The organism is Mucilaginibacter sp. SG564, assembly GCF_013149275.1.
Taxonomy (GTDB): Bacteria; Bacteroidota; Bacteroidia; order Sphingobacteriales; family Sphingobacteriaceae; genus Mucilaginibacter.
This window is the reverse complement of sequence record NZ_JABGNA010000015.1, coordinates 1-57671: the sequence shown is the minus strand read 5'-3', so window position 1 is coordinate 57671 and position 57671 is coordinate 1. Positions and strand designations below refer to the sequence as shown.

48 protein-coding genes (1 of these 48 running past the window's edge) are annotated in these 57671 nt (G+C 43.5%); 23 read left to right on the top strand and 25 right to left on the bottom strand.

The features are described from left to right. From FHW89_RS25575 to FHW89_RS25555, 5 genes are all read left to right on the top strand, one after another. Positions 1–1343: the 3' portion of a DUF5690 family protein gene (locus tag FHW89_RS25575; protein ID WP_172337900.1), read on the top strand. The gene continues 13 nt to the left of window position 1, outside the view; the window shows 1343 of its 1356 coding nt (coding positions 14–1356); the start codon falls outside the window, past its left edge; it ends in the stop codon at positions 1341–1343. Between the two features lie 66 nt (positions 1344–1409). Continuing rightward, on the top strand, positions 1410–2534 hold the full coding sequence (locus FHW89_RS25570) for a TIGR03364 family FAD-dependent oxidoreductase (RefSeq protein ID WP_172337899.1): 1125 nt from the start codon (positions 1410–1412) through the stop codon (positions 2532–2534). Between the two features lie 155 nt (positions 2535–2689). Then, the gene (locus tag FHW89_RS25565) at positions 2690–5239 is read left to right on the top strand and encodes a phosphocholine-specific phospholipase C (RefSeq protein WP_172337898.1); all 2550 of its coding nucleotides are present in this window, start codon (positions 2690–2692) and stop codon (positions 5237–5239) included. Between the two features lie 139 nt (positions 5240–5378). Beyond that, positions 5379–7043 (top strand): glycosyltransferase family 39 protein, encoded by a 1665-nt coding sequence (locus FHW89_RS25560; RefSeq protein ID WP_172337897.1) that lies wholly within the window; start codon positions 5379–5381, stop codon positions 7041–7043. A gap of 89 nt (positions 7044–7132) precedes the next feature. Next, the gene (locus tag FHW89_RS25555; protein WP_172337896.1) at positions 7133–8317 is read left to right on the top strand and encodes a DUF1624 domain-containing protein; all 1185 of its coding nucleotides are present in this window, start codon (positions 7133–7135) and stop codon (positions 8315–8317) included. Between the two features lie 84 nt (positions 8318–8401). Here FHW89_RS25555 and FHW89_RS25550 read toward each other — a convergent pair whose 3' ends face one another. Next, a complete protein-coding gene (locus tag FHW89_RS25550) occupies positions 8402–9289 on the bottom strand; it encodes an alpha/beta hydrolase (protein ID WP_172337895.1) in 888 nt (295 codons plus the stop codon). A gap of 530 nt (positions 9290–9819) precedes the next feature. Here FHW89_RS25550 and trxA point away from each other — a divergent pair. The 4 genes from trxA to FHW89_RS25530 all read left to right on the top strand — a co-directional run bounded on the left by trxA (position 9820) and on the right by FHW89_RS25530 (position 13092). Then, a complete protein-coding gene (gene trxA, locus FHW89_RS25545; RefSeq protein ID WP_172337894.1) occupies positions 9820–10116 on the top strand; it encodes a thioredoxin in 297 nt (98 codons plus the stop codon). 128 nt (positions 10117–10244) lie between these two features. After that, positions 10245–10898, top strand: a complete 654-nt coding sequence (locus FHW89_RS25540) for a TetR family transcriptional regulator C-terminal domain-containing protein (RefSeq protein WP_172337893.1) — start codon at positions 10245–10247, stop codon at positions 10896–10898. 8 nt (positions 10899–10906) lie between these two features. After that, positions 10907–12283 carry an AarF/ABC1/UbiB kinase family protein gene (locus FHW89_RS25535; protein WP_172337892.1) on the top strand — a complete coding sequence of 459 codons (1377 nt, stop codon included), beginning with the start codon at positions 10907–10909 and terminating at the stop codon, positions 12281–12283. Between the two features lie 239 nt (positions 12284–12522). After that, positions 12523–13092: a hypothetical protein gene (locus FHW89_RS25530; protein ID WP_172337891.1), complete on the top strand. Its 570-nt coding sequence runs from the start codon at positions 12523–12525 to the stop codon at positions 13090–13092. 15 nt (positions 13093–13107) lie between these two features. On the opposite strand, the gene FHW89_RS25525 is transcribed toward FHW89_RS25530, so the two are convergent. After that, positions 13108–13584: a DinB family protein gene (locus tag FHW89_RS25525; protein ID WP_172337890.1), complete on the bottom strand. Its 477-nt coding sequence runs from the start codon at positions 13582–13584 to the stop codon at positions 13108–13110. A 477-nt stretch (positions 13585–14061) separates the two neighbouring features. Here FHW89_RS25525 and FHW89_RS25520 point away from each other — a divergent pair, with 477 nt between their 5' ends. The 3 genes from FHW89_RS25520 to FHW89_RS25510 are packed head-to-tail and all read left to right on the top strand — an operon-like array spanning position 14062 to position 17177. Further along, positions 14062–14973: an NAD(P)H-binding protein gene (locus FHW89_RS25520; protein WP_172337889.1), complete on the top strand. Its 912-nt coding sequence runs from the start codon at positions 14062–14064 to the stop codon at positions 14971–14973. Then, the gene (locus tag FHW89_RS25515; protein WP_172337888.1) at positions 14966–15871 is read left to right on the top strand and encodes a TIGR01777 family oxidoreductase; all 906 of its coding nucleotides are present in this window, start codon (positions 14966–14968) and stop codon (positions 15869–15871) included. Before FHW89_RS25520 ends, FHW89_RS25515 begins: the two co-directional genes overlap by 8 nt. Then, a complete protein-coding gene (locus tag FHW89_RS25510) occupies positions 15864–17177 on the top strand; it encodes a deoxyribodipyrimidine photo-lyase (RefSeq protein WP_172337887.1) in 1314 nt (437 codons plus the stop codon). The genes FHW89_RS25515 and FHW89_RS25510 overlap by 8 nt, the downstream gene beginning before the upstream one ends. On the opposite strand, the gene FHW89_RS25505 is transcribed toward FHW89_RS25510, so the two are convergent. The 4 genes from FHW89_RS25505 to ggt form a co-directional block, all read right to left on the bottom strand. Then, positions 17178–18152 (bottom strand): FKBP-type peptidyl-prolyl cis-trans isomerase, encoded by a 975-nt coding sequence (locus tag FHW89_RS25505; RefSeq protein ID WP_172337886.1) that lies wholly within the window; start codon positions 18150–18152, stop codon positions 17178–17180. A gap of 113 nt (positions 18153–18265) precedes the next feature. Next, positions 18266–18766, bottom strand: coding sequence for an FKBP-type peptidyl-prolyl cis-trans isomerase (locus tag FHW89_RS25500; protein ID WP_172337885.1), 501 nt, complete (start codon positions 18764–18766; stop codon positions 18266–18268). 151 nt (positions 18767–18917) lie between these two features. Beyond that, positions 18918–19349 (bottom strand): MarR family transcriptional regulator, encoded by a 432-nt coding sequence (locus FHW89_RS25495; protein ID WP_172337954.1) that lies wholly within the window; start codon positions 19347–19349, stop codon positions 18918–18920. A gap of 137 nt (positions 19350–19486) precedes the next feature. Beyond that, the gene (gene ggt, locus FHW89_RS25490; protein ID WP_172337884.1) at positions 19487–21199 is read right to left on the bottom strand and encodes a gamma-glutamyltransferase; all 1713 of its coding nucleotides are present in this window, start codon (positions 21197–21199) and stop codon (positions 19487–19489) included. 242 nt (positions 21200–21441) lie between these two features. On the opposite strand from ggt, the gene FHW89_RS25485 reads away from it, so the two are divergent. Next, on the top strand, positions 21442–21936 hold the full coding sequence (locus FHW89_RS25485; protein ID WP_172337883.1) for a hypothetical protein: 495 nt from the start codon (positions 21442–21444) through the stop codon (positions 21934–21936). Between the two features lie 75 nt (positions 21937–22011). Here FHW89_RS25485 and FHW89_RS25480 read toward each other — a convergent pair whose 3' ends face one another. Together FHW89_RS25480 and FHW89_RS25475 are read right to left on the bottom strand one after the other, a co-directional pair. Then, a complete protein-coding gene (locus FHW89_RS25480; RefSeq protein WP_172337882.1) occupies positions 22012–25755 on the bottom strand; it encodes a S8 family serine peptidase in 3744 nt (1247 codons plus the stop codon). A 393-nt stretch (positions 25756–26148) separates the two neighbouring features. Beyond that, complete coding sequence (locus FHW89_RS25475) at positions 26149–27798, bottom strand: NAD+ synthase (protein WP_172337881.1); 1650 nt, start codon at positions 27796–27798, stop codon at positions 26149–26151. A gap of 137 nt (positions 27799–27935) precedes the next feature. On the opposite strand from FHW89_RS25475, the gene gldB reads away from it, so the two are divergent. Continuing rightward, the gene (gene gldB / locus FHW89_RS25470; protein ID WP_172337880.1) at positions 27936–28973 is read left to right on the top strand and encodes a gliding motility lipoprotein GldB; all 1038 of its coding nucleotides are present in this window, start codon (positions 27936–27938) and stop codon (positions 28971–28973) included. A gap of 267 nt (positions 28974–29240) precedes the next feature. Here the strand turns inward: gldB and FHW89_RS25465 are convergent, their stop codons facing one another. From FHW89_RS25465 to FHW89_RS25420, 10 genes are all read right to left on the bottom strand, one after another. Continuing rightward, on the bottom strand, positions 29241–29435 hold the full coding sequence (locus FHW89_RS25465) for a hypothetical protein (RefSeq protein WP_172337879.1): 195 nt from the start codon (positions 29433–29435) through the stop codon (positions 29241–29243). 59 nt (positions 29436–29494) lie between these two features. Continuing rightward, positions 29495–29764, bottom strand: coding sequence for a hypothetical protein (locus tag FHW89_RS25460; protein WP_172337878.1), 270 nt, complete (start codon positions 29762–29764; stop codon positions 29495–29497). Positions 29765–29890: 126 nt separating this feature from the next. Then, on the bottom strand, positions 29891–30364 hold the full coding sequence (locus FHW89_RS25455) for a DUF4349 domain-containing protein (RefSeq protein ID WP_172337877.1): 474 nt from the start codon (positions 30362–30364) through the stop codon (positions 29891–29893). Positions 30365–30578: 214 nt separating this feature from the next. After that, positions 30579–32162 carry a 2-oxoglutarate dehydrogenase complex dihydrolipoyllysine-residue succinyltransferase gene (gene odhB, locus FHW89_RS25450; RefSeq protein ID WP_172337876.1) on the bottom strand — a complete coding sequence of 528 codons (1584 nt, stop codon included), beginning with the start codon at positions 32160–32162 and terminating at the stop codon, positions 30579–30581. Between the two features lie 113 nt (positions 32163–32275). Further along, positions 32276–35095 carry a 2-oxoglutarate dehydrogenase E1 component gene (locus tag FHW89_RS25445; protein WP_172337875.1) on the bottom strand — a complete coding sequence of 940 codons (2820 nt, stop codon included), beginning with the start codon at positions 35093–35095 and terminating at the stop codon, positions 32276–32278. 168 nt (positions 35096–35263) lie between these two features. Beyond that, complete coding sequence (locus FHW89_RS25440) at positions 35264–36574, bottom strand: DASH family cryptochrome (RefSeq protein WP_172337874.1); 1311 nt, start codon at positions 36572–36574, stop codon at positions 35264–35266. Positions 36575–36948: 374 nt separating this feature from the next. Continuing rightward, complete coding sequence (locus tag FHW89_RS25435; RefSeq protein ID WP_172337873.1) at positions 36949–37110, bottom strand: hypothetical protein; 162 nt, start codon at positions 37108–37110, stop codon at positions 36949–36951. A 43-nt stretch (positions 37111–37153) separates the two neighbouring features. Further along, entirely contained in the window at positions 37154–38059 is a 906-nt protein-coding gene (locus FHW89_RS25430) for an alpha/beta fold hydrolase (protein WP_172337872.1), read from the bottom strand. A 235-nt stretch (positions 38060–38294) separates the two neighbouring features. Continuing rightward, positions 38295–38753 (bottom strand): SRPBCC domain-containing protein, encoded by a 459-nt coding sequence (locus tag FHW89_RS25425; RefSeq protein WP_172337871.1) that lies wholly within the window; start codon positions 38751–38753, stop codon positions 38295–38297. Then, a complete protein-coding gene (locus tag FHW89_RS25420) occupies positions 38746–39237 on the bottom strand; it encodes an SRPBCC domain-containing protein (RefSeq protein ID WP_172337870.1) in 492 nt (163 codons plus the stop codon). Before FHW89_RS25420 ends, FHW89_RS25425 begins: the two co-directional genes overlap by 8 nt. Positions 39238–39447: 210 nt before the next feature. Here FHW89_RS25420 and FHW89_RS25415 point away from each other — a divergent pair, with 210 nt between their 5' ends. Both FHW89_RS25415 and FHW89_RS25410 read left to right on the top strand, forming a co-directional pair. Further along, positions 39448–40440 (top strand): GlxA family transcriptional regulator, encoded by a 993-nt coding sequence (locus FHW89_RS25415; protein ID WP_172337869.1) that lies wholly within the window; start codon positions 39448–39450, stop codon positions 40438–40440. Between the two features lie 134 nt (positions 40441–40574). Beyond that, positions 40575–41741 (top strand): macrolide family glycosyltransferase, encoded by a 1167-nt coding sequence (locus FHW89_RS25410; protein ID WP_172337868.1) that lies wholly within the window; start codon positions 40575–40577, stop codon positions 41739–41741. 310 nt (positions 41742–42051) lie between these two features. Here the strand turns inward: FHW89_RS25410 and FHW89_RS25405 are convergent, their stop codons facing one another. Both FHW89_RS25405 and msrA read right to left on the bottom strand, forming a co-directional pair. After that, the gene (locus FHW89_RS25405; RefSeq protein ID WP_172337867.1) at positions 42052–42894 is read right to left on the bottom strand and encodes a 5'-nucleotidase, lipoprotein e(P4) family; all 843 of its coding nucleotides are present in this window, start codon (positions 42892–42894) and stop codon (positions 42052–42054) included. Between the two features lie 131 nt (positions 42895–43025). Beyond that, the gene (msrA, locus tag FHW89_RS25400) at positions 43026–43571 is read right to left on the bottom strand and encodes a peptide-methionine (S)-S-oxide reductase MsrA (RefSeq protein WP_172337866.1); all 546 of its coding nucleotides are present in this window, start codon (positions 43569–43571) and stop codon (positions 43026–43028) included. 113 nt (positions 43572–43684) lie between these two features. Between msrA and FHW89_RS25395 the strand changes: the two genes are divergently transcribed. Further along, a complete protein-coding gene (locus FHW89_RS25395) occupies positions 43685–44083 on the top strand; it encodes a DoxX family membrane protein (RefSeq protein ID WP_172337865.1) in 399 nt (132 codons plus the stop codon). Positions 44084–44121: 38 nt separating this feature from the next. Here the strand turns inward: FHW89_RS25395 and FHW89_RS25390 are convergent, their stop codons facing one another. Continuing rightward, positions 44122–46458, bottom strand: a complete 2337-nt coding sequence (locus FHW89_RS25390) for a M1 family metallopeptidase (protein WP_172337864.1) — start codon at positions 46456–46458, stop codon at positions 44122–44124. Continuing rightward, on the bottom strand, positions 46455–47045 hold the full coding sequence (locus tag FHW89_RS25385; RefSeq protein ID WP_172337863.1) for a HupE/UreJ family protein: 591 nt from the start codon (positions 47043–47045) through the stop codon (positions 46455–46457). Before FHW89_RS25385 ends, FHW89_RS25390 begins: the two co-directional genes overlap by 4 nt. A 68-nt stretch (positions 47046–47113) precedes the next feature. Here FHW89_RS25385 and FHW89_RS25380 point away from each other — a divergent pair, with 68 nt between their 5' ends. Beyond that, the gene (locus FHW89_RS25380) at positions 47114–47590 is read left to right on the top strand and encodes a DUF6702 family protein (RefSeq protein WP_216650692.1); all 477 of its coding nucleotides are present in this window, start codon (positions 47114–47116) and stop codon (positions 47588–47590) included. 170 nt (positions 47591–47760) lie between these two features. On the opposite strand, the gene FHW89_RS25375 is transcribed toward FHW89_RS25380, so the two are convergent. Further along, entirely contained in the window at positions 47761–48357 is a 597-nt protein-coding gene (locus FHW89_RS25375; RefSeq protein WP_172337862.1) for an HD family hydrolase, read from the bottom strand. Between the two features lie 210 nt (positions 48358–48567). Here FHW89_RS25375 and FHW89_RS25370 point away from each other — a divergent pair, with 210 nt between their 5' ends. Both FHW89_RS25370 and FHW89_RS25365 read left to right on the top strand, forming a co-directional pair. Then, on the top strand, positions 48568–49434 hold the full coding sequence (locus tag FHW89_RS25370; protein ID WP_172337861.1) for an aldose 1-epimerase family protein: 867 nt from the start codon (positions 48568–48570) through the stop codon (positions 49432–49434). 100 nt (positions 49435–49534) lie between these two features. After that, complete coding sequence (locus FHW89_RS25365) at positions 49535–49879, top strand: hypothetical protein (protein WP_172337860.1); 345 nt, start codon at positions 49535–49537, stop codon at positions 49877–49879. 57 nt (positions 49880–49936) lie between these two features. Here FHW89_RS25365 and FHW89_RS25360 read toward each other — a convergent pair whose 3' ends face one another. Next, entirely contained in the window at positions 49937–52741 is a 2805-nt protein-coding gene (locus FHW89_RS25360) for a DNA gyrase/topoisomerase IV subunit A (RefSeq protein WP_172337859.1), read from the bottom strand. A gap of 285 nt (positions 52742–53026) precedes the next feature. After that, positions 53027–54220, bottom strand: coding sequence for a hypothetical protein (locus FHW89_RS25355; RefSeq protein WP_172337858.1), 1194 nt, complete (start codon positions 54218–54220; stop codon positions 53027–53029). Positions 54221–54602: 382 nt separating this feature from the next. On the opposite strand from FHW89_RS25355, the gene FHW89_RS25350 reads away from it, so the two are divergent. The 3 genes from FHW89_RS25350 to FHW89_RS29040 all read left to right on the top strand — a co-directional run bounded on the left by FHW89_RS25350 (position 54603) and on the right by FHW89_RS29040 (position 56734). Then, entirely contained in the window at positions 54603–55382 is a 780-nt protein-coding gene (locus FHW89_RS25350) for an SDR family oxidoreductase (protein ID WP_172337857.1), read from the top strand. A 412-nt stretch (positions 55383–55794) separates the two neighbouring features. After that, a complete protein-coding gene (locus FHW89_RS25345) occupies positions 55795–56601 on the top strand; it encodes a phytanoyl-CoA dioxygenase family protein (protein ID WP_172337856.1) in 807 nt (268 codons plus the stop codon). 4 nt (positions 56602–56605) lie between these two features. After that, positions 56606–56734: a hypothetical protein gene (locus FHW89_RS29040; RefSeq protein ID WP_256367825.1), complete on the top strand. Its 129-nt coding sequence runs from the start codon at positions 56606–56608 to the stop codon at positions 56732–56734. Positions 56735–57671 lie beyond the last annotated feature (937 nt).

Genomic DNA, 57671 nt, shown 5'->3' with positions numbered 1-57671 from the left:
ACCGCCTCAAGGCAAAAGTAGCCAAATGGCCTTACTCTCTGCTATCTGTAATGGCCGCTGTGGCTTCATTTGGTTTGTATACATCCATGTATGCATTTCGCAAAGCCTTTGCGGCGGGTACTTTTACCGGTCAGCAATACCTGCACATTGATTATAAGGTATGGCTGGTTATTGCCCAGGTGGTAGGTTATACCTTCAGCAAGTTTTACGGTATCCGCTTTATTGCCGAAGTAAACAGCCAAAACAGGGCGCGCTATATTTTAACCCTCATAGGTATTGCCTGGCTGGCGTTGCTGGCTTTTGCTATAGTACCAGCCCCTTTCAATATCATTTTCCTGTTCATTAACGGATTTCCATTGGGGCTCATCTGGGGCCTGGTGTTTGGTTACCTGGAAGGTCGCCGCTCTACCGAATTTATGGCAGCGGTGCTATCCATCAGTTTAATATTTGCCTCGGGTTTTGTAAAAACAGTTGGTCGCACCCTGCTCAGCGTTTTTCACGTGAACGAATATGTTATGCCCTTTTTAACAGGCGCTATATTTGTTTTACCACTGCTACTGTTTGTATTTTGTATGGAGTTGATGCCCGCCCCTACGGCCGAGGATCAAAAGCTGCGTACTAAACGTAGTCCCATGAATGCTATTGAACGTAAACAATTCCTGCTGCGATTTTTACCGGGCATTATCCTTACCATTATCATTTATGTATTGCTCACCATTATGCGTGATGTCCGCGATAATTTTGAAGTAGAGATATGGGCCGATCTGGGTGTAAAAAGCAATAGCATTTATACCAATATCGATTCCATTATATCAGTCATTGTACTGGTGGCCATGAGTTTGCTCATTTTGGTTAAAAAGAATTTAAAGGCTTTCAGTATCATTCACCTGTTCATTATTGGTGGTTGCCTATTGGTTGGCGCATCAACCCTGCTATTCACCATGAAGCTGATCAGTCCAATAAGCTGGATGACCATGGCCGGGCTTGGCCTTTACCTGGGCTATGTACCATACAATGCCATATTTTTTGAGCGGATGATAGCCACCTTTAACTATAAAAGCAACGTAGGTTTTATCATGTACGTAGCCGATTCCATGGGTTACCTGGGCAGTGTGAGCATCTTACTGATAAGAGAACTGGGCCATCCAAACATTAGTTGGGGTCACTTTTTCCAGGAAGGCGTAATGATCGTAGGCCTTGTCGGCGGTATCTGCGGTGTGCTGTCGCTCATTTACTTTTTGCAAAGCGCCAGACCAAGTCAAAATTCAAAAGTTAAAAGTCAAAATGAGAGCCCTGGCCTATCGGGCAATGACCATCTGGTAACAGGTAACTCCATAAGCTGATCATCCAAAAACATTTCGGATTAAGTTTGTTGAAGTGCCCCCATGAACAATTGAACTAATGAACCAATGAACAAACAAGCAATCATCATAGGCGCGGGTATTGTTGGCTTAGCCACAGCCCGCGCTTTAGCCATGCGTGGTTATAAGGTAACCGTATTTGAGCGTAACGAACGCGCCGTTGGTGCATCCATTCGTAATTTTGGGATGGTGTGGCCAATTGGGCAGGCAACCGGGCCTATGTATGACCGCGCCATGCTATCGCGCAGTATCTGGAAAACCATTTGTACCGAAGCGGGTATATGGCATAATGAGGTAGGATCATTGCATTTGGCTTACCATGACGATGAGTTGCAGGCCATTAAAGAATATGTAGAGGTAAATCACCGATTCCGCGATTGTGTATTATTAACGCCAGCCCAAACTTTTGCCAAATCGCTTGCCGTTAATCCCGAAGGGTTAAAAGGCGCCTTATGGAGCGGTGAGGATATGATAGTGGAATCGCGCGAGGCTGTTGGGCAGGTGGCTAAATACCTGGCCGAAAAATATGGGGTGGAGTTTCACTGGAACACCGCCATCAGCCGCATTGAACATCCCAAAGTAATATCGGGCAACCAAAGCTGGCAAGCCGATGAGATATTTGTGTGCAGCGGTGCCGAATTTGAAACATTATACCCCGAACTATTTGCTCAAACCCCTATTACCAAGTGTAAACTACAGATGATGCGCCTGGTTACCCAGCCAGATGGGTGGCGCATAGGGCCGTCATTATGCGGCGGTTTGTCTATGATCCATTATCCCGGTTTCCAGGCAGCGGCTTCGTTACCGGCTTTGCGTAAACGTTACGAAGAGCAATATGCTACGCATTTAAAATGGGGCATCCATGTAATGGTTTCACAAAATGGCAGCGGAGAATTAACCATCGGCGATTCGCACGAATATGGCCTGGTTCATGATCCATTCGACAAGGCATTTATTAATAATTTAATAATAGAGTACTTACATACTTTTGCCACTTTTAAGGACTGGAAGCTCCTGCAATCATGGCATGGTATCTATCCCAAAATGACAAACGGGGCAACCGAACTGGTTGTGGAAATTGAACCCGGTGTAACTATTATCAACGGCATGGGCGGTAATGGCATGACGCTTTCATTTGGCCTGTGTGAAGAGGTGATTGCGGCAAGAGGTTAGATTGTAGTCCATAGACCAGAGTCGATAGTCCATAGATTAATTTAAAGTTTAGAATGTAGTATTTCAGTAATAGATTTTAAAATTTCTTAATATTGAAAAAATAATAACCATGGTCTATGAACCATCGACCATGGACCAATAATAAATAAATACCCATGTTTGATACCCGCAGAGACTTTCTAAAGAAAGCAGCATTATTGACGGGCGCGGCCGGTATGGCCAGTATCTTGCCCGAATCTATTCAAAAAGCGATGGCCATTAACCCGGCCTCCGGCAGTACCTACCTGGATGCCGAGCATATCGTGATATTGATGCAGGAAAACCGCTCTTTTGACCATACCTATGGTACGCTAAAAGGTGTACGCGGTTATAACGATCCGCGGGCTATTGATCTGCCTAATAAAAATAAAGTATGGCTGCAATCAAACAAAGCCGGTGAAACTTATGCCCCTTTCCGCCTGGATATCAAGGGAACTAAAGCCACCTGGATGTCATCACTACCGCACTCCTGGGCCAACCAGGTAAATGCCCGTAATGATGGAAAATATGATGAGTGGCTCAATGTAAAACAAAATGGAATTAAAGAGTACAGGCACATGCCGCTTACCCTGGGTTATTACAACCGGGAGGACTTGCCTTTTTATTATGCCCTGGCCGATGCCTTTACCGTGTGCGATCAGAATTTCTGTTCGGCATTAACCGGAACCAATCCTAACCGTTTATATTTCTGGAGCGGTACCATACGCGCCGAACAGCATGAAGATTCACTGGCCCATGTATGGAATGAGGATATGGATTATGGTACGCTCAACTGGGCTACTTTCCCCGAGCGTTTAGAAGATCATGGCATATCCTGGAAACATTACCAAAACGAGGTAGCTATCGACAGCGGTTTTGAAGGCGAAGAGGATTCCTGGTTATCCAATTTCCAGGACAACCCATTGGAGTTTTTTGGCCAGTACAATATCAAGCTGCATGATAATCATATCACTTATCTGCAAAAAAGATCAACTCTTTTGCCCGATGAGATAAGCGTGTTGGAGAAACAAATAGCCGCTTTACCTGCCGGCGACGCGCACATCGATCACCTGCAAAAACAGCTGAAACAGAAAAAACGCGACCTGGACAATATCAAAAAAGATATGGCCAGTCTTGACCCGGGCAAATTCGCCACATTATCACAACGCGAAAAAAACCTGCACCAGAAAGGCTTTGTCACCAATACCAACGATCCGCATTACCGCCAACTGGTTAACCTCAAATACAACGATAACGGTACCGAGCGTGAACTGCTGGTACCCAAAGGCGATGTGCTGCACCAGTTTAGAGAGGATGTAAAAACAGGACAGCTACCAACCGTTTCCTGGATATCGGCCCCTGAAAATTTCTCGGACCATCCCAGCGCAGCCTGGTTTGGCGCCTGGTATGTATCTGAGGTAATGGATATACTGACCCAGAACCCCGAGGTTTGGAAGAAAACCATTTTCATATTGGCTTATGACGAAAACGATGGTTATTTTGACCATGTACCGCCATTTGTAGTACCTCATTCTAAAAAACCGGGTACCGGCCTGGTTTCAAAAGGCATTGACACCAGTGTTGATTTTGTGACCCTTGCCCAGGAAAAAGCGCGCAATAATTTCCCACAGATGTATGACCGTGAATGTTCTATAGGCCTGGGTTATCGCGTGCCATTGGTTATTGCTTCGCCATGGTCAAGAGGAGGCTGGGTAAATTCCGAAGTATTTGACCATACTTCAACCCTGCAATTCCTGGAGAACTTTTTAAGCAAAAAAACAGGCAAAAAAGTATCTGAACCTAACATCAGCAGCTGGCGCCGTACCATTTGCGGCGATTTGACCAGCGTTTTCAGACCATACAATGGCGAAAAAATAGCCAATCCTGAGTTTGTAGCTAAAGACGCGTTTTTAGAAAGCATCCACCAGGCAAAATTTAAAAAACTGCCCACCTATAAACTGCTTACCGCAGATGAAATAGCGCAAATCAATAAAGATCCGCACTCATCGCCGTACATGGCTAAACAGGAGCAAGGCATCAAACCATCATGCGCCCTGCCCTACCAGCTATATGCCGATGGCAAGTTGAGTGCCGATAAAAAATCGTTCGACATAAAATTTACTGCCGATAATAAAGCCTTCGGCGATAAAGCTACCGGCGCGCCATTTAATGTTTACGCCCCGGGCAAATACGCCAGTTTTAACGATCCGCAAAAAATGGAATCGCTGCGTACCTGGGCATATGCCCTCACCGCGGGCGATAGTCTTACCGACAACTGGCCCGTACATGAATTTGAGAACGATGAATACCACCTGCGTGTTTACGGCCCCAACGGTTTCTTCCGGGAATATAAAGGCAATGCCAATGATCCGCATCTGGATGTTATCTGCGATTACGAACACATCAGTAATAAGCTCACAGGCAATGTCGCTTTAAAACTATCCAATACCGATGGCAAAACCCACACCATCGAAATAACCGACCATGCCTATAAAACCAATAACTTAAAGAAAGTATTGGCAGGCAAAGGACAAAGCACCCTGGTGCTTAACCTGGCTAAAAGTCATGGCTGGTATGATTTCAGCGTAAAAGTAAGCGGCAGCCAATCCTTCGAAAAAAGATACGCGGGCCGCGTAGAAACCGGCAAACACAGCTTCAGCGATCCGCTGATGGGGAAAGTGGTTTAAGCTGATAAAGAAAACATGTCATTGCGTAGTTTCCCGCAATGACATGTTTTCCTGTTTCTCGGGTATTCTGGTTAATAGTTTAGATCTCCTCCATAAATAATCTGCTTATATTTACGGCCATTATACCCCGTTTGTTCATATGCATCAACCCAATACCGTCCACCAAACCAAATGGCTATACCTGTTCATCGGCATGGCCGTGATCATCAACTTTACTGGTTTGTTTACCACCATTATGGGCCCGGATGCTAACCTCTACGCCAACATAGCCAAAACCATGGTGCTGCGTAACAACTACGCCGACCTGTTTGCCTGGGAAACCGACTGGCTCGATAAACCTCATTTCCCGTTTTGGGTTGCCGCCGTATTTTTTAAATGCTTTGGTTTTACTACCTGGGCATATAAGCTTCCGGGTATATTGTTTATGATGATGGGCGTGGTGTATACCTATCATTTTGCTAAAGATCTTTATAATAAACAAATCGCCTTATGGGCGGTGCTGATATTACTTACCGCCCAGCATATCATCCTTTCCAATACCGATGTACGGGCCGAGCCTTATTTAACCGGGCTTATCATCGCCGCGGTTTATCATTTTTATAAGGCATATACCCGTAATAATTTTGGACAACTGGTGCTGGCCTGCTTGTTCACTGCCTGCGCCGTGATGACGAAGGGCATGTTCGCACTCATCACTATCGGCGGGGCTGTAGTTGGCCATTTGCTCATTACCCGCCAATGGAAACAGCTTTTTCACTGGCGCTGGCTGCTGGCTATGGTTTTGGTGCTCCTGTTTATCACCCCCGAAATATGGTGCCTGTACCGGCAATTTGACCTCCATCCCGAAAAAGTGGTATTTGGGCACACCGGTGTATCGGGCATCAAATTCTTTTTTTGGGATAGCCAGTTCGGGCGTTTTTTTAATACCGGACCTATTAAAGGTAATGGCGATCCTACCTTTTTTATACATACTACGCTCTGGGCATTTCTGCCATGGTCGTTGGTATTATTCGTGGCGATATTTCAGTTCATCAAAAAGGGAATCAAAAATGTACAGGCGCAAGAATGGTACTGCATCTGCGGATCACTCATTACTTTCCTGCTGTTCTCGGCATCCAAATTCCAGCTGCCGCATTATCTCAATATCGTATTCCCGTTTTTCGCCATTATTACGGCACAATATCTTTATAAGCTCAGTTCCGAAAAAAGTATTAAAGCGGTACGCATCACCCAAACTATCGTTATTATATTGATGCTGCTCATTATAACCGCCCTGTGGTATTTTTATCGGCCTGAAACCTTTGTCCCGCTCACTGCATCCATCATCATTATATTCCTGCTCTTACTTATATTTTTACCAGGCAAGGTATCCACGGGCATGCAGCGGATCATTTTCAGCACCATGCTGGCTTCGTTTATTATCAACCTGTTTCTTAACCTGTGTTTTTATCCCTCGCTGCTGCATTATCAATCGGGCAGTGAGGCCGCCCTATGGATCAACCAGAACAATCTGCAAAGATTACCGGTTTATATTAACGACGGCCAGTTTCATGACGATTTTAACTTTTATCTTCATACACAGGCCACCGCAGTAAGCGATGCCGACAAAGACAAGATAAAGGGCCAGGCCCTGCTATATGCCAACACCGGCGTACTGCATGATCTCGAAGGAAAAGGCTGGAAATTCACTGTTGTCAAAACCTTTAAACATTATTCCGTAACCCGCCTTAAGCCCACCTTTTTGAACCGTAATACACGCCAAACAGAACTATCGGAGGTACAGGTAGTACTCTTAAATCCATAGGCAACACTTCTAACATCATTATAAAACTCAAGCTATTATATTAAATATCAATCATTTAATGTATATTCAAAATAACTTAAGTTTTATTGATGCCACCACCAACTGAAAATAAACAGCGCGTTCAATCCATTGATGTGCTGCGCGGCCTCATCATGCTTGTTATGGCCCTTGATCATGTACGCGACTTTTTTCATCTCAGCAATGTTAATCCTACCGATATGGCCACTACGACGCCATTTTTGTTTTTTACCCGGTGGATAACCCATTTTTGCGCACCTACATTTGTTTTTCTGAGTGGTGTATCGGCAAACCTGGCAGGCTCCAGGCGCAGTCCGGGCGAGTTCTCCGGTTTCCTGATCAAACGTGGTCTTTGGCTCATTGCTGTGGAAGTTGTGCTGATGACGCTGGCCATATCGGCCAACCCGTTTTATAATTTTATCATATTACAGGTGATATGGGCAATAGGAATCAGTATGATCATCCTGGGGCTACTTAACCGTCTCCCAATAAAAGTGATTGGCTTTATTGGCTTACTGTTGTTTTTTGGCCATAACCTGTTTGATTTGCCCGGCCTGTTTAATCCTGCGACGGCAGGTTCTGCCACTAAAATATTGTTTACCGCCAGTGCCGCCATAATACCGCTCGGAAAATCGCATTTTATATTTTGCCTTTACGCCATACTCCCCTGGACCAGCGTTATGCTGCTGGGCTATACTTTTGGCGCGCTATATCGTTCGGGCTATGATGCCGTGCTCCGGCGCAGGCAGCTACGTTACGCTGGTCTGATCACGCTGGGGATCTTTGTTATCGTAAGGGCCATTAATATTTATGGTGATCCCGCGCCATGGGCGGTACAACGTAATGCATTGTTTACAGTGATGTCATTCCTCAATACCACCAAATACCCCTGCTCGCTGTTATATCTCTGTATGACGCTCGGCGTATCGCTGCTGCTGCTCTCCTATTTCGAGAAAATACAAAACAAGGTCACCGATATATTTAATATTTACGGCAAAGTGCCTTTCTTTTATTACGTGCCCCATTTTTATATCATCAGGGTATTGAGCATCATTTTCTTTTTTGCCTGGGGGTACACCAGTAAAGATATCGGCACACCACAATCCCCTCTCTGGTTCCGTCCCCCATCCTTTGGCTATAGTTTGCTGGTGGTTTACCTGATATGGCTGCTGGTTATCGCGTCTCTTTATTTTCCATGCCGGTGGTTTGGCAAATACAAGCAAACGCATAAGCAATGGTGGTTGAGTTATTTGTAAGTCTCTTTCCTAAGTTCTGAGTCGGGAGTCTAAAGACAAGCCATCAGCCTAATCAAAAGTTCCCCATTCAGGCTGTTAGGGGCCTCAATGAAGCACCTTTGGCCGTTCCCTCCTTACGGGTGTTAAATAGTTATTATCCGTTAGCCAATCGGCCAGACGCTGTGGCCAGGTATTGATGGATTGCAGTTTAGACCGGTTGCCCATGTTAAAACCATGGCTGCCCTGTGTGTACAGATGCATCTCTACAGGTATTTTGGCGGCACGGTACGCGTTCAACAATTTCACCAACGGTGTTGAACAGCAAGGATCATCATTGGCAGCCAGCAAAAATGCAGGCGGTGCATCGGCAGGTAATTCATCAGGTACGTACAGCGGACCAGGATATATCTGGATCACAAAATTTGGTCGGGCATTCAGTCGATCTACCGGATCAGGCGCATTCGCATTGCCTTTACCCTCTCCATAAGCCACCATATCTACCACCTCGCCACCTGCCGAAAAGCCCATCATCCCTATCCGGTTAGTATCCAAGCCATATTCGGTGGCCTTACTGCGCACCAGTCGCATGGCCCTATAACCATCCTGTTTGGCATGTACATCAATTTTATAGGGCGATAGCGTGTCCCTGCCCAAACGATATTTTAATACAAAAACGGTTACGCCCAGGTTGCTCAGGTATTTACCAGGCTCAATCCCTTCGGCCGTATAAACCAGCAAACGATGACCACCACCCGGGCATACCACAATGGCCGCGCCGTTGGCCTTACCCGCTGGTGGTGCAAAAACCGTGAGCGATGGATTATGGATGTTTTTCACCCAATAGTCTTTAGCCTGCTCAGGCTCATTACGACGGTTCTCAAAACCCGGCGCGCCTTTGGGCCAAAGCGGTATCACGATTGGTTTGTCCTGTGCCAATATGGCTATAGGCAAAGCCAGCAGCAGATACAGGCAGATGATTAGTTTAGTTTGCATGCTTAAATTTAGGGATTTTATTTAGTGATTCTATGTTTACTACCGTCACTCGGCTGAAGCCAAGCAACTGCGAGGTGGTTTTTCTTTCTTCCCGTTAGCAGATAAGCTTCGGGCGAAAGTGGGCAGAACGATGCGGGCCTGTGGGAAAGGAGGGGCATAGCGAACCTTACCTGAAGCGTGGATAATGAGCGAACGAAGTGGAGGTAAGGTTTAGCAGCCCGTGGTTCTGCCCGGTTTGCAGGGCAAAGGCCACGTGCGGCAAAGAAGCATTTCTGATGACTTGATTTTTGGTTACTTTGTATCAAGACAAAGTAACAGCCTCAGCGGCAATTGAGCGCTCTACAACACGCCTTATTCGCCCTGTATAGCTTAGAGATTGCTTCGTACCCTTACAGCAATGACGTATTTTTTATCATAACCCCAAAGTCATAATATACTCCATCCCTCTAAATACCCTAAACTTTTACGAAATTAGAGTGTTCATAACAAGTGGACTATGAACTTTCACCCGTGAACTAAATAAATACGCTATGGCAAATTTCCAGGAAATTATAGCATCAGAAACTCCTGTGCTGGTTGATTTTTCGGCCGAATGGTGTGGCCCTTGTAAAATGATGCCACCCATATTGCAGGACGTAAAACACGCCCTTGGCGACAAGGTGAAGATCATCAAAATAGATATCGACAAAAACCCATCGGCAGCCAACGCCTACAGGATACAAAGTGTACCTACCCTTATGATATTTCAAAAAGGGCAAACCAAATGGCGGCAAAGCGGTGTGATACAGGCCCGGCAATTACAACAGGCGGTGGAGCAGTTTATATAATGCCTCACCCCGGCTCTCCATCCCGATAGTTATCGGGAGAGATGGAGTAATAAAAAAGTAAAAATCAAGCAAAGCAAAGTCCTCTCCCTTGGAGAGGATTTAGGTGAGGCTCTTAAAAATTCAAAATTATGGCAACTATCGAAAGCATTCAGAACGCGTATATTGATTATGTACTCACCGAGGGCGAGCAGCCTAAATCGGTTTACATTTTTGCCAAACAAAACGAAATGACCGAGGCTGAATTTTACCAGTTCTTTGGTTCATTTGAAGCGGTTGAACAAAACATCTGGGCCGAATTTGCCCGAAAAACTCTAATGGAAATTCGCGGACAAGAGATTTGGGGCGGATACAGTGCCCGCGAAAAAGCCCTTTCGTTTTTTTACGGTTTCTTCGAGCTGATCAAAAACAGCCGCAGCTTTGCCATTTATACCATCAACAAGCAACCCAAAGGTTTTACTACCCCGCGCGTGTTTGAGCAGTTGAAGGATATTTACGAAAACTTTGCAGACGAGATACTAAAAGAAGGACTGGAATCATCAGAGCTAAGCGATCGTAAGTTTTTCAGCAAGCGTTATAAAGATGCCTTGTGGGTGCAATTTGTATTTGTATTGAACTTTTGGGTAAATGACAACTCTGCCGGGTTCGAGAAAACCGATGAAGCTATTGAAAAAGGCGTTAACGTTACGTTCGACCTGTTTCAGCGTTCACCAATCGACAATCTGTTTGAATACGGCAAATTCCTGGTTAAAAACGGCGGTATAAAGGATAAGATGGGATTTTAATATTACCTATGACAGATGAAAATAATAAAGTCTCCCCTACTGGGGGAGATCCGATAGCTATCGGATTAGAGGGGGCCTCCGAACAAAACAGTATGCCCACCACCAAGGTGCAGCGTTCGGCCAAATTTGTGACCACTGGTATTAAAATTGGCGGCAATTATATCAAGCATTATTCCAAAAAGTTATTCAACCCGGACATGGACAAATCTGAGTTGAATGAGGATAACGCTACAGACATTTACAAATCATTAAGCGAACTTAAAGGCAGCGCCCTTAAAGTGGCGCAAATGCTCAGCATGGATAAAAACCTGCTGCCGCAGGCCTATGTCGATAAATTCACCCAATCGCAATACAACGCACCACCGCTTTCGGGACCGCTGATCGTGCAAACCTTCAGAAAATATTTCGGTAAAAACCCAGATCAGATTTTTGATAAATTCAACATCCGATCTACCAATGCCGCCTCTATTGGCCAGGTTCACGAGGCAGAGCTTAATGGTAAAAGGCTGGCCGTGAAGATCCAGTATCCCGGCGTGGGCGATTCTATCTCGTCCGATCTGAAACTGGTGAAACCCTTCGCCTTCCGGATGTTAGGTATGAGCGAGCGCGACCTGGAAATTTATATGCGCGAGGTAGAGGAACGCCTATTGGAAGAAACCGACTATGAACTGGAAGTACGCCGTTCCGTCGAGTTTTCAACCGCCTGCGCCAACTTAGATAATGTCGTATTCCCTAATTATTATCCCGAACTGAGCAGCAAACGCATCATTACCATGGATTGGCTCGAGGGCAAACACCTGCGCGAGTTTCTGGCCACCAATCCATCACAGGAGCTGCGTAACCAAATCGGCCAGGCCCTGTGGGATTTTTATAATTTTCAGCAGCATGAGCTCCGCGCCGTACATGCCGATCCGCATCCCGGCAACTTCCTGATCACACCCGATGGTAAACTGGGCGTTATTGATTTTGGCTGTATTAAAGAGATGCCCGAGGATTTTTATTATCCGTTCTTCTCCCTCACCTCTACCAATCTGCTCGATAACAAAGTGGAAACCATCAAGGCTTTCCGTCAGCTGGATATGATCCACAAGGATGACAGCCCCGCGCAGATAGAGTTTTATTATACCCAGTTCCGCGAAATGATAGAGCTGTTTGCCATGCCCTACCTGCATGACCACTTTGATTTTAGCCAGACAGCCTTTTTCGATCAGCTATACCGCTTCGGCGAACGCTTATCTAAATTACCTGAGTTTAAACAGGCCCGGGGCGTAAAGCATTTTATCTACGTAAACCGCACCAACTTTGGTCTGTACAATATCCTTCACGAACTTAAAGCCCAGGTTAAAACCGATACTTACAAACCGCACGTAGTGCTGGAGTATTAAGGTTTTTCAGTTGGCGGATAGCAGTAAAAATATATGGTCCTGGGGTAAAAGCCGGGGACAGCGCGATTCCTTCCTTGGGGAAGGGAAGGAAGGGGTTTCTGCTCATAGAGACCTGTCAGGCGTATATACCTCTCTGCCTGTACACAAATTAACCGCACCCCTCCAGAGGGAGGGAACTTAAAAAGTAACCTTATTGCGCAACAATGTTTTTAATACCTTTGAATAACTATCATCACCATATGAAAACCCTTTACCTGCTCCTGCTCATTTGTATTATTACCTCCTGCAAACCAAAACCTGCAAAAACCAATAGCGATGCTAAGGTTAAGCCGGTTAAAGTTTTGCCGGCATCTTATAAAAGCACCCAGACACTCCAGGCCAGCGCCAAGGATTCCGTTCAAAGTGAAACAGATACCATTAATTACGCCGATTATTACGTTGTAGTGGCAGATACCGGACGTAGTTATAATACACTCCGGGGAAAAATGTTCGATCTGAATAAATCTCTAAACATCCTTATTGACACTATGGATCGCGGTTACAATAAAACCAAAGACCTGATAGCGCTTCCGGATAATTATGACGATGAGATGTACGCAGGCGATTATTATCCACGAAGATCAGTTTCTGATTTCTTAAGCCTGGAATATCTAAACCAGTATAAATCTGATGCCAAAGAAAAAACCATTGCCCTGGTAAGGGGTATCTACGAAACCAAAACAAGCGCCGACAGCGCCCTGCTGGCTATGGGGCAATCAAAAACAGCATTTTCCTTTAAGGCTAAGGTTTATGTTGGCTGTATGCATTAAGCCAGTGAGCAATTTTCAATTCCTTATCACATCCGTATCAACCGGGATATAGCCCAGTTGCCTGCTCATATTAGCTAATTGCCCTTTATGATGGTATTCGTGAGTGATTACGTGTGTAAATAGCTCCAGCGGTGTTAAGGTTAGTACCGTTTCGCCCTCCCTTGGCAAGGTAAGCGGGGCATTAATATCATCCTTGTATTGTTGCAAAAAGCTGGTAACCATCAGGTTCACCTCATCAAACATACCGCGAATAGCCTGTATGTTCTTGTGATTGTCTTCAGTAAAGTAGGGCCGTTGTTCCTGCTGCAAAAAATTGAACAGCCAGCCTAAATAAGTATTAGCCTCATGCCTCATTAAACTACCCATACAATCGTTATTGTACAACGGGATTGCTTGGGCCAAATGTTCCGGACGGATGGTTTCACAATAGTTAAGCAATGCCCCACGGGATGACAAAACCAATTGATATTGATGTAATAGCGTTGCGCACATACTATTTGCCGTTTAATAATCAATCCAAATTTTTTGTATTGGACAAACATGGCAGCCTATTGGCAATATGGTTTGTCCTTCTCCACAAATTTACGTATCTTTATACTCAACAGCCCGCTTGTCTTTTTATCAGACAATCGGGCTGTTTTGTTAAGGACAAAACAAGGTTAAAAATTGATCATTTTTCATATAGTTATTTGACAATCAATTATTCAATACTTTTTAAAGTTTCAAAAACCGCTCAAAATCATGTTAAAAATTTGTTAAAAAGTGTTAAAATGAGGTGTTTTTGATCTGTTTTTAACCCCTTTTTGAGCAGAAAAATGTTAAAATTAAAGGTTTAAAAAGTTTTTAGCTTGTTTTAAGTTTGCACCATTGTAACCAACAATTCAGGATGTAAACATATAGCCGTTTTGTTCAAACATAGTATTGCGGAGTAATTTTAAAACACCCTACCCTTTTTATTGTTGCCCATAAATGAAGGTTTTACTTGCCGGTGCTAATAGTTATATAGGTAAGCTGCTGATCCCCGTTTTGTTGGAGAAAGGCCATGAAATTGTTTGCCTGGTAAGTGATAAGAGGCGTTTTCAGGAGCGCAATGATTTTGCCGGTCGTGTTACCCTCATCGTCGGCGATCTGTTGCGGGAGCAAAGTATTGAGGCATTCCCGGCAGATATTGAGGTTGCTTATTACCTGGTACATTCCATGGCGCAATCACAGGATCTGGCTGCGCTGGAAGCGCTATCGGCTTATAATTTTATACATGCCCTTGATCAGACAGGTTGCCGACAAACTATATTTTTGAGCGGTATCAGCAACGGCAAAATTCAATCTAAGCATGCTGAATCACGCAAACATGTAGAGGATGTGCTAAGGGAAGGTAAGTCGGCCTTAACCATTTTACGGGCAGCTATTATCATTGGTTCAGGTAGCGCATCGTTCCAGATCATCCGTGATATCACCGAAAAATCACCGGTGGTAACCGTGCCCGGTTGGGTTAATTACCCCTGCCAGCCTATAGCAGTACGCGATGTGCTCACTTACCTGGAAAATATAATGCTAAACGAAAAAACCTTCCATCGCAGTTTCGACATCGGTGGACCGGATATTTTAACTTTTAAAGAAATGATACAGGGTTATGCGCAAATACGTCAGCTTAAAAGGCGTATCATCAGCATCCCCTTCCTGCCGGCAGGAGTTTTATCCTATTGGCTAAGTCGTACCAACTCTTTTGACTACGCTACTACCCGTGATCTGGCCAACAGCCTGATGAATGAAAGCATTATGCATGAGCACTCCATTCAGGATATTGTACCCGGTCAATGCTTAACTTATAAAGAATCGCTAATTTTAGCCATGAACCATATACCGGTAAAAAACAATGAGTAAAAACATCCTGATAACAGGTGCATCGGGCTCGGTGGGCAGGCGCCTTATAGCTTTACTGCTTGGTAAGGGTTATAGTGTAAGTGCCTTAAGCCGGACACCGGGTAAAAACCCTGCTGTTAAAACCTTTATATGGGATGTTAACCAGGGCATTATTGATGACCGTTGCATTGATAGTATAGATACCATAGTGCACCTGGCCGGGGCAGGCATAGCCGAAAACCGATGGACGGAGAAGCGCAAAAAGGAATTGATTGACAGCCGTACCAAATCAATAGGATTGATATACGATCTGTTAAAAAAGAGGGAACACCAGGTAACCTCCGTGATCTCTGCATCGGCTATAGGCTACTACAGCGACCGTGGTGATGAACTGATGACAGAAAATAGTTCACCCAATACCGATTTTATGGCTCATTGCTGTATTGAATGGGAAAACGCGGTGGATGAAGGAAAGAAACTTGGGCTACGGATTGTAAAGTTTCGTACCGGAGTGGTGTTGGATAAAGATGGCGGTGCATTGTCCAAATTGGCTCAACCCATTAAATTGTATGTGGGCTCGCCTTTAGGTAACGGCAGGCAATGGATTCCCTGGATACACTGGCAGGATGTAGTGGACATGTATATGCATAGCATTGAAAACACGGCTTTTAATGGCATTTTCAATATGGTAGCGCCTAACCCGGTTACCAACGCACAACTAACCCAGGCCGTAGCTAAACAATTGCATAAACCGCTTTGGGCTCCAAACGTACCTGCTTTTGTGTTGAAGCTGATGCTCGGCGAAATGAGCACCATTGTTTTAGGCAGCACAAAAGTTTCGGCACAGAAGATCCAGGATGCAGGGTTCAGGTTTAAATTCACAGAAATATCTGCGGCATTAAAGGAAATATATGGATAAAAAAACTCCGATAGTCATTTTCTGGTTTCGCCGAGACCTGCGTTTAAACGACAACGCAGGCTTATATCATGCTTTAAAAAGCGGTAATCCAGTTCTTCCCTTATTTATTTTTGATAAAGAGATACTGGATGATCTTGAAGGCAAAGACGATGCTCGTGTAACCTTTATCCATCAAACCATTGAGCAACTGAGCAAAGAGCTGCATAAATTAGGTAGCGGTTTAACGGTCATCTATGATAAAGCCGAGCATGCCTGGGACGACATTATTCATACGCATAACATCGCGGCCGTTTATACCAATCATGACTATGAACCTTATGCCATCAAACGCGATAAGGCCGTAAAAGAAAAATTAAACAAGCGTGGCATCGAGCTAAAAACCTTTAAAGACCAGGTTATATTTGAAAAAGACGAAGTTGTTAAGGATGATGGCAAGCCCTACACGGTTTATACACCCTATCAACGCAAATGGTACAGTCTCCTGAAACCATTTTACCTGAAGGTTTATCCTACCAAAAAATATCTGAAAAATCTGGCTAAAATAGAGGTACCACCCATTCCTTCTTTAAAACAAATGGGATTTAAGAAAAGCTCCATACCCTTTCCCGATCAGGAATATAAAGATGTGATTGCCGAGTATAAGGAGAAAAGGGATTTCCCGGCTGTTAAAGGCACATCGCGCATTAGCTTGCATTTGCGTTTTGGTACAGTAAGCATTCGGGAGCTGGCCCAAACAGCTTATGCCAGCCCCGATAAAACATGGTTGAATGAGCTAATATGGCGGGAGTTTTATATGATGATCCTATACCATTTCCCGCATACAATGGATCATGCTTTCCGGCCGGAGTATGACCGTATTAAATGGGTGAACGATGAAGCACAATTTACAGCCTGGTGTAATGGGCAAACGGGTTATCCCATTGTAGACGCGGGCATGCGCGAACTAAATGCAACAGGGTTTATGCACAACCGTGTGCGTATGATTGTGGCCAGCTTTTTAAGTAAACACTTACTGATAGACTGGCGCTGGGGCGAACATTATTTTGCCAGGAAACTGCTTGATTACGAAATGGCCAGTAATGTAGGCGGCTGGCAATGGGCCGCAGGTTCAGGTACAGACGCGGCTCCCTATTTTCGCATATTTAGCCCCGATGCGCAAACCAAGAAATTCGACCCGCAACTACAATATATTAAAAAATGGGTTCCGGAATATGCTGATTTTAGCAAATATCCGAAACCCATTATTGATCACGCTTTCGCACGTGAGCGTTGTTTAAAGGCTTTTAAAGAAGCATTAGCAAAATAACTACGGATTAGTTACTGTACCAATTGTAAAGTCATAATATAAAGGAACATCAGGTCCAATGGTAGTACCACTTCCACTCTTTCCATAACCCAACCTGGATGGTATAAGCATAGATACTACTGCTCCTGCTGTCTGTCCTTTTAATGCTTCCTGCACCCCAACAATGAGTTGCCCCAGAGTAAACGAAGATAAAGTTGTTGTGCCCGACGTCCCCGAGTCTGTCGCGGTACTGCCAAATATGCCGCCATTTAAAACTTTGCCTGTGTAATTACTTGTAAAAGAAGATGCCTCGGAAAGAGGATCGGTACCCGTGCCAGGTGTAACCACTTTATAATATAATCCCTGAGCCCGTCCCGACTTAACTTCATTAAATCCCGACAGGTTGTTTTTAGTTATATATTCATTAATTAAATAACGATCATATACATTTACATCTGAAATTACATTAACGTAATAATCAAGGCATTGATTACCCAAAATACGGGTACCAGTATTGCTTGAGCTGCCGGTACCGATACCGTTAACGCCGTAAGCTACCCTCGACGGAACCAGGATCCGGGCTCTGGTACCTTTATACTTGATAATATCATGTATGGCATATTGTAAACCCTTTGTAAACCCGAGTACAGGCCCACCACCCGATATATGCCCTAACAGGCCATCAAAGTGCGCCAAATTAAGGGTGTCTGCATTAACATACTTACCATCAAATGATCTTACGGTTAAAACAAACGCCACACTATCCGGATAATCCAAGGGAGTTGTTGTTGAGCCTTGCGAAAGTATCTGATAATAAATACCGCTGGTATCACCATTAGATACATCTCTTTTCATATTGGTAAGCCCGTTTGCCGAGATATAATTTTGTATCTGGGTTTGATCGTACTGAACAATATTCGGATCGTTCCTCGTTTTTCGGCAGGATATTAAACCTATAGATGTGATCAGTAAAAGCGTAAAAAGTGTTTGTTTCATTTAAATTTATTTGTTTTTTAACCGTTAAAAAGAATCAGTATAAAACCGGCTCTATTTAAGTTATTTATTTTTCGGGCTCAATTGCATTTCCACCCCTTTAGTTCTTTTTAATCTTAATTGATCACGTTATACAACTGTATATCAAAATCAAGCACCGAATTTGCCGGCAAATGTAGTGAATCCTGCGGATAAGGTCCATAAGCATATCTCGATGGTATAAACAACCTTATTTTACCATTCTTTTTCATCAGCGGTATACCTAATTGCCAGCCCCTGATCACATCGCTCAACCTGTATGAGGGATGAAATTCATTGGTCTGCGCTATTACTGTCTGTGATGTCAGTATCCGCCCGGTATACCCAACGGTAACCTGAGTTGAACTGGTGAATAGATCATTTCCTACGCCTTCCTCACCCGGCTTAATAAGATAATAAACCCCCGAAGTATCATTATCCGTACGCTTGGCGGTAAGGTTATTCGCTTTCAAATAATCCTGTATCAATTTATCATCGATAGCTTTCTGCTCATCATAATGAATCAAAGGATCGGTGGTCTTTTTGCACGCGCCAAAACCAATAACAATAACAAATAAAGCTAACAGCGTCCTGTTCATTTTTCAAAAGGCAAATTTATTCTTTTATAATAGAAAAACGGCAGCTTAACACTTTTTAACAATTAATAGGTCCATAAGCACACCATCGCCCTATACTTAAGGCTTAATTTTTGAATAAAACGTTCAATTTAAGGTAAAAGTGTGGATGTAATTATGGTTTATAGTTCAGCGTAAGCTTGTTGATCTTCTTCAGCATTTCGGTGAGGTATTGCTTATCGGCCTCGCTGATGTGAGAATCGAGATAATTATTAAATTGCTTTACTATAGCACGAGCCTGGTGACGTTTTTCTTTTCCAAGTTCAGTTAAATATATTTTAACAGAACGTTTATCACCCTGGTTTGATTCGCGGTATATCAACCCTGTTTTTTCCAGCTGACTAAGCATCCTGGATAAACTGGTTGATTTAAGACCAAGCAAAGCCGCAGCCTGCGAAACGGTAGTACCTTCCTTTTCGTCAATATTGATCAATAAGTAGCCAATAGACTGGGTAATACCAAATTCCGTAACCAACTGGTTATACCGGTTGGCAACTGTTTGCCATACTATCTTTAAAAAATAGTCAATCGTTTCCTGATGTTTAATGCTGTTTTGCATGCATACCAAACGTAAGAAATGCTTGTTGATTAAGCAAATTTAAGTTGGCAGTTTTAAGTTAGCAGTAAACAGTATTTGTAACTATAAAACTAATTCATGCAAACTGCCCACTAATAACTGCAAACTCAGTAACCCAGCTTTGTATCATCTCCGCGTGGGTCTGCCCCTCCCTGGTAACCTTGCGTGGTTTTCAAAATGGCGTCAACCCGGCCAATACCGCGTCTGTTGTTTATTTTATATCCTTTGCTTTGCAATTTTATTGTGGTCAAGCTATCCAATGCTCCCTTTTCGGCAGCTATTTCATCAGGCAACCATTGGTGATGAAAACGTTTGGATGCTACCGCCTGCTGCATATCCTGACCAAATTCGATTACATTAATGATGGTTTGAAAAACCGAAGTTATAATAGTTGAACCTCCGGGAGTGCCCACTACCATAAATAATTTACCGTCCTTTTCAACAATAGTGGGTGTCATTGATGATAGCATACGTTTGCCCGGTTGTATACTGTTAGCCTTCCCGCCTACCAATCCGTACATATTGGGCACGCCTGGTTTCGAACTAAAATCGTCCATTTCATTGTTTAGTAAAAAGCCGGCTCCTTTCACAAATATTTTGGAACCATAGCTATCATTTAAGGTTGTAGTGATGGATACCGCATTACCTTCATGGTCAACAATGGAATAATGGGTGGTTTGATCGCTTTCATAACCAGCAAAAGTGCCTGGCTGTATACTGCTGCTCGGCGTGGCCGCATCCCAGCTAAAATTGCTCATGCGCGATGATATATAAGCGGGTTTCAGCAAACTGTCAACAGGTACTTTGTAAAAATCAGGATCTCCAAAGTATTTCGAACGGTCGGCATATACCCGGCGTTCGGCTTCAACAATCAATCTTACGGTTGAATCCTGATTATAGCCCCATCTCTTTAAGGGATATTTTTCGACCGATTGCAGCAATTGCAGCAACGCAATGCCTCCGCTTGATGGTGGTGGCATGGTAATAATTTTATATCCCTTATAGTTTCCAATAACGGCCTTGCGCCAAACAGAATGATAATTTTGCAGGTCGGCTTTGGATATCAGGCCGTCGCCGGTCTTTATTTCAGCAACTATCTGGTCGGCAACTATGCCGTCATAAAATCCTTCGCGACCCTTATCGCGTATTTGCTCCAGGGTTTTAGCCAGATCCTCCTGTACCAGGATATCGCCCTCATGCCATTCGGCATCCTTTATTAAATAAGTTTTGCCGGGGTTTAATTTTTCGATCTGCGCTTTTAGATGGTTCAATTCATATGCAAAGGGTTTGGTTATTTTAAAGCCGTTGCGAGCCAGGTCGATGGCGGGTTGTACCAGATCGGCCCATTTGATTTTACCATACTTTTGATGAGCCTGTACCATACCATCAACTGAGCCGGGTACACCAGATGCCTTGTGCGTGTACAGGCTCATATTGGGTATCACATTACCTGCCGCGTCAAGATACATATTGGCACTAGCCCCGGCCGGGCCTTTTTCTCTAAAATCAAGGGTGTTGGTTTCGCCGGTTTTGGAGCGATATACCATAAAACCTCCCCCACCTATATTACCTGCATCAGGATAGCTAACGGCCAGGGCAAACTGCACAGCTACTGCAGCGTCAACGGCGTTACCACCTTTTTTGAGTATATCAATCCCAACTTTTGCCGCATCCGGGTACGCGCACACCACCATGCCATTATAATATCCCCCCCGGGTATTGGTTACCAGCCGTTTTTGTACGCATCCTAATGGCACAAAAAACAACGCCGCCAAAATCATGCTGAAGCTTATTCTATTATTTAGGTTTATATTATTCATTTTATCATGGTGAGATATTTCACTAAAATAATCCATTTGCGGGTATAATACCATTCTTGAGTAATCAATATTTAACACTGATTTTCAGCCTGATAAAATTTAACGGATACAGTTTTTTAATAAAAATGCCATAAAATTTTAAATCTGCCGTTTATTTGCAGGATATGTGCGAGTTGAACCGCCTCAACAAACAGGACGTTTTTCAAGCACAATAAGCAAATTCATTAACTTAAAATCACTTCATGAAAAAATTAGCTTACATTTTATTTTTCTCAGTTTCGTTCTTATTAATAGGAAAACGTTCACAGGCACAGGATTACAAAACAGCGGTTGGGTTAAAATTTGGCGCTTACGAAGTAGGTCCATCTATAAAATATTTTATGGATAATAGCGCAGCACTGGAGGGTATTATCGGTATACGTGACCATGGTGTGGTAGTAACGGGATTATATGAATTACATTCGCAGGCCTTTGGTGTTGATAAGCTTAATTTTTACTATGGCTTTGGTGGCCACCTGGGATCGGTAGGCAGCGGCTATTACAAACGCATAGGCGGCGATGATGAATACTATAATGGCAAACATATTTTGATTGGTGCCGATGCAACACTCGGCCTTGAATACAAAATACCAACCGCCCCTATTGCCATCAGTCTCGATCTTAACCCACGCCTTGAACTGGCCCGGGGTCCATTTTTTGATATAGCGCCAGGGCTGGGATTAAAATATACTTTTTAAAATAGCCAAAAGGGCATTTAAATAAAAAGCCTCCTGTACAGGAGGCTTTTTATTTTGTTGTTAAACCTGTAATGATTATCTGCCAATTATAATTTTACGGGCATATATCTTTTGCCCCAGCAGTACTTTTACTATGTAAATGCCCGGTATCTGTTTTGAAACATCAATCACTTTACTGAAATTCCCTTGTGGTATAGATCGTGCATCAAGATATACCATTTGCCCAACCGGGTTGATCAATGATAATTTAAGATCGGCAGCGTTTTTTGACGAGAAAATCACGTTAAGCTGCGTGCTTGCCGGCACAGGAAATACAGATAAACCAATTTCTGTAGCATCATCGGGCTTTTCAACGGTACGTGCATAGGTATAAATATCAGACATCGCCACACATCCACCTGATAAAGTATCCGCCACCTGATAGTCGCCACTTTGCAATGGGTCGTAGGTTTTTCCTTTAGCTCCAATTATCGCTTTACCGTTTAAAAACCACTGATTCCCTGTGGCAAAATTTGAATTTAACGTATTATTGGTTTGTGTTATAACCGGTTTGGAGAAACTAACAGGCTGCCGGGCTGCCGATTTACAGCCGAGGCTTTGCACCTTAACATCATAAAAATAATAATAGAAGTTTTTATAATAATTGGCATCTGGCGGCCCATCTGGTGTGGCATTATTACCGGTAATACTAAATATATTCCCTATACTGAAAGGGTAGCCTTGCACCCCTCCATTGCTCCTGTAAATAGTAGCCGTGGCATCAAACGCAGCCGATATGGTATAATCGCCGGCTGCGGGCAGTTCCAGGTTAAGGTCATATACTTTTCCCTGGTCATTGGGGTCATCCGCTTGTTCACCTGGTTGGGGGGTAGTTCGGGTAGCCTGCGCATCAATAGTTGTGGTTGATACTGTTTGTCCGTTACTGTTATTTACATTGAATGTTATTTTTCCGGAGTTGCCAATGTATAAACGAGCGCTTTGAATAACCATGGGTACCTTGGTATTCACTGTCATTCCCGGGGTAAACTGGTTATAGCCACCTGCAGTAAAAACGCTTTTGGTAGCAGGCCCTACAGAGCCTTTAAAATCATTTATACCTGCATAGTATGTATTGTTTACCGGTGGTTGCGCAGTAATAGCGGCGGAACCATACGCTATCGGTATAACATCATTTATATTTTGATACCAAAGTAAAGTACCATCACCAGAGCCGGATAACAAATACTGCTTACTATCGGTACAGTAATAAGCACTAAGATTACCAATTACCGCGGGGGTATTGATGGCTACAGTAGCGGTTATCGTATTGTTGGCCACAACCGGATCATTGGCCAGGTTACTTGTGGCGGTTATGGTATAAGTAGCACCCGCTACAGCGTTAAACTGCTGACTAAAGGTAAAATTGTCTTCAACCAAGGGCTGTAATGTTGCTGTATAGGTTTCGGTATAGGTGGTTTTGGTATTATCCGGTGCAGTAATGGTAACCGTAACCGGAATATTGGAGATAGACGCGCTTCCAAAATTCTTAAGCCTGATGGTAACAGGCGAACTTGCCGAACATGAACCGCTTGAGCCCGGGTTAACGATAGCCACTACACCCGCGTCAATACTGGTTTGTAAAAATTGTACCCGGTAATCTTGTGTTTCGCCTTTGGCATAGCTGCCACAAGCTTTGATGGTGGCGGTATCACTTGTTTCGGTTAGTACTACACGCATCAGGCTATAATTACCTGGTATTACAGATCCAGGCACCTTAATATTACCGCTAAACGTTCCAGTGCTACTAATCACAGCGGTAGTGGCAGCCAATTCATTCGCATCAAAAACACCATTGCCGTTCCAATCCACAAATACTTTAGCGGCTTTATTAAAATTACCGCCGCAGGTGCCCAAAGTAATGTTCAAGGGATAGGTTTTTGCCTGCTCTAACTGAACGGTTAAATTGGTATAGTCTGAATAACTTTTGCAACCGGTGGCAGGAGTATTATTGATATTTGACAGCTTCAAATTATCAATACGCGAATCAGCATTAGACAGTGGAGCCGATGCGCAATAGGCCGTGCCACCGGCACCGGTAACTATAAGTGAATAAGCCTGCGGCCCTTGTTTCAGCGTACCTTTGTGCGATACGGTGATGGTATAACTCTTTCCGGGTGTGGTATTGGTGATATAAACCTGCTCTATATTATCCCTGATATTGTCGCCGGTAGTAGCGGGTGAGGCAGGCGCATCCGGGTTGAGTACCCAGGCATTGTAGGTATTTGTACCATCGCTGATTTTGATATCAAGGTCGTTGATGAGTTTTGGCGTACGGCTATTGATAGTTCCATCGGCACTGGGTGTCCCTTCAGGATCTGTCCATGATATGGTAGCCGCCAAAACATCATTACCCGAGGCTACCACATGAAATGTTTGAGTTTGCCCTTGTTGCAGGGAATTTTCGCTAATGAGGCTCTTAGTCCCGTTATCAGTTATAGCCTGGGCCGCTTTTTTCATATCCAGCACACCCCAACCGTAAATATAATCGGGACCTACGTTACCGGCATCAAAAGCGGTTTGGCACACCAATCCTTTTAACGTGGCCGCCTTCATGAAGGAGCCATTATTTTTTTGCGCGTAATATTCCTGCAACAGATACAAGGAACCGGTAATATTGGGAGCCGCCATAGATGTGCCGGAAAGTGTAAGGTATGCAGTAGGATTAGCTACACCTACGGATAATACATTTACCCCATTACCCACAATATCAGGTTTGATACGGCCATCATCCGTTGGGCCCCAGCTGCTAAAAAAAGCGCTGCTGATATCTTGCCGGCTACTTGGCCCATATGGTAACGGGTTTATAGCGCCCACTGTTAATATATTTTTAGCGTTGCCGGTGGTGCTGATAATATCATAACCATTATTATTGCTGATACCTGCTGGCCGCGGCCCTTTATCAACCAGGGTTTGGTCGGTTTTGCTTTTGTAGCCATAGTAATCAGCGCCCACAGCAGGGCCATTGCTTGAGCGGGCGTTACCGGCCGATTCCACAATGAGATAGTAGGGCGCATTATAGGCTATTCTGTCCCATGATTGGGCGCGGGTGTCATAAAAGCCAAAAGTATAATCAACCGAATCACCGGGCAAACCATACCATTCCCAGCGGTTACTGGCATCATTAAAATTCCAGCCCGCTTCATCCCCATAGGAATGGTTGGATAATAATAAACCCGATGCTGCCGCGCTCATTTCGGCTACGTCATTATTGTAATCATATGATTGCAGGGTGGGTGTATTAAAGGCCATACCTTTGGCCGGGGCATAAACTCCCCTGGCAATCATAGTACCCGCCACGTGAGTGGTATGATCAAGTACCGATGAACCATCCTTAATAGTGATACTTTTACCGGCAAATTCCTGATGGGCGGTGTATACAGAGCCGCCATCCCAAATGGCCAGCTTATTATTCAAAAAGGTACTGGAACCCGACAAACTAAGCCCGAGCGAACCACCAGGCTGTACGGCATTGGTACCCGTTGTAGCCGCCGATGTAGTATTGTTATGCGTAATGAGATAAACAGGAAAACCTAAAGCATTAACACCTTGTAATGATACCAGGTTACCATTTCTGGTACGGCGCTGTACCTGCCAACCCTTACTTGCCGCTAATGATAAGGCCCGTTGATGACTGGCGTCATAACTGCTGCGTAATTGGCTTGAAAAGCGGGACAATTCGGCACGCTTAGCATCAGTTACTAATACTTGTTGGGCGAAAGTCCGGGCTGTTGCACACAGCAATAAAAGACATATACAAATTGCTGTGTAAGATTTATTCATCGATCTGAGATATAGGCGTTTTTACAGCCCTAAATCTATAAATATTCCCTTAGTTATTAAAGCTCAACTACTAAAGAGTATTAAATATCTGTATATAACAAAAGCTATGGAAACTTAATAATATACTTTGATGATCGGCAGGGCGAGTACTGTCTGCTACATCTGCTTTCGCCGAACCCACTTGTTAGGATCACTGATGATATGTTAACCGCAAATTGATTTATGGTTTTGGCTTATGGATGGCCAAATTGACAAAAAAGTGGGTTTACATGGTTTACACTTTTCAGGGTTAACATCAATTTAAACAATTGATTATCAATTGTTTAAATTTTATTTACTCAAAAAAGTGTAAACCCACTTTTGTAACAAAATGGCATGCTTTTCTAAGGATGATTATGACAGATACTTACCTACAATAGGCATCCTGCGGCCCATACCAAATGCTTTTGGCGATACTCGGAGTATAGGTGGTGTTTGATAACGTTTGTGCTCGGCCAGGTTAGTTAGCCTGATCACCCGGCGAACAGTAGCTTCGTCATAACCCATTTTGATGATATCGCTTGATGAACGGCGATTCTCGATGTACTCGGCCAGGATCTTGTCCAGAATATCATATTCAGGTAACGAGTCGGTATCTTTTTGATCGGGTCTGAGTTCTGCCGATGGTGGTTTGATGATAGAATTGATGGGGATAATTTCCTGGTTACGATTGATGTAACGGGCAAGCTCAAAAACCTGTGTTTTGTAAACATCACCAATTACCGATATCCCACCGCACATATCACCATATAAAGTGCCGTAACCTACAGCGGCTTCGCTTTTATTACTGGTGTTTAATAAGATATAGCCAAACTTATTGCACATAGCCATCAGCAATATGGCACGGCTGCGCGATTGAATATTCTCTTCGGCTATATTGAATGGCAGGTTATTGAACTGCGGATGTAACGCAGTTTCAATGGCTTCGGTGATGTTTTTGATCGGCACCAATTCGCTTTTACAACCCAGGTTGTTCACCAGGTCTTCGGCATCTTTTAAGGAGTGATCGGTAGAAAAACGCGAAGGCAGCAATACCGCCATCACATTTTCCGCACCCAAAGCTTCAGCAGCCAACGCGCACACTACTGCCGAATCGATACCACCAGACAAACCAAGAATAGCCTGCTTAAAGCCCGATTTATGAAAATAATCGCGGATACCTAATATAATGGCCTGGTGTATTTGATCAATATCAGCAGGGCGTTCGGCTTTCAGCGTTGAAGGGTGATCAAAGCTTAGTGAGCCGTCGTTATTTAAGGTATAGTAAGCCAGGTTCTCTTCAAAATACGGCATTTCGTCTATCAGCTTACCGGTATTATCAAAAATCAGCGATCCGCCGTCAAATATGAGTTCCGTTTGCGCGCCAATCTGGTTTACATACAACAGGGGTAACCGATAACGACTGGCATTATCACTCAAAATAGCAATGCGCTCTTCGTCATGATTATAAGAAAATGGCGATGCCGCAATATTGATCATTACATCGGGCTGCTGATGGATGAGGCTATCCATTGGCCGGGTGATATATAGCGGATTTTCGATGGTATTCCACAGATCCTCGCAAATGGTCAGCGCTATTTTTTTGCCTTTAAATTCAATGCAGTTAAACTCCGTGGAAGGTTCAAAATAACGATACTCGTCAAATACATCATAGTTAGGCAGCAGTGCTTTATTCACTACAGCCTTTACCTGGCCGTTCTCGATGAAGTAGGCAGAGTTATTCAGATCTTTCCCTTCGTCTTTATGATTATAGGTTGGTAAACCTATGATGCAGGCTATGTCGGTACAAACCGCGGCTATCTTTCTGGCAGAATCTTCGCACAGGTCAATAAATTCATCAAACTCCAAAAAATCACGTGAGGGATAGCCCGAAACGCACAATTCGGCAAACACCACCAGATCGGCACCGTTTTGTTTGGCCTTTTGTATATGGTTGATAATTTTGGCTGTGTTCGATTCGAAATTACCTATATGATAGTTAAGCTGGGCTAATGCGATTTTCATCAATTATATTTATTTTTTTTGGTGATGAAGCTATCGTGAGTTGTATTTATTTTTTTATTAGCAACTCCCGATGGATTCATAGACTGTATAGTAACGTATTAATGCAAATAAAAATTATTTTTGCTCAAAGGATAAAGATGATAAACCCCCGGCTCAAAGCAAAGCAAATTTACTTAATTTTTTCCATCGCCCTGATATTCGCGTCATGCGGGCGCAACAAAAAGGTTGATGTAAGCAATATTCCGGTAGAAGTTAAAGTAGAACGTTTTGACCAGGATTTTGATGCCATGCGTACCAAACCCATGAGCACCCAGGCTATATTCCTGCAACAAAAATATGGCACCTTTTACCAGGACTTTATCAGTCGTATATTACAGGCAGGTGTTACCACAGATACGGCCTATTTTAAAACCCTCCACGAAGTTTTTAAAGGCAAAGCATACATCGACCTGAAACACGACGTAGATGCCGCCTACCCCAATATGGATGCGCAGAATGCCAGCCTTACACAGGCTTTTAAATACATCAAATACTACTATCCGCAAAAAAGGCTGCCCAAGGTTTATGCTTATTTTTCGGGTTTCCAGGCGCAAACCTCTATTGGCGATGGCTATTTTGCCGTTGGGCTCGATCTGTTCCTGGGTGCCGATTCGCGGTTTTACCCTGCGCTTACCAATGCCTTCCCGCATTATTTATCGAGGCATTTTACGCCCGAAAATATTACACCGCGCGTGGTTGAAGGTATTGCCCGCGAAGATATGTTCCCGGAAGATGACAACAACAAATCGATGCTGGAGAAAATGGTATACAATGGCAAGATCATGTACTTTATGGATCAGATATTACCTGATGTTGGCGACACCACCAAAATTGGATATTCCACCCAGCAACTCAAATGGTGCGAGGATTTTAAGGGGAAAATATGGGCATATTTTTTAGAAGAAAACCTGCTTTACGAAACGGATTATCCTAAAATTCAGAAATACTTTACAGAGGCCCCCTTCACTCCCGGCCTTGGTGAAAAAAATGAGTCGGCTCCAAAACTGGCCGTGTGGACCGGCTGGCAGATCGTTAGGGAATACATGGACAAACACCCGGAAATTACCCTGCCACAATTAATGGCCGAAAAGGACGCGCAGAAAATACTGAATCAATCCAAGTACAGGCCTAAGTAAGCCCCCTGGCGTATAAGTATGTCATCCTGAACCTGTTTCAGGATCTCTCAAGACGGCCTGCAGCACGGTGTAATCCTTAATATCGACGGCTTTGCTTGTGGGATCCCGAAATAAATTCGGGATGACCTGATTTATTTTATTCTACAACGGTAGGTGGCCCCGTGAAACGCGTTAACTAAAAACTCTCCCTTCTTCAGGGGGCTGAGCGGCATAAAAAAAAGCGTCACGGAATCCGCGACGCTTTTTACATATCTTATGATCCGCTAATTACTTGATGATCCTGAAAACGGTTCTTAAGCCGATTGCCACACCTACAATAAGTAACAAGTTGGCTATCCATGAAAAATAGGTTGAATTTTCATCACCAGCAAAACGAATGAAAACACCTGTCATGCCGATAACGATAGCTAAAACCAATACTTTATAATGTTGTTCTGAATTAGCGTTTTGTGTAGAATCCATGGTACTTTGTTTAATGTTGGGCAAAAATAGAAATGTTTACGGAATTTACCACCAAATTTTTAGGATTTTATTGCGCCGGGTATCGCAGGATGTTTTCTTCTATAATAACGGATCAACAACCAGGTACTCACACCTCCTAACACGAGAAATACCCATGCATTAGCCAACCCAATAACCAATTCGGCAAAAAGCGACCAACCATAGGTTAAAGCGCCTAAAAACCTCTTATAAACAGGTAATTGATAAGCCGATGGATCATCATTGGCAACAACCTCTTTAACGATGCCATTGTTTTGATAGAAACTCAAGCTTAGGGTACTTAATTTCACAGCCTTATCTATTTTAAGATTGTTTATTTTACTATCAACTAAATCATCTTTAATCGTTAGTGCGGCGGCAGCATCCTCACTGTTTCTGTTCTTCCGGGCAACAAACGCGGCTTTATTATTCTGTTTTTATTTGGACGACAGATATTCAAGTGATTTATCGTCAATATCCATTTTGCTGGAGTTAACATATAACCCTATACGAGCCACCTGAAGTATAAAATCCTCCAGGTGATTGGGAGGAATATTTACAGTCATATCGGCAACGCGGGTAAATGAGGTTATGTGCATAACTGAATCGTTACTTATACGCACATCCTGACTCCGCTCTGTAGTAGCCTGCATTTGATGGTGCATGACTATACCATTATATTTTGTAGTAAGCGCAGCAATATTTTCGACAGTTTGCTGCACATCCTTCACCTTAAATCGCATATCCGCAGTTTTCACCAGCTTCGATGCTTCGGAAGTATCAACAACCGATGATCTGACAGTATCCGCGTTATCAGCCTTTTGATCAGCATTATACCCTGAACCTGAACCCTTACAAGCGCCCAGCAGCAAGACGGCCGCCAATGGCAGCAATAAAATTTTTGTTTTCATGTTGTTGTTAATTTTTTTGGTTACTATTGATACCAAAAAAGGGATTTAGGTAACCCTTAGTGGTCTGAATCAGAATTTATAGAATTTAAGAATTAGCCGAATGATAGGACTGCACTGTTATCTTGTCAATTCTTAAATTCTGTAAATTCTGATTCAGACAAACAAAAAAAGCCCGGCATATACCGGGCCTTTTTAAATATGATTATGGGAATAATTAAACCCCTAATAATAATCTTGCTGGGTCTTCCAGTAATTGTTTTACACGTACCAGGAAGCTTACCGACTCACGACCGTCAATAATACGGTGGTCATAAGATAATGCCAGGTACATCATTGGGCGGATAACTACTTGTCCGTTGATGGCAACCGGGCGCTCAATGATGTTGTGCATACCCAATATAGCCGATTGCGGCGAGTTTAATATCGGGGTTGACATCATTGATCCAAACACACCACCGTTGGTGATGGTGAATGTACCGCCTGTCATTTCCGGAATAGTTAGTTTATTTTCACGGGCTTTGCCGGCCAATACCACAATTTCCTTTTCAATTTCGGCCAGGCTCATGCTATCTGCATTACGGATCACCGGAACTACCAGGCCTTTTGGAGCCGATACAGCGATAGAGATGTCAGCAAAATTGCTATATACTACTTCTTCGCCTTCAATACGGGCGCCAACAGCAGGCCAATCTTTCAAAGCTTCGGTAACCGCTTTGGTAAAGAACGACATGAAACCTAAACCAACGCCATGTTTCTCTTTAAATTTATCTTTGTATTTACCACGCAGTTCCATGATAGGCTGCATATCCACCTCGTTAAAGGTAGTAAGCATGGCCGTCTCATTTTTAACAGCCACCAAACGTTTGGCCACTGTTTTACGCAGTGAGGTCATTTTTTCGCGTTTCTCGCTTCTTTCGCCGGCAACTACTGGTGCAGCAGCAGGAGCCGAAGCAGCAAGTTGGGCAGCAGGTTTTGCCGGTGCAGCTTGCGCGTTTAGGGCATCACCTTTTGTGATACGGCCATCAACACCTGTGCCATTTACACCTTTAGGATCAACACCTTTTTCGGCCAGTATTTTTGCAGCGGCAGGTGAAGGGGTACCAGATGCATAGGTTACCGCGCCATCAGCCGTAGTTGGTGCGCCACCACGTGGCGACTCATCAGTAGCGCTTACAACAGCAGGTGTTACCGGAGTAGTTTGAGCAGCAGCACCCGAACCCTCAATGGTACAAACAACCGCGCCGATAGGCAGTACATCGCCTTCTTTAGCTATAGTTTTTAACACACCGGCTTTTTCGGCGGTTAATTCAAATGTCGCTTTATCTGATTCAAGTTCGGCCAGTGCTTCATCCATTTCCACAGTATCGCCATCCTTTTTGATCCAGCGTGACAAAGTAACTTCTGTTATCGATTCGCCTACAGTAGGCACTTTAATTTCTAAAGATCCACCTGTGGCAGGCGCAGGAGCAGCGGCCACCGGAGCCGGAGCGGGTGCATTAGCCACAACTTCGGGCTGTGGTTGAGCTGCAGGAGCGCTTTCCTTTGCAGGAGCGGCGCCGCCGGCACCTTCTTCAATATTGGCTACAATAGCGCCAATAGCCAAGGTATCACCTTCATTGGCCAATGTTTTTAGGGTTCCTGCTTTTTCGGCAGTCAATTCAAAAGTGGCTTTGTCTGATTCTAATTCGGCAATAACCTCATCCATTTCCACGTGATCGCCATCTTTTTTCTTCCAGCTTGATAGGGTTACTTCTGTTATTGATTCGCCTACCGGCGGAACTTTGATCGCTAAACTCATATTTTAGTTTTGTAGATTTAATATTTTTAGTTGCGGGTTGCCTGTTGCGAGGTTTGTTTAAATAGTTGGTAACTTAACACCCGCACCCCGAAACTCGCCACAGGAAACGGAACTTAATCCGCTCCGGCATCAGCCATTTTTTTTGTTGTCTTTTTTATCGCTTCTTTTACTGCTTTACCGGCAGGTGCTTCAAATGCTTTGGAAACAATATACGCTTGCTGCGCGGCATGTTGTTTAGCAAAACCGGTAGCTGTACTACTGCCCTCGATACGCGAAATTACATTAAGGTTGATCACCTTATCGTTATGGAACTTGCGGCATATATACGGCCATGCACCCATATTTTCGGGTTCTTCCTGTACCCAGATAAACTCGGTGGCTTTATCGTATTTGGCTTTAATTTTTAATATCTGAACAACCGGCGTAGGGTATAATTGTTCTACACGTACGATGGCTACATCCTTGCGTTTGTCTGTCAATTGTTTTTCCTGCAGATCATAGTACACTTTACCGGTGCAAAGTAATACGCGTTTTACTTTTTTAACATCAGCATAAGTATCATCAATCAGTTCATGGAATTTACCATTGGTAAATTCATCAATCGGCGACACGCACTTAGGACTGCGCAGCAAGCTTTTTGGTGTAAAGATGATCAACGGCTTGCGGAAATCGCGGTGCATCTGCCTGCGCAGGATATGGAAGAAGTTGGCCGGTGTAGTGCAATTAGCTACCTGGATATTGTCATCGGCACAAAGCTCCATAAAGCGTTCTACACGCGCTGAGGAGTGCTCAGGACCTTGTCCCTCATAACCATGCGGCAACAGCATAACCAAACCATTACCACGCTGCCATTTAGTTTCGGCACTGGCGATGTACTGGTCAACAATGATCTGCGCGCCGTTGAAGAAGTCGCCAAACTGGGCTTCCCATATGGTTAAGGCATTAGGGTTTGCCAGGGCATAGCCGTATTCAAACCCTAAAACACCGTATTCAGACAACAAAGAGTTAAAGATGCTTAGTTTAGCTTCGGTATCAATAGTAGCCAGCGGAGTGTACTCATCTTCAGAATCAACCAAAGTTAATACTGCATGACGATGAGAGAACGTACCACGTTTAACATCCTCGCCGCTTAACCTTACCGGATAACCGTCTTTTAACAGTGTACCATAAGCCAGCAACTCGGCCATGGCCCAGTCAAATACCTGGGTATTATTTACCATTGAGCGGCGATCTTCAAATAGTTTTTCGATCTTTTTGAAGAAGCTCATATCGGCAGGCAAAGCCGTAATCTTATTACCGATCTCGATGATTTCTTCTTTAGGCACCGATGTATCTACAGCCGATACCAGTTCTTTATGACTGGCTAAGTGCAATCCGCTCCAAGCGCCTTCAAACATGGCGATGGTCTCGGTAAATCTTTCTTCGGCTTTTGATTCATCCAGTTTTTGCTGCAGTTCATCCCGGAAAGTTTTTTCCATTGATTTAAGCAGATTAGCATCAACACTGCCCTCGGCCACTAATTTTTGGTTATAAATGATCAGTGGATTGGGGTGAGCCTCAATAGCTTTGTATAATAATGGCTGGGTGAACTTTGGTTCGTCAGACTCATTATGACCGTAACGACGGTAGCACAGGATATCAATGAACACATCCTCGTTAAATACCTGGCGGTATTCCATAGCCAGATTAACTACGTATGCCAATGCTTCAACGTCGTCTCCATTTACGTGGAAAACTGGTGAAAGTACAGTCTTGGCCACATCAGTACAATAAGTACTTGAACGGGCGTCTTTATAATTGGTGGTAAAACCAATCTGGTTATTGATCACCAGGTGAATGGTACCACCTGTGCGGTAGCCATCCAGTTTTTCCATTTGTAATACTTCGTAAACAATTCCCTGGCCTGCTACCGAAGCATCGCCATGGATCAATATCGGGGCGATCTTATTATGGTCGCCATTATATTTAAAATCGATCTTTGAACGGGTGATACCTTCTACAACCGGGTCAACCGCTTCCAGGTGCGATGGGTTTGGACAAAGACTCAGGTGAACTTTTTTACCGTTGGAGGTAGTCACGTCGGTCGAGAAACCCAGATGATATTTAACGTCGCCACCAAAAGGTGTTTCAGAATCAAAATTTTTACCTTCAAACTCAGAGAATACCTCTTTATAGGTTTTCTCCATGATGTTGGTCAGCACGTTCAACCTGCCGCGGTGAGCCATACCGATGATAAACTCCTCGATACCCAGATCGGCACCTTTGTTTATTACCGAATCCAATGAAGGGATCAGCGCTTCGGCTCCTTCCAGTGAAAAACGTTTCTGGCCCAAAAACTTGGTTCCCAAAAAGTTCTCGAAGGTTACCGCCTCATTGAGCTTGTTCAGCATCAATTTCTTTTCATCAACCGTAAATGAAGGCGTATTGCGGTTGCTCTCCATCCTGTCTTCAAACCATTTTAGTTTGATAGGATTACGGATATATCTGTACTCGGCACCAATGGCACGGCAATAGGTATCTTCCAATAACTGGCGAATATCGCGCAGGGTGGCAGCACCCAAACCAACTTCAACACCGGCATTAAACACGGTATCCATGTCGGCTTCGCTCAGACCAAAAGTCTCCAGTTCTTTACCGGGGAAATAATGACGGCGCTCACGTACCGGGTTTGTTTTGGCAAACAGGTGACCGCGTGAACGGTACCCGTGAATCATATTGAGTACATTGATCTCTTTTAAAAAGTGATCAGGAGTTTTGTCACCTACACTTGGCGCGGTTGTTCCGACAGGGGCTTGTGTATCCTTGCCAAAATCAAAACCTTCAAAAAATTTCTGCCATCCATAATCCACCGATTCGGGATCCTGTTTGTAGCTGTCGTATAGGGTATTAATGTAGTCTGCGTTGCCGCTATTGATATAATTGAGACGATCCATGAGAAACTGATCTTTAAAACGGTACAAAAGTAAGCATATAGGCTTATATACTTCATAATTAATTGTAAAGAAATTTACATATGCCTAATATCTGTGTTATAACGACTAAAATGATATTATGAGATACCGAATTGAGGAAATAGTTTAATAGAAGCAGTGAATATTGAATTATGCCCCTACCAGATCGCCGGCTTCATCAATGGTGGAGTATTGCCAGGTGGTTACAAAATCGCTGTCGGCATCTTTTGGCTGCATGGCTGCTATGGCGTATTTGCTTTCTTTAGCGTCGTTCACCCCGGCAATAAATGCCCAGTTTCCCCAGTTACTGGCAGGTGAATAATCGATCAGTTTTTCTTCAAAATAAACCGCGCCGAGTGTCCAGTTGACTTTAAGATCATGTACAAGATAGGAGGCCACTATCTGGCGGCAATGGTTGCAGATATAACCGGTAGCATTGAGTTCATGCATACAGGCATCAACAAACGGAACGCCGGTATCGCCGTGGGCCCATTTGTTAAATTCAAGCTCGTTAACAGCTATATCAGCTTCATCACTTTCCTCATTTTTGGCTTTGATGAATTTTTGCCCGTGTTTTTTAAACATAAACCGGAAATAGTCGCGCCAAAGCAATTCCAGTTTCAGCATGCTGGCATTTTGCGCGAAGCTATCGCCGCTATGTTTAAATATTTCCCAGTAAACCTGCCTTGGCGATATACAACCTACTGAAAGCCATGGGGATAATTTTGACGAATTATTAGTGCCGCCCTTGGAGCCTTTTGGCTTAACCGCCTGTTCACTTTGCGAAAAATATTGATGCAGCTGCACCAAAGCCGCAGTTTCTCCGCCTTGAAAATAGTTGGTAGCGCGAGGGTCATCAATGGGCTCATCCAGGCCTAATTGCTGCAAAGTTGGCAATTCGCCGGCATCGGTTATTTCGGGAACGATGATCTGCTCAGGCGTAGCTACACATGGGCGTACATTACTATCGCGCTCCACCTTCTTTTTAAACACAGCAAAGCTATCCGGAATATCCTTGATCGGGAATGGCAGATCTTCCTTATGATACAGTGTATGGCCGATAAAATGCTTCAGATTAAGCTTCAGCTTCCACAAAGCGGTTTCTACCTGTTCAGATATCTCGGTTTCCTCATAAGCCACCTCCCGGTGATGATATACTTCGCTTACCTGGTATTGTTCGGCTAATTGTGGCAATATTTCGGCTGGATTGCCTGTCCTGATGATCAATTCGGCTCCATAGCCCTGTAAATTTTTACGCAGATCGGCAACCGCTTCTAACAGGAAGCGAGCCCTGAAATTACCCGTTTTTGAAGCTCCGGATGAGGTATGCTGAAAGTAGTAAGGATCAAAACAATATACGGGCAGCACCTTATCGGCCTTACGTATAGCCTCTAACAAAATTTCGTTATCGTGTATCCGTAAGTCATTTCTGAACCAAACCAATATCGTCTTTTCACTCATCGTTAAACAGGGATTTAACTGAATATATGCAGACCGCAAATTTGCAATTTATTTGTGTCATAAACACACTTTGTTGCAATATTTGACACCGTTTCAACATTTTTTCTGTTTTGCCGACAGTTTTAAATGCTATTTTTTTATAAGCTATTGAATAACTTATTAGGGATAAATATAAGTTATATCTTGAATATTACAATAGCCGTGCGCCGTTACAAAAACTTTTTAAACCCTTTATTTTAACACTTTTTTGCTTAAAAACCGGGCAAAAACAATTGAAAAATGCTCTAAACTCACTCAAAACCATCGATTTTAACAAATTTTAACAAATTCTTGATGGCTTTTGAAAAGTTTAAAAAGTATTAATTTATTAATTATCAAATAACTACATACCAAACGATTGATTTTTGGGTGATATTTTCCCTTAACCAAACAGCCCGGTTCTCCTTTTTGATCAGGAAAACCGGGCTGTGTTTGTATACAAATATACGCATTTCCTGGCAGAATACCGTCAGGGTTTGCTTGCTAAACGTTGTCATTCTGCTTGTGAGCGGTGTTACCGTCTGGTATAGCTATTTTATTCTACTTAACAGGTGGTGTTTTCAAAAACCGGGTAATAATTGGGATCAAAAGATCAGTTTGGTCAACCACAGTTACATGTGACGTGCCGGGAAGAATTGCCAGTTGTTCATTCGGTAACTCATAAAGATCGCCCCAATTACCTCCGCCTAAAAGCCTGAACATAGCTATCTGGTGCTCAGGAGTACTCAGATCCTCATCGCCAAATATGAGCAGCACAGGCGGTTTTAAATTTTTAATATCGCTTGCCTGGAAGCCTTTCCATGTACCCATTAAGCCATACATCTTTTGGAGCAGTTTAGGCCATTTTGTAGAATCAGGAGCAACCTTATTGTAGTTTTTTCTCCAGACAGATTGATTCACATCCTCCGTTTTTTTAGCTCTCAACCCATCCGGATTTGCCATATTACCACCTTCCGGGCTATAAGATGTTGAGGCCAAAACCAAATGCCTAACCAATTCGGGATGAGTAATAGCTACCTGCAGTGCAACACCTCCACCCAGGCTGTAACCCAAAAAATCGGCATTGGTTACTTTTAATTGCTGTAGTAACGTTACCACATCACCGGCCATCGCTTCATAGCTTAAGGGGCGGTCAATGTCTGCGGTATGTCCGTGGGCCTGCATCTCGATACCGATTACCTGGTGATCCTTTGCCAATTCCGGGATTATTTTACCAAAGTCCTTATCGATGGTTGATAAAGCGCCATGAAGTAACACCACAGGAGCTCCTTTGCCTGCCGTTTCATAATACATTTTTATGCCATTTATCATCGCATAATTTCCGACAACGCCGGCCGTTTTAACATCCTTATTTGTTTTTGGTAAAGTTGCCGCCCGGGTACCGCTGTTAAAAGCGATGATCATGAACAGCACAGCAGGTATAGATATAATTTTTAAAGTTTTCATAATGCTTTAATTACGTGATTGGTTTTTGTGTTTTAAGTTATGTAAAGGTATAGCAGCATTATTACAGCAATAGCGTGTTATTACGACCTTTTTGGGGCGATATGCGACACTTATTTATCGCGCATTTATTCACTTTGGCCACTCTGGGATCATCGACCTAAATAAGCGTATTAAATAGAAGCTAACCTGCATCCTGATTAACGCAAATGATTAATATTGACTTTTTCTGCATTAATTATTTACTCAATTCTTCTATGGTGGTTGGTTTTCCTTTACCCGTGGTGATCAGGCTTTTTAAGCTACCAGTGATATATCCGGTCCAGGCATTGGAACAGTCTTTAAAACACTCAATGTCCGGCAATAAACCAACTTGTGTAAAGCGCAACTCTGTTTGGTTACCTTGTTTGGTTATATCAAAAACGATTTGGTTACCAGTCCACTCAGCTTCATCTTCAATAAAAGTCAGCTTACTATCGGTTACCAACCAAACGATCTTGGTGTTAGGAATAACCTCGATGAGCTTTTGCCTGGAATAGTGTATATCCCAAAACCGAACCGAAAATTCATCGTTAAGTTTTTCAGTGTTACCATCCACACCTTCTGTCCACCAGCCGCGCACATTATTGGTGGCATCAAAAACTTCCTTTGGTGTTTGATCAACCAGGAAACTGATTGTGAAATCTTGCTTAGTCATGCTGGCCTCCTTTCAATGTTTCTGCGCTATTAATAGCCGGAATATATGGGTTAGGTTTGCCTTTACCTGTTTCTATCAGGGCTTTTAAACTCCCGTTGATATAGTTGCCCCATGCATCTGAACAGATATTGTAACATTCATAAGCCGGTACCAAACCAATATGCGTAAAGGTGAGCTGCGTTTTGTCGCCCTTTTTGGCAATTTCAAAAACTATTTGCGTTCCTTTCCATTCGGTTTTGTCTTTGGTAAAATCAAAATGATTATCCACCACCAGCCAAACCACTTTTTTGCCGGGAACAAATTCGGTGATCTTCATTTTGCAGCGATGTACTTCCTTGTAGTGGTAGTTGAATTCTGCGTTTAGTTTATCGGTTGGGCCATCAATTTGCTCTGACCACCAGCCGCGAACGTTATTGACGGCATTAAATACCTGCTCAGGACTTTGATTGACCAGGAAAGAGGTTGTATAATCTTGCTTTGGCATGGGTTTTACATTTAACAGGGTTATAATTGTTGTGAGATAAATAATTAAAGGTTTCATATTGCAGTGAGATAAATAAGTGAAAATGTGATGTATGTTTTTTCTTACCATCAAAAGTATTGTGCATGACCGGCTTTTTCCGGGTGCCATATAGACATCATAGGGGGTTGATATAGACATCACTAACCATTATCTTTATCAAAAAACAGCGGCATGAAAAATGTAACTATCATCTTTCCCGGAGAACGAAGTAATCATAGTACAATAGCCTGCATAACGGGCGCTTTTGAAATATTTGACGTTGCCAACAGCTATTATAAGAGAACCGGCAAAGAAGAATTGTTTATCGTTCAATTAGCGGGTACAACTACCCGGGAGGAGATATCCGGGGGAATATTTACGGTACAGCCACAAGCCCATATTTCATCCATAACAAAAACCGACCTGATCATTATTCCTTCATCTATTCCGTTTTACCAAAAGGAAGGTAAAGAAAATGAAATGCTCCTGGAGTGGCTAAGGCAGCAATACAAAGCGGGTGCCGACATAGCCAGTATGTGTTCGGGCACATTTACGCTGGCTTCAGCGGGTTTGCTTGATGGCCGGAGTTGCTCTACGCATTGGGCCCATGCAGATGCCTTCAGGCAACAGTTCCCCAATGTAAGTTTAATGGCCGATCAACTCATAACGGACGAAAACAGAATATATACTAATGGTGGCGCTTATTCTTTTTTAAACCTGATGATATACCTGGTTGAGAAATATTACGATCGGCAAACAGCTATTTATTGTTCCAAGATCTTCCAGATAGAGATGGACAGGAACCGCCAATCGTCATTTGCCATATTTACCGGACAAAAACTTCATGGGGACGAGATGGTAGAACAAGCTCAATCCTTTATTGAAAGTAAGTTACAGGAGAAGCTATCGATAGAAGAACTTTCATCCAGCTTTTCGATCGGCCGCCGCAACTTTGATCGTAGGTTTATCAAAGCAACTGGTAATACACCTATCGAATACGCGCAAAGGGTGAAGATCGAATCGGCCAAAAAGGCATTGGAAACCAGCCGCAAAACCATTAACGAAGTGATGTACGAAGTGGGTTATTTGGATGTAAAAGCCTTCCGCGAGGTGTTCAGAAAAATTACGGGAATGTCGCCTTTAGAATATCGTAACAGGTATAATAAAGATGCCTTAAAGTATTAAAAAACGCATTTCTTCAAGCTTGTGTTATCACCACTGCATTATTTATGATGTACCTTTTTAGGTTAAATAGGTCCTCATTAAATTAATTCACAAATAACTTAAAATATTTCCCATGCCTGTTCGTCTTCATCGTTATGGCGAACTTATTATTTTTAGGGATGCCCTCGCATGGGCACGTGAACCCAACTTTAGGGTTAGTAGCTGAATTGACCTTCCGGGGTGAAACAGTGCATTATTTCGCGTCGGAAACTTTTAGGGCGAAGATCGAAGCTGCTGGCGCCGTTTTTTATGCATACAACGAAGACCTGGATATTTTCAAAGGCGGTAAACCGGGGCAAGGCGGCGGTCTGATGAGTGTGGCCAATAAAGCGCCCTCTGTAATAGCCGGTATCCTAAAACAAACCGCGGGAATTAAATTCGACTACCTCATTCATTCGGCGGCTTTCCCTTTTACGGGCGCAATAGTGCAATTGCTGAATATCCCCTCAGTTTCTTCACTTGCGGTTTTTGCCGGGCTCGATAGGTTTAAGCAAGTGGCTAATTTCCCCTTACCCGATAGTATCCGTACTGATTATGACCGGGTGGCGAATGAACTGAAGGCCACCTACGGCATCATCCTACCCAGCCATCCCATGGAACTTATGCTGTACCCCAGTCCGCTGAAATTGGTTTATACGTCGCGTTACTTTGCCCCGCCCCCGCCGTCTGATTATCTTGACGAAACCTGCCGTTTTGTAGGGCCTCCAATTTATGAGCGCAAGGAGGATATGGATTTCCCCTTTGAGAGATTGGCCAATAAGCGCGTACTTTATATATCATTGGGAACTGTTTTTGGTGGCTTCGATACACGAGTGTACTCTATTTTCAGAGAAGCATTTATCGATTGGGACGGCGTGGTAGTGATGACCGCACATGGTGTTGATTTAACCGGCATCCAGTTCCCTGATCATTTCATCGTGCGGGATTATGTACCGCAGAACGCGCTATTGAAACATACTGACGTAGCTATAACCCATGCGGGGATGAACAGCATGAGCGACCTGATCAGCAATGAAGTACCCTTCGTTAGCTTGCCCATGGGGGCAGATCAGCCACTACTGGCAGCCCGTGCAACCGAACTTGGCGCCACTATAACGCTGGACATTAATCAGCTACAGGCAGAGGAACTTAAAAATGCAGTCAATACTGTACGAACCGAACCCGGTTACCGGAATGCGATCGAAAAAATTGCCGACTCTTTTAGAGCGGCCGGTGGTTATCCAAAAGCAGTGGATGAAATATTTCAATTGGTGCATCATTAAAAGGGAGACACGCTTTGGCTGAGGTAAAGCTCAATGTTTAAACTGTGAGCAGATCAGGTACCTGTATTTACCCAATGGCCTAATAAATTAGTCTTTCAGCTTACGATCAATGTTATTTCCACATTACCACACCAATTACAAAAGTGGGTTTACATGGTTTACACTTTTTGCGGTTAACACTAATTTATATAACTGATAATCAAATAATTATAAATTATTTAGTTCGTTTTTTGGGTTTACAGTGTAAACCCAAAAAGTTTGAAGGAATATCCTTATCTGCGGTGTCATCATCGTTCGCCGTAAGCCGTATCTACCTGTCGGCCTTTACTTTAGCCCGGATAATCGAATCCCTTTGCGCAGGGCTCAGCTTATAGTTATACTGAAACAGCGCGCCTTCAAAATCACCGTATGATGGGTTCGGGATCACGATATAGCGGCTGCCGAATTCTTTTTGCAGTTTTTGGGTTATCGCGGTACGGTTTTCTTCGGTAGGATGATTGTCATACAGCATATCAAAATCGGGTAGGTTATCGCCGCAGAGCAGCAATATTTCGTGCGTTTTTAATACTTCCTGGCGGCGCTCTTCTTTGCTGGAGTTGCCGTTTTTTAAAAACAAATGCTCGTCATTGGCGTTGGGCATGGCATATTTCTGCAGGTTATACAGCGTAGCGCCGCGCTCATTCTCGTTACGGTTGGTGATATAGTAAATGGTGATACCTTTGGATGCCGCGTATTTAAAAAAGGCGGGAGCACCGGGTACGGTATCTGCCTGGGCTTTATCTGTCCACTGTTTCCAGGTTTTATCGCTGTAATCCTGATTTTTTAAACCCTGGGCTGCATCATAGGGACTATTATCTAACAAAGTTTCGTCGATATCGGTCACAATAGCCAGCGGTTTTGTACTTACCTTTTTTACACCTTCGTCCACACGTTGTTTGGCTATATTATATGCCTGAAAACACAAAGCCCGGTATTCGGCAGCTCGTTGCTGCCATAACGAGGCCCATATTTTACCATCATTAGTAATGGAGGTGTTGCCATTAGCAACGGATGCTGTATTTGCTGAGGATGTTGTTGTTGTAGTTGCTTTTTTTGAGGCGCAGGCGCCGAGCACCAAAAGGGCGGGTATTAGATAGCTATAACTTTTTTTCATTTTTTGAGCATAAACCAATAGAATGTCATGCTGAACTCGTTTCAGCATCTCACATGCGAGGTTTACAGCATGCTGGCTACCTGTGCTGTGGGATCCCGAAATAAATTCGGGATGACCAACATATTAGACTTTTATAATAGTTCGGGCTTAATTTTATCCTTGAACTCTTTGGCAAATTTATTCAGTTTTGGCTGGATCACAAATGCGCAGTATGATTTATTGGGATTATCATTAAAATAGTTCTGATGATAATCTTCAGCAGAATAAAACTCGCTGGCCGGAGTAATTTCGGTAACTATCGGATCGTCAAACACATGCTCGTTGGTGAGCGTTTTGATCATGGCTTCTGAGGCCAGTTTTTGCTCCTCGGTATAATAAAATATGGCCGAACGGTATTGGGTACCTACATCGTTGCCCTGACGGTTGAGCGTAGTTGGGTTATGCGTTTTGAAAAACACCAGCAGTAACTCGTCAAACGAAATTACGTCGGCATCATATTCCAGGTGTATCACTTCGGCATGGCCGGTGGCGCCGGTACAAACCTGCTCATAAGTAGGGTTTAAAACCTTACCGCCCATATAACCTGACGTTACTGATGTTACACCTTTAAGTGATTGAAATACAGCTTCGGTGCACCAAAAGCAACCGTTGCCAAATGTTATTTTTTGTATGTTCATGCTATTTATAAACGAAGTTAATACTTGTTTGGTTTGTCCGGATAATGTATGGTTTGAATATGTCAATTAAATTACTAAATTAGTAATTACACGTCCACTAAAACCCTAAATTCATGAAAATTGCAGTATTAATCGCCCGCATTTTACTGGGCCTCATCTTTGTGGTATTTGGTCTGAATTTCTTTTTTCATTTTTCGTTTATGCCAGCACCGGCACCCATGTCCGATAAAGCACAAGCCTTTGCCGGCGGACTTTATGGCTCCGGGTATTTTTTCCAGTACATGAAAGTTATTGAAATTGTAAGCGGCCTGGCTATATTGTTTAACCGTTATACCGCTCTGTTTTTACTCATCCTGTTCCCGGTAAGCGTGAACATATTTCTGTTTCATTCCATTTTAGTGCCTTCAGGCGTGCCCGTTGCAGCTGTTATTATTATACTGCACCTGTTTTTGGCTTTTGCCTATCGTAAATATTACGCCAGCCTATTTACAGCTGTGCCAACCATATCATAAGCAAAAAGCCTCCCGATGTACATCGGGAGGCTTTTTGCTTATTGACTCTTTTGGGCTTGTTGCATGGGATTTGGCCCGCTGGTTGCGCCACGTGGTAGGCTTTGCTGTTTAAACAGTTCAAACCTTGATGGCTGGTATTCGCGGGGCCAACTGTTATTGCTTTCGTCAATATCGGCGGTTTCGCGGTATGGATCGAGCTTAATGCCTTTTACTTCTTTGGTTTTGGCAAAAACCTTGGTGATCTTATTTTCATTTTTACGCCAGATGTAGGCCGATATTTTTTCAACCTCCCTGGTACCATCGGCATAGGTCCACTCAATAATTAAAGGAGTAACCAGGCCACCTTTGTTGCTGAAGCTAACCTCGTAAAAGTAGTTCTTACTATCATACAGTTTCTTTTCGGCAGGGCTGGCGGCATTATACATGGCCTGGTAACTTTGTGTGGTAGCCGGTGTTGCCGCGAAACGATCCCATTTACTGTAAAAGTCCTGCAAGGCAGTATCCGCCTCAACCGCGAAACGGGTACCCGCTTCTTTATTACGGGTGGTGCTGATATTTTCGAGATTACGATCATACTGGGCACGATCGGCAGTAGCTTCCACAGCCGGGTTTTTGGTATTGAGGCGATAGTATTTTACGCTGTCGATAGATACGTCGACAGGTTCGGTTCCGTAGAACCATCCGCGCCAGAACCAGTCCAGATCAACCGCCGAAGCATCTTCCATGGTGCGGAAAAAGTCGGCAGGCGTTGGGTGCTTAAAGGCCCAGCGGTGCGCGTAGGTTTTAAAGGCGTAGTCAAACAGTTCGCGGCCCATTACGGTTTCGCGCAGTACATTTAGTGCCGTTGCCGGTTTGGCGTAAGCGTTGGGGCCAAACATCACAATGTTCTCCGAGTTGGTCATGATGGGCTCTAACTGATCTTTCGGCAGTTTCATGTAATCAACAATCTTATAGGCCGGACCGCGTTGCGAGGGATAGCGGCTATCCCACTCCTGCTCGGCCATGTACTGGCAAAAGGTATTCAGGCCCTCATCCATCCAGGTCCACTGGCGCTCATCAGAGTTCACGATCATCGGGAAAAAGTTGTGCCCAACTTCGTGAATAATTACACCGATCATACCGTTTTTTGTGGCCTCGCTGTAAGTACCATCCTTTTCGGCACGACCATAGTTAAAGCAGATCATCGGGTATTCCATACCGTTGGAGGCTTCTACAGAAATAGCTACCGGGTACGGATAAGGGAAGGTATGTTTAGAATACGTTTTCAAGGTGTGAGCAACAACCTTGGTGGAGTACCTGCGATAAAGCGGGTAAGCCTCCGGGCCGTAGTACGACATGGCCATCACTTTTTTATCACCATCAATCTGGGTGCTCATGGCATCCCAAACTATACGGCGTGAAGATACCCAGGCAAAATCACGTACATTTTCGGCATGAAAGGTCCAGGTTTTGCGTGCTGAAGCATGGTTTTTCATGGCCTGTTTTACTTCATCCAGCGTAACTATCTCCTGCGGTGCAGTTGCAGATTGCGCGGCATTCCAGCGTTTCAGCTGTGCCGCGGTAAGGGTTTGCGCGTAGTTAGAGCATTGACCGGTACCACCTACAATATGATCGGCAGGTACGTTCATGCTCACCTTAAAATCGCCAAAGGTTAATGCAAATTCACCGCGACCCGTAAATTGCTTGTTTTGCCAGCCCTGAAAATCGCTGTAAACAGCCATACGCGGGTACCATTGTGTCATGGTATACAGGTAATTGCCATCCTCTGCGAAGTATTCATAGCCTCCGCGACCGCCAATAGTTAAACGATCAGATATATTATACCACCAGTTAATTTTAAAGCGGAATTTCTGTCCGGGCGGTAAAGTAACAGGGAGCTCAATACGCATCATGGTTTGGTTAATGGTATAGCTGAGCGCGTTGCCATTGGCATCTTTTACACTCACAATATGGTTACCCAGATCAAGATCATGACCCATAATGCCTTGCAACTGACGGATGGTCATTTTGCTTTGCATTTTACTTTCATCAAACCTGGCACTTTCGGCATCCTTCTTATGCTCATTCTCATCCAACTGCAGCCACAAGTAAGTAAGCGGATCGGGCGAGTTATTAGTATACGTTATGGTTTCGTTACCATCTAAACGTTGTTTATCATCGTTAAGGGTGGCGCTGATTTCGTAATCGGCCTTTTGCTGCCAGTATTTTGGCCCGGGAGCTCCCGAAGCCGAACGGTACTCATTAGGCGTAGAGATCATGGTACCCAGCTGTTCAAAACGGTTACCGTGGTTTGAGCCTGGATTGTTATCATACTGCGCCCAGGCAGCTGATGTTAATAGTGAACAGGAAAATAATGCGAAGTAAAATTTATTCATCTGAATTTTATGAGTAAAAAGCGCTCGATGCACATGATAAAAGCAATTCCAAATATAGCCGACGAGAGGAACATTGTCCACTCCCGTTGTGGTGTTTTAGCAAATTTGATGAGTAAATAAGAGATAAGTAACGCAGATATCACAATTAACACCTGCCCAAACTCCAATCCAAGGTTAAAAGCAAACAGCTGAGCGGTAATATTACTGCTGCTGCCCAGCAAACTTTTGAGGTAATTAGAAAAACCCATACCATGTATCAGCCCGAAAAAAAGGGCCAGCGTATAGTTAAGGCGCATGGTAGTGGCGGTTCGTTTTTTATTGAATACATTTACCAGGCTGGTAAAAACAATGGTTACGGGTATCAGGAATTCAATAAGGGATGTATTGATATGAATGATATTTAAAACACTTAACGCAAGGGTGATAGAATGCCCTATGGTGAACGCGGTAACCAGCACCAGAACCTTGCGCCAATCGGCCAGCAGGTAAGTTCCGCACAGTACGGTTACAAACAAAATATGGTCGTACCCCGCCCAATTACAGATATGCTGCCACCCCAGTTCAAAGTATAAAGAAAAATCAGTCATGTAGTCAAATTCGCAATTGCCAATAAAAATAACGTTTTTTGTGTAAAACAAAACAAGTTAACGCAATTATGTTGCAATTAATAATCATCAGCTGGCTCAGCTTGTTCCATCCATTTTATGTGAGCGTTACCGAAATTAACCATAACGCCCGCAGCCAGGAAGTTGAAATAAGCTGCCGTATATTTTACGACGATTTGGAGCGTACGCTGGAAAAACAATATCATACCCACGTAGATATTGTAAAGCCCGCGGATAAAACCAAAATGAACCAGCTGCTGAATGATTATATTAAAAAACACCTGATTGTTAAAGCCGATGGCAAACAGCTCGCGTTAAGTTATGTAGGTTACGAAATTCAGGAAGATGCCGCATGGACCTATTTTGAGGTAAAGGGTATTAATAAAGTAAAGAAATTTGAGGTACATGACGATTTGCTGTTCACCGAGCATCCCGAGCAAATCAACATGCTGCATGTAACCGTAGGCGGCCAGCGTAAAAGCACCAAACTCAGTAACCCGGAGAGCGACGCGGCGTTTGAGTTTTAAGGAGGGTGTGTCCTTCTAAACGCGTCAATTGCGAGGAGGAACGACGTGGCAATCCCCTATATGCAAAGCGTCTCTGTAAGTAGGGGATTGCCACGCTGCGCTCGCAATGACGTAATTTTTTCACCTTCCCTGTCTGGTAGCTTAAATCCCTTGCTCTTTGCTCCTTCTCCCTACTCCCCTTTTTTCAAAATGCCTTTCTGAACACTTTCGTCTATTAGCGCTTTGGCAAAATTCCACAGGGATTGCGAGCCTTTTTGTATAATACTTTTCTTTTGAACAACCTGTTCATAGCTTACATTATACTCCTGCCAGGTGCCACCATTGTTGGATACATTTTGCAATAAGGGTTCCATTCTGTCCATAGCCCGGGCAAATTTAGCTTCAGCGGTTTCACCGGCTTCAAACTCTTCCCAAATGGTTATAAATTCTTCGGCCTGTTCTACGGGTAATAGTCCAAATATCCTTTCGGCGGCTTTGCGCTCGGCTTCGGTATTGGTGTGATTGAGGACGGTATCGTACAAAAACACATCGCCGGCATCAATCTCAACTACGTCATGGATCAGCAGCATTTTGATCACCTTAAGCGTGTCTACCGGCTCATTGGAGTGTTCGGCCAAAACCATGGTCATAACCGCTAAATGCCAGCTATGCTCGGCATCGTTCTCGGGTCTGTCGCTGTTAAAAAGGCGGGTTTTACGCTGGATGTATTTTACTTTGTCTATTTCGTGGATGAAGGCCACTTGCTGAAGGAGATGCTCAAAATTCATATCTTATGTTTAAGCATTGCAAATATAACTCATATTTAAGTTTACACACGGTTTTAATGAAAAAGAAACAGGATACGGTTTGTTTTGTTAAATAAACCATAGCTCAAAAATTACACCTTTTTGTATTATCCGGCACATCCGATTTCACAAAAATTGCTGTAACTTGCTTGCATATTAGTTAACTTTTCTAAAAATAATTGCCGTTGACGTATGACCGTATTAGAAAACGAGTTTCTTAAAGTAGCCATTGATTTGAAAGGCGCGCAGCTCAGTTCATTTTATAACAAGCAAACGGGTATTGAGCACCTTTGGCAGGCTGATCCTGATGTTTGGCCCTGGCATTCGCCCAATCTTTTCCCGGTTGTAGGCGGCCTCATCAATAACCAATTACTGGTTGACGGGCAAGCGTACGATATGGCGCGACATGGTATTGCAAGGCAATCGGAATTTATTCTACTGGAAGCTGACGAGGTGTCTGCCAGCTTCTCGCTCCCGTACTGCGAAAAAACCTTGCTGGTATATCCATTTAAATTTGATTACCAAGTTTTATACACACTTATCGATAATTCGCTAAGGATAACACATAAGGTGATCAATCTGGATAAAAAGACCATTTATTTTTCGGTCGGAGCACATCCAGCCTTTAACATTCCATTTTTTAAAGGCGAAAATTACGAGGATTATTACCTTGAATTTGAAACCGATGAGCATCTGGAAGCCAATATGCTATCGGCTGATGGCTTTTTTACCGGCGAAACCCACCCGGTAGCTACGCCAGGGAATAAGCTTTATTTGACCCGCCACCTGTTTGACGCCGACGCCCTTGTTTTTAAGCAACTCAACTCCCGGATGGTAAGTATCAAAAGCAAAAAGCATGATCAATCTGTTTCGGTTGAATTTCCACACTATAATTATTTAGGCGTGTGGGCAAAACCCGGTGCCGATTTTGTATGTATTGAACCCTGGCTGGGCTGCGCCGATACCGAGGGACAACATGTAAATATCAATAAAAAAGAGGCGATACAAACCCTGCATGCAGGCCATGTTTTTGAAGCACCCTATTTTATTAGTCTTTAGGTATGATTTTGCAATAAAAAATAAGGAAAGCAGTAAAACATTTTTGCCGCTTTTTTATTTTACAATAATTAAACACAACACGTTATTAAAACTAATTAACATGAAAAAGAAAATTTATCTTATCGCGCTCACCATGCTGCTTTCTGTCGCGGCATTTAACAGTTACGCTTCTACTGCTACAGACGGTGCTTTAACCATACTGAGCAAAGAACAAATAGCCAGTATGACCACTGAGCAAAAACAGGCGCGCATTGAAGAGATCAAAGCCCGGGTGAATGAAATTAAAGCAATGGATAAGTCGGAGCTTACCAAACAGGATAAAAAAGAACTACGTACCGAATTGAAAGGTTTAAAACACGAAGCAAACGCTTTAGGCGGCGGCGGTATTTATCTTTCTGTTGGTGCTATTATCATCATCATCCTGGTATTGATCCTGATACTGTAATTTATATACAAATTGAAACAAAAAAGCCTCCCGGTATAAACGAGAGGCTTTTTTGTTTTAAAACAAGCCTAACTGGCCCTTATCATCTAACTGGATATCATCCGGATTGGTGATCTCAAAGTCGACCTTTTTATGAACTTCCTTGGGCTGATCATCAGGCTCCGGTTCTTTGGCCGGAGACTCTGCCACTGCCGGCTTTTCGGCTACCGGCGCTTTGGGCTTCGGGTCAGTTTTGGGCTGCTCCACTTCTTCCGTTTCTTTCTGCCCGGATGCGTCTGATTCTGCCTGTTCGTCCGTTATTGTTTCCGGTTCTTCAGCCTCAGCGTCAACAACATCATCAGCGCTTTCACTGTCGGCTATTAGGTCCACCGATTTTACCGGGAATTGCGACAGGCGGTTGCCCATGGCCTTCATCCCTTTTACATCAATCAGTTCGGCCAGGTTTATTTCAATCGTTTCGGGAGTTTGATCTTTACCTTTCAGTTGTACCAGACTCACCAGCGGCGATTCTTTTGCTATCAATATTAATTTCGATCCGGCTTCTTCGCTGATGATGCTTACCTGTTTACCCAATGCTATAGGCTCAAACGAGAAACGCTTTACCATATAGTTTTTCGATTTGCCATCCAGGTGAATAACCGAGTAAACTTTTTTAGGATTGTATTTTTCGATAAGGATCATCTTATCATCAAAATGATTGTTCAGATCAAAGCTGGTGAGTTCGTACACGCCGTTGCTCAACACATTCAATATGCGGTCGTCGCCATCAAATTCGCCCAGGTATTTGCCACGACTATCGGCATTCAGGCGTTTCAGGATATCGTCGTACCAGATCTTTCTACCGGCCAGTGTGGATACACCTTTGCTTTTCAGGATGATCTTTTTAACCGGGTATTTGGTGATGATATTACCCATCGATCCACGACCTTTGATAGCCAGGGCGGCAAAATCTTCGTCGAACTGCAGCTTTTTGAGTTTGGAATGTGGTTTAAGCTGCACGTTCACTACTTCGGCTTCGCCATTTGGATTGGCCGAGAAGTAAAGCACCTTGGTACCCTTAGTGCCTTTGGTAAGGTCGTACTCCTTGTCGCGGGTTACACCCACCACCGAAAAGCGCTTGATATAGCTGATACCACTTGTACCATCCTTATAAATCATGTTGTACACCGTGCGCTCATCGTTCTTTTTAAATACAGCTACGTGGATGATCTCCTTACCCACAAAAACCTTGTCCTGCACCTTAGTAATAATGCAGCGCCCATCGGCACGGAAAACGATGATCTCGTCAATATCCGAGCAATCGCCAACCAGTTCTACAGAACCATCTTTTTTAAGCCCCGAACCGATAAAACCATCCTCGCGACTTACATATAATTTGATATTGGCCAGGGCCACCTGGGCGGCTTCTACCTTATCAAAGGTGCGCAGTTCGGTTTTACGTTCGCGATCTTTGCCATATTTTTCCTTCAGTTTTTCAAACCAGGCAATGGTATAATCAGTAAGGTGTTTCAGGTGATGTTTTACCTGTTTGATCTCGTTCTCCAGGGTTTTCATCAGCTCATCCGCCTTCTTCACATCAAAGCGGGTAATGCTGCTCATCGGCTTATCGATCAGCTTTTTATAATCCTCGGGCAATATCTCGCGGTAAAACTGCGGGAAGAAAGGCTCGAACAAACGGTTCAATACCTCCAGTACAGCTTCAAAATTACCTGAGTTTTCATATTCGGGGTGTTTGTACATCCCCTCCTGTATAAATATTTTGAGTAAGGAGCTAAAGAAGATGCGCTCCATCAACTCTTTCAGCCTGATTTCCAGTTCCTGTTTCAGCAGGTCGCGGGTAAAATGAGTGCTCTCGGCAAGCATGTCATTTACGCTCATGAAGCGTGGCTTATCATCCTGGATAACGCAGGTATTGGGCGATATGGATACTTCGCAATCGGTAAAGGCGTACAGCGCGTCGATAGTTACATCGGGCGAAATACCGGGTGCCAGGTGAATAATGATCTCGACATTCTGGGCGGTATTATCTTCGATCTTTTTGATCTTGATCTTACCCTTATCATTGGCCGATATTACACTATCGATCAAACTGCCGGTAGTGGTGGAGAATGGGATCTCGGTTATAGCCAGCGTTTTTTTATCGCGCTCCACAATTTTAGCGCGTACACGGATCTTACCGCCGCGCTGCCCTTCGTTATATAACGAGGCATCGGCCATACCACCTGTAGGAAAATCGGGTACCAGGTTTGGCCGCTCGCCCTTCAATACGCCGATAGATGCATCCAGCAGCTCAATAAAGTTGTGGGGTAATATTTTGGTAGCCAAACCTACGGCGATACCTTCGGCGCCCTGTGCCAGCAGCAAAGGGAACTTTACCGGCAGGGTAATAGGCTCCTTGTTACGACCATCATAACTGGCCTGCCAAACGGTAGTATCGGCATTAAAAACAACATCAAGGGCGAATTTCGACAGGCGCGCTTCAATATAACGCGGTGCCGCGGCCGAGTCGCCGGTTACCGGGTCGCCCCAGTTACCCTGGCAATCGATGAGCAGGTTTTTTTGGCCAATCTGCACCATAGCATCGCCAATAGAGGCATCACCATGCGGGTGATACTTCATGGTATTACCTATTACGTTGGCAGCCTTGTTAAAACGCCCGTCGTCCATTTCCTTAAGGGAGTGGAGGATACGGCGCTGTACAGGTTTTAAACCATCGTTGATATGCGGAACGGCACGGTCGAGAATTACGTAAGAGGCATAATCCAGAAACCAGTTTTCGTATAACCCGTCGAGAGAGGTAACATTATGTAATTTTTGTTCATTGCTGTCGGGGATATCGTTTTGATTCAGATCTTCACTCATTATATGCTAAAAAACTTTTCGATGGGTAAAGATAAAAAATTATGCGCGGATGTGCCGACGGCGGATTTACACATTTTAGATTTTGTTAACAATTGGGGACAAAATCTAAAAAATGTTCTCTGTGCTTCATTGCGAGGTACGAAGAAGGAGCCCCCTCTAAACGGCGAAGCCCTCATGTAATAATCTCCCTCAAAGGGGGAGACTTCAAAAAAACGGCTAAAGCCCTCTCCTTTGGAGAGGGTTGGGTGAGGCTCCTATTTCTTAACTCTTAATCTCCTGGCTCTCTCACTTCACTATATCATTACAAATAAACAAACCATACTTGTTATCCATATTCAATACTTTGCCTTCCAGCACGCTTTGCCCGGCGCTGGCGGGGTTATTTCCCCGGCCCAGTGGCCAGCTGCCGTTAGTATATAAAATACTGATACCCGCGGTACTTGCCAGGCTCAATCCAAAATCGGTACAGTTATTTTTATTGAGGTTGTAGTTTTTCATGTCGTACTGTTTTATCACTCTAAGTATCCTTTTAAACCGGCGCTCGGATATGAATTTGCCCACAGTTTCGTCCCAGTCATGCTGTTCATCATTTTTAAAAACGGAGCCTGTTGTAGGGAACAATGGTGTGGCCGATAAAAAGTGATCTTTTTTGGGATAAAAACCGAACGACCGGGACACCGATGTGGAATCGGTATTATATTTTATAAGGGTAATAAAGGTATGCCCTACTTTACTGAGTTTCACAAATATTTTTCGTTTGCCCGATACCGGTTGTGAAATATGGATCAGCAGGGCATAGGCCGAAGCTTTTTTACCATCATCAAAAGGATCAATGATATTGGCCAGCTGCGTAGTCGGCGATTTTACTTCACGGGCTGTATACTGGTAATTATTTGAATCGGCTAATATTTGCTCATCCTTATGGTTAATGGTCAGCAAACCGGTTACCGAAGTATCACGCTGTAAAGCAGCCAGGGTAAATGCAGGTTTACGCTCTGCTATATAGGTAGTGTCCCAGGCGGCGGAATCAATCAAATGTGTATTTGCATCTTCCCCCACGGGCAGCGTTTTAAAATAACACTTCATCGCCAGCGAATACATCCGGAGCCGGGCGAATATATTGGCCATATGATAATAAAACTTATGACTACGTTTTTTATCGGCAGTAACGGCTTTTAACTGGTTGGATTTTAAAAGATCAACAACGGGACGGGCATCATGCTTTTTCCCATAAACATCAAGGTCGGCAATTCTTTGCAGATAGCTATCTTCGTCAAAGTCGGCCGCGTTCAGGGTATTATCTGCAACAACATCAGGCTTTTTTATGGTATTTGCGGCCATTACCCTGCTATGCACACCACCCGAGTCGACCCTTAACTGCGCATACCTAACTACCGGAACATCCTGTGCATAAAGCGGAATTTGAAACGATAGTGATATAATAGCGCTATATCCTATCCATCGTAATAATGCTTTCATTGAATTGCGGTTTGGTTGAACAAACGGTTATTAAAAACGAAAGCCTTTCATAAAAACTGAAAGGCCAACAATATATATTTATCTGTATTTTATACTGTCGCCTTTACCATAACCGTGTGCTACAACACATAACGTTGCATACAGAATTAATGATATAAGCGGCATTTGTAATCATATGGATACAAACATACGAATAGTCTACAATTTTAGTAGTCATTTTGTAAAAGATTTTTGTACACTTGTTTAACTTCACCCCAGCTCTCTCCTTTGGAGAGGGAGCTAAAAACAAAATGCAAGGCAAAGTCACTTCCTTTAGTGAGGGTTTAGGTGAGGTAGATAGTTAGTTTTTTATACTTGTTTGTTTTAATATTATAGTTATTACATGAATACTTACGCGTTAATTACCGGGGCCAGTAAAGGCATAGGTCGGGCTTTAGCCATACAGCTGGCTAAAAAAGGTTATCCTGTTTTGCTGGTGGCCCGTTCTGCGGATGAGTTGCAGACATTGGCAACGGAAATAATAGTACAATACCAGGTAAAGGCCCAATGGCTCGCTATCGACCTATCTGATAACGATGCTGCTGAACGGGTTATCAAATGGTGTACCGATCATGTCTATGCCGTATCTGTATTGATCAACAACGCGGGATACGGCCTTTGGGGCAGTTTTGAAACTGTAGACATAGCTGGGCAACTCAACGTGATCGGTTTAAATATCAATACGCTGGTAAAACTAACGCATGCGTTTATCCCTTTATTAAAGCAACAATCACCGGCTTATATTTTAAACGTGGGCAGTACAGCAGCCTACCAGGCCGTACCTACGCTGGGGGTTTACTCGGCAACTAAAGCTTTTGTACTGTCATTTACCCGGGCTTTAAGATATGAGCTTAAAAGTTCTCCGATATCGGTAAGTTGCCTTAGTCCCGGCCCTACCGATACGGGCTTTGCCCATCGCGCAGGTTTGGATGCCTTTGCCGATCTGGCTGCTAAATTCAATATGCAGCCCGAGGAAGTAGCAGCAATAGGACTGAAAGGACTGTTCAACAAAAAGGCCGAAATTATACCCGGTTTATTAAACAAGCTTTCGGTGACCGGGGCCCGGCTCTTGCCCAAAGCCCTTATTGAAAAAATAGGCGGCGATTTGTACAAGAGTAAGTAGCACCCCCTCTAAACGGCGAAGCCCTCATGTAATAATCCCCCCCGAAAGGGGAGACTTTTAGAAAATATTTTAAAGCCCTCCCTTTTGGGGAGGGTTGGGTGGGGCTCCTCCTCGCAATGACATGTTAAATAAGGTTTTAAAAAATATTTTCATAATTATTTGTTTTTTCCGATTCACTTCCTACATTTGCAATGTCTATTAAATCTATAGACATTATATATTAAATAATTGACAACACAAATTTTACATATCACCAACGCATGTTACATGCGAATGCCTTTCGCCAGGAGGGTAATGGTTTGTTGTTGTTGTTGTTGATCTTTTTCATCCCGCTGCACACCGTAATACCATGACCGGCTATCACATAGCCTGGGATTTTTCACATTATTTTTCCACCGTTTACATTTTCAACATGAGTACTGTATATAAAAAATTCACCTTAGGCGATAAGCTTACTACCGAACAACACAACTTTTTTAATGAGCACGGATTTATCCATTTCAAAAATTTTATTAATCCCGAAACCGTACAATCAATTACCCGGGCATCTGAGCAGGTGCAGGAGCAATGGATAAAAAACGAGGTAGCCAAGGTGAATGGCGTACCTATAAAATATGGCAAAGATCTGAATGGCGACACTATTGTACAGCGTTTCGCTTTTATTAACCAGCACCACCCGGTATTTGCCGAGTTTATACAGGATCCCCGCTTTAATACTTTGCTTGATCTTATTGGCCCTGATGCCAGGTTTGGTACACATGAAAAAGATGGAATGGTATTGAATCATTACGTAAACAGCGAACAAAGCAGCTTTACCAAAATGGGCTGGCACACCGATGGCTTGCGCGATATCTTCCACGGACAAAAATTAAACCCGATGCTTAATGTGGGTATCCACCTGAGTACCCTGAAACCAGAGAATGGAGGACTAAGGATACTACCCGGAACTCATAAACAGGGCTTATACCAAATGTTGTTTAAAAAGAAATATTTCCTGGATCATGATGCTGATGAAAATGAACTGGCCATTACACCAGAAGCCGGCGACCTCACCATTCATGACGGCAGGTTATGGCACCGGGTAGCGCAGTCGTCGGTAGTTGGCGAGGACAGTCGCCGCAGGGTAATCTATGTACCCATTATTGCGGGGAAATATGCTCCGAAAGATGCCAACAGCCCTACTGTGTTTTATCAAAAATTTGCAGGCTTAGTTAAATAACCAGATGCTTATACTCTTATTATTCGGCTATTTGGCACGCACAGGTAAGCTTGCCCCGGCACAAAACGCGTTACTCAAATTAAAATATTATTATAAAGGCAGGCGAGCTGCTTTTGTACGTGTATTAAGCTAACGCGAAATATTATAAATGAAAAAACAATTACAATTTAATCTACTAAATACATAGATTTAATAGAATTAATATTATATTTGCAACAGAAAGTTTATAAATGGTGGTTCATTTAATATAAGCAAGCAGGTGCTGGTTCGGCAGCAAACGGATGGGTTCGATTCCCTCCCCTGCATCTCTCTTCTCTCATATTTATGTTTTATAATTGGTTAATTAGAGTTCCTGCCCATCAGGAGCTCTTTTTTTGTTTTATCCTCTGCGAGTAATGCCATTATTTAAGACTACTCCGGAGGAGTAAAAGCTTTGTAGTAGACAAACAATAAGTATTTAGCATGCCGGAGGTATGCAACGGATGTGCAGTACCTCCGGCACTGAATAGGAATTTACCCTTTTCTACAAAGCTTTAACCCCTTTGGGGTTTAAAAAAACCTTAAATAATGACATTACTCTTAAAAGCTCAATTATTTTTTAAATGAAGAGGCGCCTACTTGCGCCTCTTACATCATAATATTTTTAAACCTTAATAAGTATCCTCTTATGTGATTATTTAACGATTTGATAAAATCAATTTTACTTATTAAAAAAATTTAAAAAGTAGTTGAAATTAAAAATTAGTTTTATTAAGTTTGTAACAATAATGTACAGCATGTTATTCAACGGAATTTACTTGAGCCTCATGTCGGTGAGGTTTAAAAGGTTTTGTTAATTGGTTTGATAAAAATCCTCGTTTCGGCGGGGGTTTTTTGTATAGTGACTTTTTTTATTCATCATATAACTAAAACACAGGTTCTTAGAAAATTATGGCCCGATTAAATTTATTGGAAGAGACCCGGTACGAGAAGCTACCGGTAAGCGTTTATGGCAGTCAACAGGAAGCCTCACTGGCAGTAGCCGCCCGCATTGCTAAACTGATCCGTGATAAACAATCACGTGGCGAAAA

Coding starts and splice junctions, on each gene's coding strand:
- FHW89_RS25535 (WP_172337892.1), top strand. CDS start 10,907: ATGACAGATGAAAATAATAAAGTCTCCCCTACTGGGGGAGATCCGATA.
- FHW89_RS25355 (WP_172337858.1), bottom strand. CDS start 54,220: ATGAAAGCATTATTACGATGGATAGGATATAGCGCTATTATATCACTA.
- FHW89_RS25395 (WP_172337865.1), top strand. CDS start 43,685: ATGAAAATTGCAGTATTAATCGCCCGCATTTTACTGGGCCTCATCTTT.
- FHW89_RS25375 (WP_172337862.1), bottom strand. CDS start 48,357: ATGAATTTTGAGCATCTCCTTCAGCAAGTGGCCTTCATCCACGAAATA.
- FHW89_RS25565 (WP_172337898.1), top strand. CDS start 2,690: ATGTTTGATACCCGCAGAGACTTTCTAAAGAAAGCAGCATTATTGACG.
- FHW89_RS25510 (WP_172337887.1), top strand. CDS start 15,864: ATGGATAAAAAAACTCCGATAGTCATTTTCTGGTTTCGCCGAGACCTG.
- FHW89_RS25425 (WP_172337871.1), bottom strand. CDS start 38,753: ATGACTAAGCAAGATTTCACAATCAGTTTCCTGGTTGATCAAACACCA.
- FHW89_RS25385 (WP_172337863.1), bottom strand. CDS start 47,045: ATGACTGATTTTTCTTTATACTTTGAACTGGGGTGGCAGCATATCTGT.
- FHW89_RS25480 (WP_172337882.1), bottom strand. CDS start 25,755: ATGAATAAATCTTACACAGCAATTTGTATATGTCTTTTATTGCTGTGT.
- gldB (WP_172337880.1), top strand. CDS start 27,936: ATGATAAACCCCCGGCTCAAAGCAAAGCAAATTTACTTAATTTTTTCC.
- FHW89_RS25550 (WP_172337895.1), bottom strand. CDS start 9,289: ATGCAAACTAAACTAATCATCTGCCTGTATCTGCTGCTGGCTTTGCCT.
- FHW89_RS25515 (WP_172337888.1), top strand. CDS start 14,966: ATGAGTAAAAACATCCTGATAACAGGTGCATCGGGCTCGGTGGGCAGG.
- FHW89_RS25350 (WP_172337857.1), top strand. CDS start 54,603: ATGAATACTTACGCGTTAATTACCGGGGCCAGTAAAGGCATAGGTCGG.
- FHW89_RS25365 (WP_172337860.1), top strand. CDS start 49,535: ATGAAAAAGAAAATTTATCTTATCGCGCTCACCATGCTGCTTTCTGTC.
- FHW89_RS25410 (WP_172337868.1), top strand. CDS start 40,575: ATGGCGAACTTATTATTTTTAGGGATGCCCTCGCATGGGCACGTGAAC.
- FHW89_RS25445 (WP_172337875.1), bottom strand. CDS start 35,095: ATGGATCGTCTCAATTATATCAATAGCGGCAACGCAGACTACATTAAT.
- FHW89_RS29040 (WP_256367825.1), top strand. CDS start 56,606: ATGCTTATACTCTTATTATTCGGCTATTTGGCACGCACAGGTAAGCTT.
- FHW89_RS25430 (WP_172337872.1), bottom strand. CDS start 38,059: ATGAAAACTTTAAAAATTATATCTATACCTGCTGTGCTGTTCATGATC.
- FHW89_RS25530 (WP_172337891.1), top strand. CDS start 12,523: ATGAAAACCCTTTACCTGCTCCTGCTCATTTGTATTATTACCTCCTGC.
- FHW89_RS25560 (WP_172337897.1), top strand. CDS start 5,379: ATGCATCAACCCAATACCGTCCACCAAACCAAATGGCTATACCTGTTC.
- FHW89_RS25505 (WP_172337886.1), bottom strand. CDS start 18,152: ATGAAACAAACACTTTTTACGCTTTTACTGATCACATCTATAGGTTTA.
- msrA (WP_172337866.1), bottom strand. CDS start 43,571: ATGAACATACAAAAAATAACATTTGGCAACGGTTGCTTTTGGTGCACC.
- ggt (WP_172337884.1), bottom strand. CDS start 21,199: ATGAATAATATAAACCTAAATAATAGAATAAGCTTCAGCATGATTTTG.
- FHW89_RS25540 (WP_172337893.1), top strand. CDS start 10,245: ATGGCAACTATCGAAAGCATTCAGAACGCGTATATTGATTATGTACTC.
- FHW89_RS25525 (WP_172337890.1), bottom strand. CDS start 13,584: ATGTGCGCAACGCTATTACATCAATATCAATTGGTTTTGTCATCCCGT.
- FHW89_RS25345 (WP_172337856.1), top strand. CDS start 55,795: ATGAGTACTGTATATAAAAAATTCACCTTAGGCGATAAGCTTACTACC.
- FHW89_RS25485 (WP_172337883.1), top strand. CDS start 21,442: ATGAAAAAATTAGCTTACATTTTATTTTTCTCAGTTTCGTTCTTATTA.
- FHW89_RS25405 (WP_172337867.1), bottom strand. CDS start 42,894: ATGAAAAAAAGTTATAGCTATCTAATACCCGCCCTTTTGGTGCTCGGC.
- FHW89_RS25500 (WP_172337885.1), bottom strand. CDS start 18,766: ATGAACAGGACGCTGTTAGCTTTATTTGTTATTGTTATTGGTTTTGGC.
- FHW89_RS25390 (WP_172337864.1), bottom strand. CDS start 46,458: ATGAATAAATTTTACTTCGCATTATTTTCCTGTTCACTATTAACATCA.
- FHW89_RS25435 (WP_172337873.1), bottom strand. CDS start 37,110: ATGACAACGTTTAGCAAGCAAACCCTGACGGTATTCTGCCAGGAAATG.
- FHW89_RS25415 (WP_172337869.1), top strand. CDS start 39,448: ATGAAAAATGTAACTATCATCTTTCCCGGAGAACGAAGTAATCATAGT.
- trxA (WP_172337894.1), top strand. CDS start 9,820: ATGGCAAATTTCCAGGAAATTATAGCATCAGAAACTCCTGTGCTGGTT.
- FHW89_RS25380 (WP_216650692.1), top strand. CDS start 47,114: ATGTTGCAATTAATAATCATCAGCTGGCTCAGCTTGTTCCATCCATTT.
- FHW89_RS25475 (WP_172337881.1), bottom strand. CDS start 27,798: ATGAAAATCGCATTAGCCCAGCTTAACTATCATATAGGTAATTTCGAA.
- odhB (WP_172337876.1), bottom strand. CDS start 32,162: ATGAGTTTAGCGATCAAAGTTCCGCCGGTAGGCGAATCAATAACAGAA.
- FHW89_RS25440 (WP_172337874.1), bottom strand. CDS start 36,574: ATGAGTGAAAAGACGATATTGGTTTGGTTCAGAAATGACTTACGGATA.
- FHW89_RS25455 (WP_172337877.1), bottom strand. CDS start 30,364: ATGAAAACAAAAATTTTATTGCTGCCATTGGCGGCCGTCTTGCTGCTG.
- FHW89_RS25555 (WP_172337896.1), top strand. CDS start 7,133: ATGCCACCACCAACTGAAAATAAACAGCGCGTTCAATCCATTGATGTG.
- FHW89_RS25420 (WP_172337870.1), bottom strand. CDS start 39,237: ATGCCAAAGCAAGATTATACAACCTCTTTCCTGGTCAATCAAAGTCCT.
- FHW89_RS25370 (WP_172337861.1), top strand. CDS start 48,568: ATGACCGTATTAGAAAACGAGTTTCTTAAAGTAGCCATTGATTTGAAA.
- FHW89_RS25570 (WP_172337899.1), top strand. CDS start 1,410: ATGAACAAACAAGCAATCATCATAGGCGCGGGTATTGTTGGCTTAGCC.
- FHW89_RS25360 (WP_172337859.1), bottom strand. CDS start 52,741: ATGAGTGAAGATCTGAATCAAAACGATATCCCCGACAGCAATGAACAA.
- FHW89_RS25520 (WP_172337889.1), top strand. CDS start 14,062: ATGAAGGTTTTACTTGCCGGTGCTAATAGTTATATAGGTAAGCTGCTG.
- FHW89_RS25465 (WP_172337879.1), bottom strand. CDS start 29,435: ATGGATTCTACACAAAACGCTAATTCAGAACAACATTATAAAGTATTG.